Source organism: Pseudonocardia sp. ICBG1034 (assembly GCF_020131375.1).
Classification (GTDB): domain Bacteria; phylum Actinomycetota; class Actinomycetes; order Mycobacteriales; family Pseudonocardiaceae; genus Pseudonocardia; species Pseudonocardia alni.
Map to the genome: position 1 here is coordinate 1 of NZ_JAHLEK010000024.1, position 57401 is coordinate 57401.

The 57401-nt window shown below is 69.5% G+C and carries 52 protein-coding genes, 1 pseudogene and 1 CRISPR repeat array (1 of these 54 running past the window's edge); of the genes and pseudogenes, 29 read left to right on the forward strand and 24 right to left on the reverse strand.

The genetic code is table 11. The features are described from left to right. Nucleotide 1: 1 nt before the first annotated feature. A CRISPR array of direct repeats spans nt 2–581; the repeat unit is 22 nt; unit sequence GTCGTCCCCGCGCCCGCGGGGG. Nucleotides 582–798: 217 nt separating this feature from the next. The 4 genes and pseudogenes from KPF22_RS29675 to KPF22_RS29690 form a co-directional block, all read left to right on the forward strand. Then, nucleotides 799–1872 carry a hypothetical protein gene (locus KPF22_RS29675; RefSeq protein ID WP_224404003.1) on the forward strand — a complete coding sequence of 358 codons (1074 nt, stop codon included), beginning with the start codon at nt 799–801 and terminating at the stop codon, nt 1870–1872. A gap of 209 nt (nt 1873–2081) precedes the next feature. Then, nucleotides 2082–2399: a type II toxin-antitoxin system Phd/YefM family antitoxin gene (locus KPF22_RS33455; RefSeq protein WP_224404004.1), complete on the forward strand. Its 318-nt coding sequence runs from the start codon at nt 2082–2084 to the stop codon at nt 2397–2399. Beyond that, entirely contained in the window at nt 2396–3013 is a 618-nt protein-coding gene (locus KPF22_RS29685) for a Fic family protein (RefSeq protein WP_224404005.1), read from the forward strand. Before KPF22_RS33455 ends, KPF22_RS29685 begins: the two co-directional genes overlap by 4 nt. A gap of 460 nt (nt 3014–3473) precedes the next feature. After that, nucleotides 3474–3800 (forward strand): annotated as a pseudogene (locus KPF22_RS29690) (Lsr2 family protein); the annotation flags it as partial. 248 nt (nt 3801–4048) lie between these two features. Here the strand turns inward: KPF22_RS29690 and KPF22_RS29695 are convergent. Further along, nucleotides 4049–4309 carry a hypothetical protein gene (locus tag KPF22_RS29695; protein WP_224404006.1) on the reverse strand — a complete coding sequence of 87 codons (261 nt, stop codon included), beginning with the start codon at nt 4307–4309 and terminating at the stop codon, nt 4049–4051. 182 nt (nt 4310–4491) lie between these two features. Here KPF22_RS29695 and KPF22_RS29700 point away from each other — a divergent pair, with 182 nt between their 5' ends. The 3 genes from KPF22_RS29700 to KPF22_RS29710 are packed head-to-tail and all read left to right on the forward strand — an operon-like array spanning nt 4492 to nt 5879. Then, nucleotides 4492–5244 (forward strand): hypothetical protein, encoded by a 753-nt coding sequence (locus KPF22_RS29700; RefSeq protein ID WP_224404007.1) that lies wholly within the window; start codon nt 4492–4494, stop codon nt 5242–5244. A 9-nt stretch (nt 5245–5253) separates the two neighbouring features. Next, complete coding sequence (locus tag KPF22_RS29705) at nt 5254–5667, forward strand: DUF732 domain-containing protein (protein WP_224404008.1); 414 nt, start codon at nt 5254–5256, stop codon at nt 5665–5667. After that, on the forward strand, nt 5664–5879 hold the full coding sequence (locus KPF22_RS29710) for a hypothetical protein (RefSeq protein ID WP_224404009.1): 216 nt from the start codon (nt 5664–5666) through the stop codon (nt 5877–5879). Before KPF22_RS29705 ends, KPF22_RS29710 begins: the two co-directional genes overlap by 4 nt. Before the next feature lie 5 nt (nt 5880–5884). Here the strand turns inward: KPF22_RS29710 and KPF22_RS29715 are convergent, their stop codons facing one another. Continuing rightward, nucleotides 5885–6259, reverse strand: a complete 375-nt coding sequence (locus KPF22_RS29715) for an SdpI family protein (protein ID WP_224404010.1) — start codon at nt 6257–6259, stop codon at nt 5885–5887. Between the two features lie 99 nt (nt 6260–6358). On the opposite strand from KPF22_RS29715, the gene KPF22_RS29720 reads away from it, so the two are divergent. From KPF22_RS29720 to KPF22_RS29730, 3 genes are all read left to right on the forward strand, one after another. After that, nucleotides 6359–6544 carry a hypothetical protein gene (locus tag KPF22_RS29720; protein WP_224404011.1) on the forward strand — a complete coding sequence of 62 codons (186 nt, stop codon included), beginning with the start codon at nt 6359–6361 and terminating at the stop codon, nt 6542–6544. Next, the gene (locus KPF22_RS29725; RefSeq protein WP_224404012.1) at nt 6544–7884 is read left to right on the forward strand and encodes a hypothetical protein; all 1341 of its coding nucleotides are present in this window, start codon (nt 6544–6546) and stop codon (nt 7882–7884) included. Before KPF22_RS29720 ends, KPF22_RS29725 begins: the two co-directional genes overlap by 1 nt. Nucleotides 7885–8120: 236 nt before the next feature. Next, nucleotides 8121–8378: a hypothetical protein gene (locus KPF22_RS29730; protein ID WP_224404013.1), complete on the forward strand. Its 258-nt coding sequence runs from the start codon at nt 8121–8123 to the stop codon at nt 8376–8378. A gap of 39 nt (nt 8379–8417) precedes the next feature. Here the strand turns inward: KPF22_RS29730 and KPF22_RS29735 are convergent, their stop codons facing one another. After that, nucleotides 8418–9089 (reverse strand): class I SAM-dependent methyltransferase, encoded by a 672-nt coding sequence (locus KPF22_RS29735; RefSeq protein ID WP_224404014.1) that lies wholly within the window; start codon nt 9087–9089, stop codon nt 8418–8420. A gap of 256 nt (nt 9090–9345) precedes the next feature. On the opposite strand from KPF22_RS29735, the gene KPF22_RS29740 reads away from it, so the two are divergent. Continuing rightward, entirely contained in the window at nt 9346–9738 is a 393-nt protein-coding gene (locus KPF22_RS29740) for a VOC family protein (RefSeq protein ID WP_224404015.1), read from the forward strand. A gap of 369 nt (nt 9739–10107) precedes the next feature. Here the strand turns inward: KPF22_RS29740 and KPF22_RS29745 are convergent, their stop codons facing one another. The 3 genes from KPF22_RS29745 to KPF22_RS29755 form a co-directional block, all read right to left on the reverse strand. Further along, nucleotides 10108–10773, reverse strand: a complete 666-nt coding sequence (locus tag KPF22_RS29745) for a hypothetical protein (RefSeq protein WP_224404016.1) — start codon at nt 10771–10773, stop codon at nt 10108–10110. 705 nt (nt 10774–11478) lie between these two features. Beyond that, complete coding sequence (locus KPF22_RS29750) at nt 11479–12168, reverse strand: hypothetical protein (RefSeq protein WP_224404017.1); 690 nt, start codon at nt 12166–12168, stop codon at nt 11479–11481. 22 nt (nt 12169–12190) lie between these two features. Further along, nucleotides 12191–18295 carry a hypothetical protein gene (locus KPF22_RS29755; RefSeq protein ID WP_224404018.1) on the reverse strand — a complete coding sequence of 2035 codons (6105 nt, stop codon included), beginning with the start codon at nt 18293–18295 and terminating at the stop codon, nt 12191–12193. A gap of 406 nt (nt 18296–18701) precedes the next feature. Between KPF22_RS29755 and KPF22_RS29760 the strand changes: the two genes are divergently transcribed. After that, nucleotides 18702–19628, forward strand: coding sequence for a hypothetical protein (locus KPF22_RS29760; RefSeq protein ID WP_224404019.1), 927 nt, complete (start codon nt 18702–18704; stop codon nt 19626–19628). 64 nt (nt 19629–19692) lie between these two features. On the opposite strand, the gene KPF22_RS29765 is transcribed toward KPF22_RS29760, so the two are convergent. Beyond that, nucleotides 19693–20718, reverse strand: coding sequence for a site-specific integrase (locus KPF22_RS29765; protein ID WP_224404020.1), 1026 nt, complete (start codon nt 20716–20718; stop codon nt 19693–19695). 137 nt (nt 20719–20855) lie between these two features. Here KPF22_RS29765 and KPF22_RS29770 point away from each other — a divergent pair, with 137 nt between their 5' ends. Both KPF22_RS29770 and KPF22_RS29775 read left to right on the forward strand, forming a co-directional pair. After that, on the forward strand, nt 20856–22253 hold the full coding sequence (locus KPF22_RS29770; RefSeq protein ID WP_224404021.1) for a hypothetical protein: 1398 nt from the start codon (nt 20856–20858) through the stop codon (nt 22251–22253). A 105-nt stretch (nt 22254–22358) separates the two neighbouring features. After that, entirely contained in the window at nt 22359–22712 is a 354-nt protein-coding gene (locus KPF22_RS29775; protein ID WP_224404022.1) for a hypothetical protein, read from the forward strand. 1213 nt (nt 22713–23925) lie between these two features. Here KPF22_RS29775 and KPF22_RS29780 read toward each other — a convergent pair. From KPF22_RS29780 to KPF22_RS29845, 14 genes are all read right to left on the reverse strand, one after another. Then, nucleotides 23926–24243, reverse strand: coding sequence for a hypothetical protein (locus KPF22_RS29780; protein ID WP_224404023.1), 318 nt, complete (start codon nt 24241–24243; stop codon nt 23926–23928). Between the two features lie 240 nt (nt 24244–24483). Continuing rightward, a complete protein-coding gene (locus tag KPF22_RS29785; RefSeq protein ID WP_224404024.1) occupies nt 24484–25479 on the reverse strand; it encodes an ABC transporter substrate-binding protein in 996 nt (331 codons plus the stop codon). 3 nt (nt 25480–25482) lie between these two features. Beyond that, the gene (locus KPF22_RS29790) at nt 25483–26244 is read right to left on the reverse strand and encodes a class II aldolase/adducin family protein (RefSeq protein WP_224404025.1); all 762 of its coding nucleotides are present in this window, start codon (nt 26242–26244) and stop codon (nt 25483–25485) included. Beyond that, nucleotides 26241–27440 (reverse strand): NAD(P)/FAD-dependent oxidoreductase, encoded by a 1200-nt coding sequence (locus tag KPF22_RS29795; protein WP_224404026.1) that lies wholly within the window; start codon nt 27438–27440, stop codon nt 26241–26243. Before KPF22_RS29795 ends, KPF22_RS29790 begins: the two co-directional genes overlap by 4 nt. Then, nucleotides 27440–27637, reverse strand: a complete 198-nt coding sequence (locus KPF22_RS29800) for a ferredoxin (protein ID WP_224404027.1) — start codon at nt 27635–27637, stop codon at nt 27440–27442. Before KPF22_RS29800 ends, KPF22_RS29795 begins: the two co-directional genes overlap by 1 nt. A 22-nt stretch (nt 27638–27659) precedes the next feature. Then, nucleotides 27660–28445, reverse strand: coding sequence for a 3-(cis-5,6-dihydroxycyclohexa-1,3-dien-1-yl)propanoate dehydrogenase (hcaB, locus tag KPF22_RS29805; RefSeq protein ID WP_224404028.1), 786 nt, complete (start codon nt 28443–28445; stop codon nt 27660–27662). A 3-nt stretch (nt 28446–28448) separates the two neighbouring features. Then, nucleotides 28449–28766, reverse strand: a complete 318-nt coding sequence (locus KPF22_RS29810; protein WP_224404029.1) for a hypothetical protein — start codon at nt 28764–28766, stop codon at nt 28449–28451. Then, nucleotides 28763–29410 carry a 3-phenylpropionate/cinnamic acid dioxygenase subunit beta gene (locus KPF22_RS29815; RefSeq protein ID WP_224404030.1) on the reverse strand — a complete coding sequence of 216 codons (648 nt, stop codon included), beginning with the start codon at nt 29408–29410 and terminating at the stop codon, nt 28763–28765. The genes KPF22_RS29810 and KPF22_RS29815 overlap by 4 nt, the downstream gene beginning before the upstream one ends. Continuing rightward, entirely contained in the window at nt 29407–30786 is a 1380-nt protein-coding gene (locus KPF22_RS29820; protein WP_224404031.1) for a Rieske 2Fe-2S domain-containing protein, read from the reverse strand. The genes KPF22_RS29815 and KPF22_RS29820 overlap by 4 nt, the downstream gene beginning before the upstream one ends. A 156-nt stretch (nt 30787–30942) precedes the next feature. Further along, the gene (locus KPF22_RS29825) at nt 30943–32808 is read right to left on the reverse strand and encodes an LLM class flavin-dependent oxidoreductase (RefSeq protein ID WP_308010495.1); all 1866 of its coding nucleotides are present in this window, start codon (nt 32806–32808) and stop codon (nt 30943–30945) included. 331 nt (nt 32809–33139) lie between these two features. After that, nucleotides 33140–33826 (reverse strand): hypothetical protein, encoded by a 687-nt coding sequence (locus KPF22_RS29830; protein ID WP_255625379.1) that lies wholly within the window; start codon nt 33824–33826, stop codon nt 33140–33142. Next, nucleotides 33823–35340, reverse strand: coding sequence for a cation acetate symporter (locus KPF22_RS29835; RefSeq protein WP_224404033.1), 1518 nt, complete (start codon nt 35338–35340; stop codon nt 33823–33825). Before KPF22_RS29835 ends, KPF22_RS29830 begins: the two co-directional genes overlap by 4 nt. After that, nucleotides 35337–35975: an SDR family NAD(P)-dependent oxidoreductase gene (locus KPF22_RS33460; RefSeq protein ID WP_224404034.1), complete on the reverse strand. Its 639-nt coding sequence runs from the start codon at nt 35973–35975 to the stop codon at nt 35337–35339. Before KPF22_RS33460 ends, KPF22_RS29835 begins: the two co-directional genes overlap by 4 nt. Before the next feature lie 320 nt (nt 35976–36295). Continuing rightward, nucleotides 36296–36637 (reverse strand): DUF485 domain-containing protein, encoded by a 342-nt coding sequence (locus KPF22_RS29845; RefSeq protein WP_224404035.1) that lies wholly within the window; start codon nt 36635–36637, stop codon nt 36296–36298. Nucleotides 36638–36886: 249 nt separating this feature from the next. Between KPF22_RS29845 and KPF22_RS29850 the strand changes: the two genes are divergently transcribed. Continuing rightward, on the forward strand, nt 36887–38509 hold the full coding sequence (locus KPF22_RS29850) for an FAD-dependent oxidoreductase (protein ID WP_224404036.1): 1623 nt from the start codon (nt 36887–36889) through the stop codon (nt 38507–38509). A gap of 4 nt (nt 38510–38513) precedes the next feature. Then, nucleotides 38514–38996, forward strand: coding sequence for a MarR family winged helix-turn-helix transcriptional regulator (locus tag KPF22_RS29855; protein WP_224404037.1), 483 nt, complete (start codon nt 38514–38516; stop codon nt 38994–38996). 4 nt (nt 38997–39000) lie between these two features. On the opposite strand, the gene KPF22_RS29860 is transcribed toward KPF22_RS29855, so the two are convergent. Beyond that, nucleotides 39001–39651, reverse strand: a complete 651-nt coding sequence (locus KPF22_RS29860) for an isochorismatase family protein (protein ID WP_224404038.1) — start codon at nt 39649–39651, stop codon at nt 39001–39003. Nucleotides 39652–39678: 27 nt separating this feature from the next. Between KPF22_RS29860 and KPF22_RS29865 the strand changes: the two genes are divergently transcribed. Continuing rightward, nucleotides 39679–41040: an MFS transporter gene (locus KPF22_RS29865; protein ID WP_224404039.1), complete on the forward strand. Its 1362-nt coding sequence runs from the start codon at nt 39679–39681 to the stop codon at nt 41038–41040. On the opposite strand, the gene KPF22_RS29870 is transcribed toward KPF22_RS29865, so the two are convergent. Continuing rightward, on the reverse strand, nt 41018–42373 hold the full coding sequence (locus KPF22_RS29870; RefSeq protein WP_224404040.1) for an SLC13 family permease: 1356 nt from the start codon (nt 42371–42373) through the stop codon (nt 41018–41020). The two genes, KPF22_RS29865 and KPF22_RS29870, sit on opposite strands and share 23 nt — an antisense overlap. Nucleotides 42374–42571: 198 nt before the next feature. Between KPF22_RS29870 and KPF22_RS29875 the strand changes: the two genes are divergently transcribed. From KPF22_RS29875 to KPF22_RS29885, 3 genes are all read left to right on the forward strand, one after another. Beyond that, nucleotides 42572–44047 carry an aldehyde dehydrogenase family protein gene (locus KPF22_RS29875; protein ID WP_224404041.1) on the forward strand — a complete coding sequence of 492 codons (1476 nt, stop codon included), beginning with the start codon at nt 42572–42574 and terminating at the stop codon, nt 44045–44047. Next, entirely contained in the window at nt 44040–45704 is a 1665-nt protein-coding gene (locus KPF22_RS29880) for a thiamine pyrophosphate-binding protein (protein WP_224404042.1), read from the forward strand. The genes KPF22_RS29875 and KPF22_RS29880 overlap by 8 nt, the downstream gene beginning before the upstream one ends. A gap of 95 nt (nt 45705–45799) precedes the next feature. Beyond that, nucleotides 45800–46237, forward strand: coding sequence for a hypothetical protein (locus tag KPF22_RS29885; RefSeq protein ID WP_224404043.1), 438 nt, complete (start codon nt 45800–45802; stop codon nt 46235–46237). A 16-nt stretch (nt 46238–46253) separates the two neighbouring features. Here the strand turns inward: KPF22_RS29885 and KPF22_RS29890 are convergent, their stop codons facing one another. Continuing rightward, nucleotides 46254–47564 carry an MFS transporter gene (locus KPF22_RS29890; protein WP_224404044.1) on the reverse strand — a complete coding sequence of 437 codons (1311 nt, stop codon included), beginning with the start codon at nt 47562–47564 and terminating at the stop codon, nt 46254–46256. A gap of 229 nt (nt 47565–47793) precedes the next feature. Here KPF22_RS29890 and KPF22_RS29895 point away from each other — a divergent pair, with 229 nt between their 5' ends. From KPF22_RS29895 to KPF22_RS29935, 9 genes are all read left to right on the forward strand, one after another. Continuing rightward, a complete protein-coding gene (locus tag KPF22_RS29895) occupies nt 47794–48789 on the forward strand; it encodes an NAD-dependent epimerase/dehydratase family protein (RefSeq protein ID WP_224404045.1) in 996 nt (331 codons plus the stop codon). After that, a complete protein-coding gene (locus KPF22_RS29900; protein WP_224404046.1) occupies nt 48786–50888 on the forward strand; it encodes a hydantoinase/oxoprolinase family protein in 2103 nt (700 codons plus the stop codon). Before KPF22_RS29895 ends, KPF22_RS29900 begins: the two co-directional genes overlap by 4 nt. Before the next feature lie 3 nt (nt 50889–50891). Beyond that, nucleotides 50892–52874, forward strand: coding sequence for a hydantoinase B/oxoprolinase family protein (locus tag KPF22_RS29905; RefSeq protein ID WP_224404047.1), 1983 nt, complete (start codon nt 50892–50894; stop codon nt 52872–52874). Next, nucleotides 52871–53158, forward strand: a complete 288-nt coding sequence (locus tag KPF22_RS29910; RefSeq protein ID WP_224404048.1) for a hypothetical protein — start codon at nt 52871–52873, stop codon at nt 53156–53158. Before KPF22_RS29905 ends, KPF22_RS29910 begins: the two co-directional genes overlap by 4 nt. A gap of 121 nt (nt 53159–53279) precedes the next feature. Continuing rightward, entirely contained in the window at nt 53280–54506 is a 1227-nt protein-coding gene (ribB, locus tag KPF22_RS29915; RefSeq protein ID WP_224404049.1) for a 3,4-dihydroxy-2-butanone-4-phosphate synthase, read from the forward strand. After that, the gene (locus KPF22_RS29920; RefSeq protein WP_224404050.1) at nt 54500–55300 is read left to right on the forward strand and encodes an alpha/beta fold hydrolase; all 801 of its coding nucleotides are present in this window, start codon (nt 54500–54502) and stop codon (nt 55298–55300) included. The genes ribB and KPF22_RS29920 overlap by 7 nt, the downstream gene beginning before the upstream one ends. 13 nt (nt 55301–55313) lie before the next feature. Continuing rightward, nucleotides 55314–56468, forward strand: a complete 1155-nt coding sequence (locus tag KPF22_RS29925; protein ID WP_224404051.1) for an LLM class flavin-dependent oxidoreductase — start codon at nt 55314–55316, stop codon at nt 56466–56468. Nucleotides 56469–56497: 29 nt separating this feature from the next. Beyond that, complete coding sequence (locus KPF22_RS29930) at nt 56498–57313, forward strand: alpha/beta fold hydrolase (RefSeq protein WP_224404052.1); 816 nt, start codon at nt 56498–56500, stop codon at nt 57311–57313. Beyond that, nucleotides 57310–57401, forward strand: the beginning of a protein-coding gene (locus tag KPF22_RS29935) for a flavin reductase family protein (protein WP_224404053.1). Its footprint extends 394 nt past the window's final position; the window shows 92 of its 486 coding nt (coding positions 1–92); it begins with the start codon at nt 57310–57312; its stop codon lies beyond the right edge, outside the window. The genes KPF22_RS29930 and KPF22_RS29935 overlap by 4 nt, the downstream gene beginning before the upstream one ends.

Sequence of the window (57401 nt, forward strand, 5' to 3'; positions counted from 1 at the left end):
GGTCGTCCCCGCGCCCGCGGGGGTGGTCCCACGAACGTCTGCCGGGCCGGCGCCGCGGCGTTGTCGTCCCCGCGCCCGCGGGGGGTGGTCCCGGGGTCTACCAGGGCCACGTCGTGGTGGTGCCGTCGTCCCCGCGCCCGCGGGGGTGGTCCCGAGGTCCGTCCGCGCCTGGTCGAGGCCATCGCGTCATCCCCGCGCCCGCGGGGGTGGTCCCACGATCGACAGGATCGGTGGCCCCCACGCGGAGTCGTCCCCGCGCCCGCGGGGGTGGTCCCGTCATGCGCACCCCGCTCGGCTCGATCGTGGTGGTCGTCCCTGCGCCCGCGGGGGTGGCCCCCGCGCGACGTAGCGGGCGATGTGGTCGCCGCCGTCGTCCCCGCGCCCGCGGGGGTGGTCCCGTCACCCTGGACCTGTCGAACCCGACCGACCAGTCGTCCCCGCGCCCGCGGGGGTGGTCCCTCCAGGTCGAGCTCGGCGGTCGCCGGGTGAGGTCGTCCCCGCGCCCGCGGTGGTGGTCCCGCCCTGCAGGCGGCGCAGCAGGCGCAGACGGAGTCGTCCCCGCGCCCGCGGTGGTGGTCCCGTGCGCAGGAGTGTGCGCACAGCGCCGGCCTCGGTCGCGATCAGGCCGCCGGCCGCGACGTCCCATCGACGGCGTCGTCCAGGCTGGCGTGGAACGTAGGCATCGTGTGAGCCGGTTGCTGCCGAACCGGACACCGCGGTAGCTTCTGGAGACCGACCTACCTGATCCGCAGGGGAGTCAGCGCGCTATCGCGCGTCTCCAGCCAGGAGGTCGCACCCATGAACGCCGACCAGCCCGACCTGTGGCGCTCCCAGGGCAGCCCCACGCCGATTGTGCTGTGGGACATGCTTGACGGTCCGATGCCGCGAGGGCTTCTCGGTGTCGGTGACCCGAACGTCCACCTCGTCGAGGACCGGTGGACCCTGTTCGTCGGCGGCTTCACCACCACGTTCCGCAACCGCCTGTTCCGCGCGCACCTGGTCGACGAGGCGACCGGCCCCGGCGGTCCATGGCGGCTCGACCGCGACCCTCGGGGCCGGGCCCGACCGCTGGCCGCCGACCCGCCGAAGGGCAGTTGGGACGCTGCCGGCATGCACACCCCGAGCTACGTCCCGCCGGCTGCGGGCAACGGCGCTCGGATCTATTACTCGGGCCGGGCGAACGCCAAGCTCTACGGGCCCGGGAGCAGGTACGCGATCGGCGTGTTGGAGCACGTCGACGGCCAGTGGCAGCGGCGCGGAGCGCCGGTGCTGGAGGGCAGCGCCCCGAGGTGGAGCGTGCTCGAACCGCGCGTCGTTCATTCCGGGGGTCGCTACCGGATGTGGTACCAGGCCAACCCGCACGAGATCGGTCCCGGCGAGCACCCCGACTACGAGCTTCAATGCGTCGAGAGCGAGGACGGCCTGACCGGTTGGACACCGCCGCGTGTGTTCGCCGGGCCGGACGAGGGCTTCTTCGACATCGCGATCGCGCCGCGCGGCGACGGGTGGGTGATGCTGCTGGCACGAGGGTCCGACCTGCACGACACGGGCGGTTTCCCGCCGCAGGGCCTCTGGTGGAGCACGGCGGCGCGTCCCAGCGCCGAGCGCGCGGACTGGTCGCGACCGAGGCGGTTCCTCGACACCGACGCGCCGGGTACTCCCGTCTGGATGGCCCGCGGAACCTACGGACCGGGGCTCGCGTTCGATCCTGCCGCCCCCGATTGCGTCACGGTGCTGCTGACGGGCGTCCGGGACGCCCCGCGGTGGCCCCGCCTGATGCTCGGGCGGGTCGCCCGGCTGCGTCGCCCGCCGGTGCCCGCACCGTTCTACCTGTCGGTGGCTTCTCTGATGCTTGATCTGCCGACCTGCTGATCGATGCGCTTACACGGCCGGAGTCCAGATCGGCGTAGGGCACAGTGCGCGGGACCCCGACGGTGCGGCCGCGCCGGATCGCGTCCACCACGTCGTGACGCGGATGTTTCTGCGACCGCGACGAAGCAGGTGTGCCTTGCACTGGCCTCAACAAGTCCGCGTCGCGTACTCGAGTGTGTACGCGTCCGGGTACGCTGGGCGGTGTGTGGGTGCCCGAGGTGTTGTCATTTCGTGAGTTCCGTACGGCGTTGGCGGCGACGTTGAAGCGGGTGCAGGAGCCCGAGGCCGAGCCGGTGTTCGTCGGTGCTCATCGCAAGCCCGAGGCGGTGGTGATGTCGGTGGCGCGCTACGAACAGCTCATTGGGGCCGCGCAGCGCCGCGCCGATGTCGACGAGGCACTCGCCTCGGTCCGCGCCGAGGGCCTGGAGCCGAGCGCGGAGGGTCTGGCGTTGCTCGACGGTGTCGCTGCCGGCTCGTTGAGCACCGGCGAGGCTCGTGAGCGTGTCCTGGCCCGCTACCGCCGTTGACCGGCCCGGACCCCTACCTCGACCTCGCCACCGGCGTTCTGCGGAACCGGCTGGGGATCACCGATCCGGGAGAACTCGCCCAGGCCGAGGCCGAGCTCACCGCGCTACGCCTGATCGAGCTGCGCCAGGCGCCGCTGCCCGGACGTTACGACCTGGACCACCTGCAGGACTTCCACCACCACATCTTCAGCGACCTCTACGACTGGGCCGGTCAGCTGCGCACCGTGTCCATCGGCAAGGGACAGCTGTTCTGCCTCCCTCAGCACCTCGAGACCTTCGCCGCCGACATCTTTGACCGCCTCCACTCCGAGCAGGTGCTGCGCGGGCGTGACCTCGACGGCTTCGTCACCGGCCTGGCCGAGCTGCTGGGCGACATCAACGCCCTGCACCCGTTCCGGGAGGGCAACGGGCGCACCCAGCGGGCGTTCCTGGCCCAGCTCGCCCACGACGCCGGCTACGAGCTGCGCTGGACCGCGATGGACCCCGCCGAGAACAACCGCGCGTCTGCGCTCTCGCTGGCCGGTGACACCACCGCCCTGCACACCATGCTCGCCCGCCTCATCAGGCCACTCCGTCAGCCACCCCAGTCACGGCCGGCATCCACCGACAGCTGAGCAGCGCCTCCGCCTCGACCTCGGTCCGACTCTCGAGGGGCCGTGCCACTTATGCCGAGTTGACAACGCGTTCCTGTCAGTTTGTCCACCGCGCCTGACTTGGTGCGTACAGAATTGTCGGCCCCCTGCCGCACACTGAGCCTTATCCCCGGTGCTGTGCGAGAGGACCGTGATGTCAGACCCCGTCATCGTGGCAGGAACCGCCCTGTCCCGTGAGCTTCAATTAGCGTTCCGCAACGCATGCGGCGCCCGCCGGAGCGAGTGGGTCGAGCGGGAGAACGAGGCACTTACCGCCCTGCGGATCCTGGCCACCTACCTCGCCTATCATCCGGGAAGCGCCACCGCCCGGGCCATCACGACAACGCTGGCCCGCAGTATCGCTAATCCGGGGGAAGGCATGTCTCCCGTAGAGCATGCACTACCCTTGGCGGCAAGTATCAATACGGTAGAGGGTGACACAGTGGCGCGAGTTGAAACGGTACAGCTGATCGATGACCTCGACGGCGCGGCCGCTGATGAGACCATCGCTTTCGCCCTCGACGGGAAGCAGTTCGAGATCGACCTCAATATGGCCAACGCAGCGACGCTCCGGGACAAGCTCGCCCCGTTCGTTTCCGCCGCGCGAACCGCAGGAGGCAGCCGGCGCGTACGCCGTCGCGAGACTGCCGCGGGGGCGGGCTCGACCGAGGCTCGGCGCCACAACCAAGCGGTGCGTGTGTGGGCGCGAGAGAACGGATACGCCGTCTCCGAACGGGGTCGTATTCCTGCCGAGGTCGTCGAGGCCTACCGCGACCACGACTCGAGCAACTCACTGTCCGCGCCGGAGAAGGCCGCGCCGACGACGCGGCCACAGCCCGCCCAGTTCAGCGGATAGTCCCGCACAGGTCTACGTCGACGGCACTTGGCCGATGAGACGCAACACCGTGGAGCGGTCTGCTTCCGCGTGGCTCTCGCTCATCCAGCACGCTGCACCGCTACGGCTCCGCGGGCCCGTGCTCGCGAGCATCCCGGGCTTGTCCGAGGGCTCCCAGGGCGTCAGCTCCGCACACCTACGAACAGGCCGCGCCCGGTCGGCCCGCCCGGTACGTAGCGCACCGAGCATCCGGCGTCGGCCAACGCGTCGCGGTAGGCCTGCTCCGGCCACAGGCTGAGGATCTCGATCTCGGCGAAGTCGGAGATGCCGTTCTCGTCAGCGACGACGAACCGCAGCTCCATCCGGGTCTTCCCGTCGACCAGGGTGGAATGCGAGACCCGGGTGATGGTTCTGTCCGGGCCGCGGCTCAGATCACCGGCCACGTAACCGTCGATGAGTCGCTCGGAACCACCAGGGCTCGATCACGAGCACACGCCGGGCATCCCGGCCAACTAGACCCCGCCAACTACTCAGAACAGATGACTCCACTCAGTTGCCGTTAACGCGGCATCTGGCCTATCGACATGCTCGGCGACACCACCTCGTCAACTCGTCGGGAGGCGCCATGAACACCCTCACCCGCACCCTCGCCAGCCTTGTCGTCGGCGTCACCCTCGCCGCCGGAGCCGGCGTCGCCTGCTCCACCCCCCACACCACCGATGGCTACGTCGGCGAGATCCGCGACGCCATGAGCGAGCAGGAGAACTCCGGCGCCTCCGACCAGCAGATCATCGGCACCGGCCGCATGATGTGCTCCATCCCCGGGGCGCTGGACACCGTCAACACCGCGGAGTCCGACGCCACCCCCCAGTACGCCAGCTTTGTGGAAATCACCCGCGGCTACTGCGACGTCCTCGGCACCGACACCAGCAATGCCTTCGCGCCCCTGCCCGGCACCGGCACGGACCCGGCCGCCGAGACCGCGATCGCCCCGGTCGCGCCGTCCCCGATCGCGATCGGCGCGCCGAACGTCCTGAACTACGGCGGCCAGGACACCGCCACCTGGACCGTCAACGGCGTCGACTGGTGCGAGGGCTACCTGCGCATGGACATCACCCTGAAGACCTCGGACCTGTACGTGCCCGGCCAGGACCACATCTTCATGCGCACCCAGTGGACCGACACCGGCGGCATCACCCACGACAACGCCGGCATCATCGCCCCCTCCTGTGGCGAGGAACTGCCCGAGGGCTACAGCACCCAGCCCGGCAAGACCTACCGCGGCGTCCAGACCTTCAACATCCCCCAGGGCCAGTTCGCCAGCCTGGACATCTACGGCTCCGACGACCGCCAGCACGTCTACACCGAGCAGAGCTGAGCCCAGACGATGAACCCGCAGCCGCCCTACCCGCAGCACCAGTTCCAGCAGTGGGCGCCGCCCGCCCGTCGCGTCTGGCCGTGGGTCCTGCTCACCGCCGTGCTCGCCACGGTCGTCACCGCCACCATCACCGTCCTGACGATGCTGCTCGTCGCGCCGGCCGGCGCCGACAACCCCGACCCGCTGCAGGTGGCCGCCTTCACCCAGAACGCCGGCACCGACCTCTACGGGCGCGGGATCTGGACCGACGACGCCCTCCTGCAGATCGGCCTCGCCGTCTGCGACATGAACACCGACGGCCTGCACGAGGCCCAGCAGATCGACCAGCTCAAGTCCCGATGGGGCGGCCTCGACGACTTCGACACGATCACCCTGATGCACCACGCCAACGCACGGCTGTGCCCCGACACCGTGCCGTCATGAGCACCGCCCCGTGCCCGGTCGCCGTCGCGTGCTGGTCCTGCCGCGCCACCGACGGCCTCCGCGCCCTGGTCGCCGCTAGCCCCGCCGGGCCGCTCTGCTGGACCGCCTGCCCGCGGTGCGCCGGCGGCGGAGTCCGCCTGCGTATCACCGGCGACGCCGCGCTGCGCCTGGCCCGCGAGCACCGCGAGCACGCCGGACCAGACCGGGCGTAGCCGCCTCAGCCGACAGCGCGCGCCGCCCGGTTCGCCCGGACCATGCCGAGGACTCCGACGACGAGAACGACCAGGATCGAGCCGGCCCCCACAGCCGCCGTCACGATGCCGGTCGGCCACCCCGCCGACGGCGCCGCGATCGGATAGGCGATGCACACACCCACCAGCACGTAGCCGGCGCCGGCTGCCGCGAGCATCCACGGGGCAGCCGCCTGGTGACCGACCCGCCACGCCTCGTCCGACGCGACGGTGGCCTCAGTCTTGATCCCCGGGGTCCTGCCCATCTTCAGCGTGCCGGCACGCCCACGACGTCCGATGTAGTGCGAGAGAACCGACACCAGCAGCAGCCCCAGGACGTTGAACACGAAGCCGGTCGACACAGCGCCCCTCCCCAGGATCGTCGGCCCCACTCTGCCCGTACCCGGACCGGCCGGCGCGCCTCGGTGCCGCCGCCGGCGCAGGTCGCGACCCTGGACCGCATGACGACCGCGATCCCCGCCCGGCCCGAGACGACCGCCCCGACCGGCGCACTCACCGACCTCGACAGCAGCACCGGCGAGTTCACCGCGGTCGTGGCGGTCACGAACGTCGTCGATGACGTGTCAGACCTCATCGAGGTCGGCGCCTTCGGGGCGAGCCTCGCGCGCCGTACTCCGAAGGCGTAATGGCCCATGACTGGACCCGGCCGATAGCCCGCGCCCACGAGGTCGTCGAGCTGCGCCCCGGCGACCGCCGCCTCCCCACCCGCACCCCCGACGGGAAGCCATGGCCGCAGCAGGCCGGCGCGCTGCTGGTCCGCGGGAAGTTCCTGAACACCCGCGACTGCCGTGAGGCTGCCGCCGTCGCCCGCGGGTTCGGCGAGCAGCAGGCGTTCTCCATCGGCTACCGCGTCCCCGAGGGCGGGGCGCAGAACCGCGGCGGTGTCCGCCACATCAAGGCCGTCGACCTCTACGAGTTCTCCACCGTCCTGGTCGGGGCGAACAGCCTCGCCGGGCTGCAGTCGGTGAAGGAGTTCGTGCCCGACGGCGTCGAGATCAAGTCCGCGACCGCCGTCACCGGGGCCGCCCGCCCCCGCACCGTCGTCGACCCGGTCACCGTCGCCCAGTGCGCCTTCTGCCTCGCCCCCGCCGCTGGCTCCCTCGGCGCACGCCCGGGCGCCATGGTGGCGCTGACCTGCGACAACTGCACCGACAGGATCCACGAGCTGATCGGCGGTGGCGGTGACGACACCTTGCCGCTGTTCGACGAGCTGACCGACGACGGGCCGGCGCCGTTCGCCGCCGCCCTCACATGCTCGGTGTGCGGCGGCCAGGCCGGCGGACGCCTCCGTCGCGCCGCGCCGCCCGACGATCTGATCTGCCGAACCTGCGTCGCCGAGCTCCGCGTGATGGCCGACGACCGGGCTCACGCCGACGACCCGGACCAGCCGACGACACCCGCCGAGTACACCGCCGCCCTGGCCGACCAGACGCAGCTCATCATGACCGCCGATGCCCGCCTGGTGCCCGACACCACCGTGGACGGTGGCGGCGCTTGGTCGCCGGCGCTACTGACGGCCGGCCGCGCCGTTCGCCCGGATTGCGCCGTTCGGTCGCGAACCGGCCGGGCCGCCGCACGTCGTCAAAGTCATGCACCAGCTCCCCGCCCGCGCCCGCCGGGCCGCCGGCATCGCCGGCGTCCTCGCCGCCGTCGCGCTCCTCACCGCCTGCCAGGAAGCGCAGGCCAGTCAGCCGCCGCGACCCACGATCCCGCCCATGCCGACGATCGCCCTACCCGCCCCGCCGACCGTGCCCGGCACCCGGCCGAACACCGGCAGCATCGTGCTGACCTGCACGCAGCTCGGCAGCAGCAAGCAGTACCTGTGCACCCAGACAGGGACCGCGCCGGCACCGGTGACGCCCCCGCCGACCGTGCCGCCGAGCACGCCCCCGCCGCCCGTGACCCCGCCCGCCCCCTCGACCAGCCCGCCGCCCGTCGCGCCGACGGTTCCGCGGCCGATCGATGAGGGCAGCCCCGAGCCGACCATCCCGCCGCCGGCGACGACCGAGCCTCGCCCGACTACACCGCAGCCGACCACGCCCGTCCCAACGACGCCGAAGACGGGCAGCGTCGAGCCGACCACGACCAGCTCCGTCGGCTGATCGACCAGCTCAGGTCCAGGTGGGGCGGCCTCGACGACTTCGACACGATCACCCTGATGCACCACGCCAACGCACGGCTGTGCCCCGACACCGTGCCGTCATGAGCACCGCCCCGTGCCCGGTCGCCGTCGCGTGCTGGTCCTGCCGCGCCGCCGACGGGCTCCGCGCCCTGGTCGCCGCCAGCGGAGGCTTTGCTCGCCGCGCGCCCGCCGGATCGCCAGCTCGTCGCCGGGCATGCGCTGCGCGACCTGCGCACGGACGCGCAGCACGAGCGACAAACCACCCCGGCTACTTCCCGGTCGACGACGACCTGCTTGACGAACTCAACGCCGTACTGTTCGTCCGCGACGCCGACTGACCCGGCCCGACCTGACGGCTCAGAACGGGTCGATCCTGGTCACGTCGCTTCGGGCAGGTTGTCGTCGTGGCGTGCCAGGAGGTAGCCGGCTGGGGGCTTACCCGGGGCGGGGGCGGCGATGCGCATACGGGCGAGCTCGGTGAAGCCGTGTCCTCGCAGTCGTGCGGTGAGCGCGTCGAGGCTCCACAGGAACGCCGGGGAGGCCTTGTGGTCGTAGGGGATCCAGCCCTCAGCCCCGGGAGTGTCGGTGATCTGCACCCCGATGAGCAGGCAGCCACCCGGTGTGATCACCCGGGCGAACTCGGCCAGGACTTCGGAAAGGATCTCAGGCGGGGTGTGGATGAGCGAGAAGTGAGCCAGGATGCCGGGGACCGACTCATCCGGTGCCTCGAGTTGGAGGATGGAGCCGACTTCGAAGCGCAGGTCAGGGCGATACCGGCGGGCGATCGCAATCATGGCCGGTGAGAGATCGATGCCGTACGTCCGGATGCCGTTGCGGTCCAGGTGGTCGGTCCACTGTCCCGGGCCGCACCCCGCGTCGATCACGGCGCCGTCGGATCCACCGGAGCGAACAATACCAGCGAAGGTATTGATCATCGCTGCTGACAGGATGTCGGTGACTTCATCGCTCCGCCGCACCATGTCGTCGTACAGCTCGGCGACGTTGTCGTAGTCCCGGCGCGTCCGCTCCAACACCTCGCGTGCGTTCATGCGGCGCACGCTAGTCAACAGCTCCGACATCGAAGCGCTACCGAGCGGCAGCCATGGTGGTACTCCTACAGCATCCCTCTTGCGACAGAGCCGCGGCAACCCTGGAATAAGAAGCCGACCCGACCGCTGCGGTTTGCAACAACTCCTTGTTGTTGGGACGAGACTTATCTGCTACGTGCGTGCTCCGTTCTCGAGCTGCCAGTCTCTACAGGCATGGTCACCGCCGTATAGCCGAGCCGATCAAGGAGACGTCGTCATGATGGGCAGCCACCAGCTGAAGATCGGATTGCGGGTTAGCGATCTACAACGCTCCGCGAAGCTCTACCGCGCGGCCGGGTGTCGTGAGATCCCGAACCAGGACCAGCCCAACCTCCGATACCTCACCTTCGGCCACACCTGGCTGATACTGACCGATCTCCACGCCCACGGCTTCCACTCCGACAAACGCGCACAAGCAGCACGAGGCGGACCGCTCGGGTCAGGAGTCGTGCTTGCGATCCCGACCTCGGACCTGGAAGCGATGCACCGCCTCTGGCTCGCCGAGAGACTCCCGATCACGCTGGAGCCCGAGAACGTCGGCTGGGCTCGGATCTTCTACGGACTCGACCCCGATGGCTACGAGGTGATGTTCGAGCAGTTCACGCACTAGCGCCATCACCGTCAGCGGGGCACCGATGCTGATGCCCAACCCCCGCGTCGAGATGAGTCTGCGCGGCTCGCGAGGTCGTCGATCCAGCCTCGTCGGTCGGCCGGCAACACTAATTGGACGGCGATCTATGGCGAGAATGCACACGGACGAAGTGAACGTCGATCACCACCTCGTCCGGAAGCTAGTCGGGGCGCAGTTCCCGGAGTGGGGCCGACCTACCGGGCGCTGTCGCCACGGCCTCCTACTGTCATAATCTTCATTATCGGCTTAAGCTTACAGACTGGTATGAGCGCCAGACGACGCAAGAGTCGGCGTGCTGGCGAAGGGCACTGACCGAGGTGAGCACATCGTCGGGCAGTTGCGGCCCGGTCAGGGCCGGACGGCGAGCACCTCCGGGAACGGGGACCGGTCGGCGATGTGGCCGCGCAGCTTCGGCGACAGCATGTCGGCAACGGCGAGCAGGTCGGCGTGCCGGTCGGCCAGCTGTATGCGGAGGATCGACTCGTTGTGCGCCGCACGGTTCCGGAGTCTGCGAAGGCGATCGACCGGTTCGTGCACAGCGGCCCGGCTAGTGCCGCGGGGGAACGCACGGTGCAGGCGGCGTCTCCAGACGGGTCCTTCGTGGGCTGCCGTCGTCAGCCCGGACCAGAACCCGAAGTTCAGCTCGGCGACCACCTTGCCCGACGCCGGGCGGGCGCCGCCACCGCTCTTGCGAGCCTTGTCGATCGCGACCGCGATCTCGTTCCGCGGCCACCAGTTCGCGTCCTTGCCGCCCCGGATACGCGCTGGGAAGTACCGGGTCGGCTCGTACACCCAGTGCGAGTCCCCGGGCCGGTCACGGGCGGACAGCGCGTGGTCGTAGGCGTTCCGGAGCCCAACCTCGAGGTGTCCGATGTCGTGGAGAAACGCCGCAGCGGCGCGAGCGTTCCAGTCGTACAGCGCGAGGGCCCGGGCACGGTCACCGTCGGCCTCGACGAGGTAGACGGCGAATCGGGGCTGGGAAAGCCACTGCTCGATCCAGTCGCCGACATCCACCACTCGCAGCCTTCCGTGTCCCGGTGTATCATGGTTAGCGAATAGCCCCGGAAGCCTCTGACCCTCGTAGGTCACGCGACCGGGGCTTTGTACTGTGCGGCCCCGCACCGATCCCGGTGCGGGGCCGGGACTCGTCTCCAGGATGACCACCTTCCCACGAGTGCCCTACTACGGGGATGCGGTGGGTCCATCACCATCGGCCCAATGTCCACCGCCAGAACCGGGCGATCGCGTAACCACGCGGTCAGGGTCGCGGTCAGGCGACCAGGGAGCACGTCAATCCGGCGGCGCTTCCCGCAGCTACCCCGTCGCGGCAACACGCGGCCGCTGTTGGAACGCCCCGTGAGTGATCTCCACCTTCTCCGTAACCAGATCGCTCACCATGAGCCGCTGATCCGTGAACCGCTGCACAAGCGCTTGGCCAGTCTGGAGTACGTGCTGGACCAGATAGACCCACGGGTCCGGGTCTGGGCGCTCGACGACGGCGGGAGGTTGGCGGCTCTACTGGGCAGCAGGCCCTGAACCCGCCACTGCTTGTCGGCATCTGTGCCCTGATGTGCTCTGAATCGGATATGGAACAGGCAGCGACACAACGCGACTCCAGCGCGACCAGCGCCGGGCGGTCGCGGCGCCCCCGGACCGGGCTTTCCGCTGTCGTCCTCATTTATCGGCTCGCGAACGTTGGAGCTACCAGAGCCCGAAGCCTCATTCGTCGGTCATGGTGAAATCGAGGCCGTCAGCGATCGTGCCGAGCAGTCCGGCCATGTCGCGGAGAAGTTGCGCGTAGCTTCCATCGCTGAACAGGCCTTCCGACGGGGGGTCTTCTCCGTAGGCTGGCTGATCAGCGCGAGCTGGTGCTTGAGACTCGGCATCGTCATCCGCGTCGGCCGCGGACACGACGAGACGCCGACGCTCGACACTGCGGTGGAGCCGACGCAGTACGTCCGTTACCTCGACCTCCACATCGGATTGGATCCTCGCTGCAACGTCGAGCCACTCCTGGTGTGAACTGGTCGCTTCCTCCGCCGCACGCCATAGCAGGTGCAGGACGGTCTCGCGAGCGAGCTTTTCGAGAGCTGCCGCCGTGTCGAGAAGGCGAGGCCCGGACGCCGTCGGAGGCGGGGGTTCCGACCCCTCCGCGAACAAGCGGAGGAATCTCCAGGGCCTTTCATCCCCGAGCCGGTCGAGCGCAGCGAAGACGCGCGAGAAGTCCTCCAGGGGCCTCGGTCCCTCGAGAGTACGGCGGTGGGCCCAGATCTTCAGGATGGTGTCGACGATCTCCAACCGTTGCTCGACGGTCGTGGAATCGTCCTCGGCAGCGACGACGAGTTCCGCTAGATGGTGAGACATCCATTGCCCGACGGTGTCGTATTCCGCCGTCTGCGCAGCGAGCATCCGGCCCAGGTCGAGTACGGCCTCAGTACTCGGACCAGTGTCCTGCCGGATCGAGGAGATAGGTCTTGCCGGAAGATTCGAGTCGTCTGATGTCATCATCCTCTTCCCTTCCGGGACCGCGGTACGGACGTTGGCGGTCGCGACGCAGCTCAACCTGGAGGAACAGAGTCCGGTCCAGCTCGCGCAACACTGTCGTCACGAACTTGAGGCTGACCTCGAACCGGGCCCCCTCGACACCCGTCTCGCGGACGCCCCGATGCTCGGTCAGGTCGCGCCACACGGTGCTCCGACAGGCGGGAACGCCACGATGGAACCACGTCCGCTGGTCATCGTCGGCGGTCAGATCGAACCGGGCGATAAGTTCGTCACCCGGCCGGGTAGGCGGGAACCTGACACCCGTCCCGCGCTCGTCGCGCTCGTCGATGCCGTGACGGGCTGTCGCGCAGTTCAGCCAGGGCAGGAGATCGTAGGGATACCGGTCGGGCCGATCGAACTGATCGTCGGTCGTCGGGATCGGGAATCCTGCCGGGGTGAGCGGCGACGTCTGCGACGCGATCAGCAGCGACCGTGCCGTCGGGTGGGGGACTAGCGCGGTCCGGATGCGCAGGTCCTGCGACAGCTCGGCGTGGGCGACGGTTGTGTAGGCGTCCACACAGATCCACTCGCCGCCGACGCCGACGCCGACGGCAGCATCGAAGTCAGGCAGGCTCAGACTCCACGGCCAGTGTTCCTTCGGTTCGAAGTCGGCCAGCGTCCGCTCGGGCGCCGGCGACGGGGGCGGGTCGCGCCGGTCGGCGAGCCATCTGCCATCGGGTCGTGTCGGGAGGAACTTAGCGAGCCATGCGGAGTACGTATCCACCGCGTCCTCGGGTTCGTGGCAGGCGGGCACGTCGACAGCAAGCTCGGCTCCGACGGTCAGCAACGCATGAACTGCAAGGTAGAACGCATGATTGTCCTCGTCGGGCCAGTCACCGCGGTCAGGGTATGAGCCGCGGGGTGCGTACACGTCCGCCCGAGGATCCATCCCTCCGGCGAACGCCCCGGTCTCATCCAGCTCGTCGGCCACCTCGAGCGCACGACGGGCGACGTTGCTCTCGGTGCTCCCGAAGGCCTCGGCGACACCGTCGCACCAGTACTGCTCGAAGTCCAGGAAGAAGGGGTAGCGCTTCGCCTCCTCTTCGTCGACGTCGCGCGATAGCGGGTCGGGCCGGCTCCGCTGCTCAGCGCGGTCGAGCTCGACCGTCTCGGCGACGACGCGCCGGCTGAGTGCACCGTGCTCTGACTCCCCTAGCGATACGAGCCCTCGGTCGGCCAAGGTGAGCAGGGTGCGCTGCGCGAGGAACTGGTTGGCTGCGTGCCGGGGTCCCAGGACCACGGTCTTCAACCATGGCGCGAATGCGGCCACCGGGATGGCGTCTTGGTCGAGTGCGGCTCGCGACAGAGCGAGCAACAGCCACAGCCGAGCATGCAACAGGTAGAAGGGGAACCGGGCGTCGTGGAACGGCGCGACGGACGAGGTTCCGTCGGCGAACCGGACGAGCGCGTCAAGTTCGGCGATGCATCCCAGGCGGACCAGCAACAGGACGGCGTGCGCGGCGCGCCACCGCATAGCGATCGACATGTCGCCGAGGGCGCTCCACAGCACCCCTGCCAAGCCGGAGGCGTGGTCACCGGTCGGAACGGGCAGCGCATCTCCGGAACCATCCGAGGAGGTGGCAGACGGCGCGAGGTCCTCGAAGAGCTCGGCCAACGCATCGAACACGGCTCCGGCCTCATCCGGGGGCAGGGTTGTGGCCAGGTTGGCGGCGAGGAGGAAGTAGTCACGGTACGTCAGTCGGTGGGCGGTTCGTCCGAGCCAGCGCAGGGCCGCACTGCTCAACTGGGCGACCGTGGTGCCGGTTGCTTCGGCGAATGGCACGAGGCGATCGTCGTCGTACCGGGTCCCGATACTGCTCGCGAATCGCTGGGTCAGCTCGCTGGCCAGTCGGTCTCGGGCCTGTCGAAGTGCCGGAGTCTGCGTCTGCACGGTCGCGGCAGTCTGTGCTACTAGGGTGAAGTCGGACTCGGTCGCCCGTACAGCGCGGCTGAAGGCGTCGAGGACAAGCGATCGCCGCGTCGGATGCTTGCTGACTGCGAACCGGACCAGTGCACGCCTGTCCTCGTCGCGCCAGCCGATCACGGTCAGCGCTGCGTCCCACGCTTCACTCGTCGTGAAGTCGCTGGCCGCGAACCGTTCCTCGGGATCGATCTCTGTCTCGCTCGTGAACCGCCGAGGCAAGACAGGGCCTGTGTCGTACTCGCTCGGGACCTCACCGGGACCTCGCTCAAAACGTGTGAACTCGTCGAGGACCCGTGTAGCACGTGCTTCATCGACGGGGTTCAGTCCCGCAACCGCGGTCCGCCATGCCGTCATCGGCCGAAACGCCTCGAAGGCCAGGAGATCGACCTGCTGATCCCCCGAGGCGGCGGCGGGCGTCACCATGGCCGAGAAATCGAGAGTGCGCCGGTCACGGGCGCGCGACAACGCGGTAAAGTAGGTCGACTCATGCATGACGAGCAGGCGCTTGCCCAGCGCTCGGATATCAATTTCCCCGTTACGATCGAGCTCCTCGCCGATCTGGAAAAGGCGGTACGCCCGCGCGGACTCCTCGCCGGTCGCCAGCGCCTTCGCAATCTTGGTCAACGCGTACCAGCGGGAATAAAGATCGTCACCGACCCGATCCGCCTCGGCCAGGGCGAGATCGAAGATCGCTCTCGCTTCCGTTCCGTTGGCGGCGAGCAGGGCCCGCGCTAGACCGATGAGCGAGTCGATCCTGGTATCCGCGTCCGTACGATCCCGCTGCGCGGCGTCCACCGCCCGCGTGACCACGTCGAGGCAGAAATTCTCAAGTTGCGGGGACCGCGCGGCGACGCGAGCGATTGCGACAGCGGACCGGGACAACGCCGTGTTGTTGGCCTCGTGCCACGCAGCCACCCGGGCTGCCGGACCGACCAACGGGATGAGCGCAAGGATCCTGACCGCGATCTCGGCAGTCGCGTTGACCAGCACGAACGGCGTGTTGTAGCCGGAGACCGGCTTCAGATCCGTGTCGACGAGGGCAGTGAACTCGTCGATCACTTGCTGAGGTTCCTCGGCGAGGAGCGCGTCCACCCAGCAGTCGACCCACGGCAATAGCCCGGGAATGTTCGTCCTGAAGTCTCGAGCGTTGTGGTCGTTCGAGTACTCACGGCCCATGAGCTCCACCAGCGCGCCGGACGCTATCGCATCCACCGTCAGGGGAGTCCCTTTGAGCCGCGCCCGCAACGCGTGGGCCAGCAGGAGGTTGACGGGTGATAGTCCGTGTAGCCGACCGCCGGCACTGTCGGGCAGGTACTTGGGAAGGTGGATATTCAGGAGGCGCAGCGCGTCCGGTCCGCCCAGCTGACCGCAGCGCAACGCGTGTATTAGCGTCCACACGATCTCGCGCAGGTCAAGGTCATGATCGACTGGGGTCCGCTCCCATCGAAACGGTTCCGTCCGCGCTTTCACTGCTGCGACGAGCGCGGCGGTGGTGTCGGCGGACGGGACGACGTTGTGGTCGAACATCGTGGTGGCGACGGCCATCTGAACGGCCGGGCTCCCGTCTGCGGCAATGACTAGGCCGTTGATGTCCTCGTCACGCCTGGCATCGGCCAGTCGGGCGGCCAGCACCAGCGTCGCAGCGTGAACGAAGCCGTCCGGTTGCCAGCGGCAGAGCAGTTCGACGCCCGCTTCGGGTCCGTCGGTGTTGACCGCGGCCAACGCGAGGTCGGCGACCGCGTCAGGGGTTACGTGACGGCGTAGTGACCGGTCCTCGTCCTCCGGCATCGCCAGGATGGCGACGAAGTTGTCGAAGCTGGATCGCCGACGGTTGCGGGCCAAGTCCTTCAAGTGCTCGACGTGCGAGAGGAGGGCCGCTTCGACGTGGAGATTGGAACCCGGCCAGTCGGTCGCCATCTCCCGGCCAGAGCAGAGGCCATCGATGATCTCGGGGTCCAGGAAGCGACCGGCAAGGTCGGGATGGCTCCGGAAGGTCGCCATCCTGCGCGAGTGCCCGGAGGATAGTGCTCCGATCTTGATCGCCAGCAGCGCCGCTTCCGCGTTATGCCCCTGGTGCAGCGTTGCGCACAGCGCGAACCGCGCCCGGGCTCGGGCGATCTCTCGTGCCTGGTGCTCACCTGTGTCGCCCGGGAGCCCGGAGTCGGACAGTACGAGCTCGACGAGCTCGACGAGCATGCCCGCCTCGAATAAGAGCTGTGGCAGGTTGCTCGCCAGGTACGACGATCTCGCCGCCAGCGGCATGAGGTCGGCGACGAACTCGCGCAGCCGAGCCGGTGCTGGCGCATACGTCGTACGGAACCAGGTCTCGGTGGGCTCGTCCCGGAACTGCACGGTCGACTCGGTGGTGTGCAGGCCGCGGCCGAGGGCGACTGCGAAGCTGCGGATGGCGTCGACCGAAACCTCCGTTATGGCAGCGAGGTCCTCGAGCGGGATGACAGGGTGCAGTGTGGCGAGCGCCTCAGCCAGCCGTTCGAGTTCCCGCTTCAGCAGGTGGCCCTGGTCGGCGACACCACGTATTTGCTCGGAGAGCAGGCTGTCGAGCACCTCCCCGGGGCCGGTGTGAGCGATGCGGATGGAGCTCAGTGCCGCTGCGGCCGAATCTGCCTTGTCCAGGGCCATCGCCTGGACCCTGGGGTTGCCGCCGCTCAGAGCGTGCAGTTCGTCGCCGTCGCGCTCGGTCGCTTCGGGGAACCGCGTTCGGAGGTGAAGCAACGACTCCGGCCGACCGAAGCCGTCCAGCGCCATCCTCGTCACTCCCGTCGTTGGTACGTCGAGGAGGTCGAGGCGTTCGGGGCGACACAGTTGCACGAGTCGCGCGTTTACCGGCCAGTCCTCTCGGAGCAGGTCGGTGACCACGGTGCGTTGCTGGTGATCCGCAGCCGCGAGGGCGGCGTTGTCGGCCGCGTCGATGACGATCGTGAGTAGAGCGCCTGGCTGCTCGCGGGCGAGGGCTTCCGTCGCTCGGCCAATCCTGAGCTTGAAGGCCCGCATGTAGGACGTCTCCGAGGCGTCGGTGGGAACGAGCGGTAGGCACCGGCCCCGCGTCGCGAGCTCGTTGCAGATCTGAGTGAGTGCGGTGCGATGGTCGTGACGCTGAGAAGTGATCTTGCGGTAGTCCCCGCCTGCGAAGCAGTCGTAGACCACCAGTTCAGAACCTTCGGGCAGGGCCGGACCCAGCATTGTCGTCAAGACGGACTTCCCGACGCCACCGACAGCGGTCAGGATTAGCTTGTTGTCCCTGCCGTGGCGAAGCTGGTCGACCACGCGGTCGACATCGCCGGTGCGGATGGCGTGCGATGGCGGTTCGATCCTGCTGGGCGCTGGGAACAGCTCGTACTCGGTCGCGCGCAGAGCGAGCAGCACGTCGGCACGGCGAAGCGGCCGTGCGTCGAGGGTCGTCGCACGGCGAGCGACAGCGTCCACAAGTTGGGCCATTTCGGTGCCGGTGCCGCTGGGGAGGTGCTGGCGCAGCTCGACATCGAGCAAAGCCTCCGTTTGCACGATTCCGGGCCCGGCGTCATCCATGTGAAGCCGGCGGCAGAAGTCGATTTCGTGCTTCCGGTCTCCGCCGAACCTCATATAGCCCCGCAACAGCTTCGACTGGGTCGGGTGGGTGAAGGTGCTCGTGCCGGCGGCGAGCTCAGTGAGCGAACACCGAACCTTATCGTTGAGCGAGCGGTTCGTGACGAACGTGAACCGCAGCTTCCCGGCATGTCCGTCGCCCAGCGCGATGCGGTAGATCTCGGCGAACTTCGCGAGGGTTGTCCGAAGCTCTGAGGCGACGACGGGTTCGGCCGTCCGCATGGTGGAGTGCTTGAGCTGCGCGTAGCGGACCTCGGAGCAGGAGGCCATGGCACTGCCGCCCCAGTACTCGGCGACGTCGACGACTTCCTCGCCCTCGACGGTCTCGCCCTCGGCCGGGCCTTCGACGCTGATCGCCTCAAGCGAGCCGGTCAGGTCGAGCAGTCCCAACGCCCGTCGCGCGGCCCAGTAGTAGTGGAACCTGTCGCCGTCCCGGCTGGCGCGAACCTTCTCGCCGTCGGGCACAGCGTTAACGTTATCGCTAGAAGGACGGTGGCTCGGCGGCGGCCTGTACACCGTTGATGGAGGCCTCCAACCCCGAGCGCCCGCTGGCCGTGCTCGGATTCGTCGCACGATCTACTCGGCGGCCTTCGCGACTATCGTGGCGTTCAAGGAGGCCTCTCCCCCACCCGCGCCAGCGCCGGTACTCACGGAGCCGCCGAACGTACACGTTCACGTCGATGGGGACGGCACGGACGAGAACCCGCCGAGCCGCTAGGGCCTCAGCGGAACCGACCGCCTCCTAGCTAGGTAGCCGCGATCCCTCCAGCTCTGCTTACGTCAGGTACCTGTCGCAGCGGTGGTGCTTGTAGGCGTGCGACCGGGCGAAGAACGCACCGGCGCGTTCGGTGTCCGTAATAGGGTGTGGGATATGAACAGCCAGCTCCCGCGACGGAGCGACTACGAGCGCCCTCAGCCATTGTCGGCGCGCGAGGGTGGAAAATCCATCTCGCCACGCCACGAAGGACTTCCCACTCACCTTGCAGCACCGATACGGGAGTGGGCGCGGAACTACATCGAAAGTAGTACCGAGCTGCGGATTGCACTACTGCTTGAGGTGGCACTGAGCCCGAAGGGGAGAATCCGAAGCACGACTGCTCCGCCAAGTCGTCTGGTCGACCATCCCGACGTTGACCTGCTCGACGTGGTCGACCTTGCTTTGCAATTACAAGGCTCAGTCACCCACTGCCTCGTCAACCCAGAAACCGTCGTTCATGATAAAGGTCCACAAGCCCTGGAGGTCGAGTCAATAAGCACGAAGCCCTTGCGTCAGCTAGAGCGCCTTCTTGGCGACGGCGGCTCCGTGTATCGGGTCGACCTCGACGTATCCCCTCCTAGGCTAATGCGCCGAGTCGACCCTGTAACCCAGGCAGCCTTCGATCTAGCTGTTAGCGATACCGACGCCGGCCAGCTATTGCGGCGAGCCTGGCACCGTGTCTACTCACGGGAAATAAACCCCGACGGCGCCTACCTCGATGCCGTGCGTGCTGTCGAAACCCTTATTTGCCCACTCATACTCCCCAGAAATCCGAAAGCAACACTAAGTACAGCTATAAAACACTTGCGAGACGCACCTGCAAAATGGGAACTTACTCTTGCGGAAGCCGGAGATAGAAACGTGGAGCCGCTTGTCGCTATGCTCGACCGGCTCTGGCACGGCAACCTTGAATCTCGACACGGAAGCCTCAACTATCGAGAGGTCAACCTTCAGGAGGCGCGTGCTGCAGTCCAGCTCGCCGTAGTATTGGTGCAGTGGGTCTCCGACCGCGTCATTTACCCTACGCCCACGACGACCTAGCCCTTCTCTGCGCCATCTTCCCGTGAGTATATATCTGTCATATGCAGCTCGGCAGTTTGGCAACCTACCGACCGATTTGCAGGACGGCGTTGTCGGTGAAGACGTCGTCAACGCGGATGTAGGTGGTGATGGTGTCCATGGAGCGGTGCCGGGTCTGGTGGGCGATGGCGCGGTCGGTGGCGCCGCGCAGGTGGGCGTAGGTGACGAACCCTGCTCGGAGGCTGTGGGCGCTGTAGGGGCCGCCGGGCAAGTCGGCGCGCCGGGCGGCGGCTTGGACGAGGTTGTTGATCGACTCGGGGTGCAGGGGGTGGTCGAGGACGCGGTTGCCGGTGGAGACCTTGCGCAGGATGGGGCCTGTGGTGATTCCGGCGAGGTCGAGCCAGGTGTCGAGGGCGGTGAGTGGGCAGTGGTCGGGGTGTTCGGCGCGGGGTAGGCCGATGAGTTCGGCCTGGTCACCGGCCTGGTTGGTCTTGGAGCGGTGCAGGGTCAGGACGCGGCCGCGGCGCCCACTGCGCAGTTCCCTCTCGGGGCCGAGCTGCTCGACGGTGAGCGCGGCGAGCTCGGCGCGGCGCAGGGCGCCCCAGAACCCGACCAGCAGAAGGGCCCGGTCGCGAGCGCCGGCCAGCGACGGCTCTTCGGGCCGGTTCTTCCAGGTACGGGTCACCGAGCAGGCGGCCACTGCCTGGTCGAGCAGGGGCGGCATGAGTGGGGCGGCCTGGGCGGGTGGGGCGCCGTGGCTGCGGCGGATGCCGTCCCAGACGGCGGTGACCCGGGCGGTGACGGCGGGGTCGGGCAGGTCCGCGGCGCGGTGGGCGGCGCGGATCCCGGACAGGTGCTTGGCGATGGTGCGGACCTTCGCCCCGGCCTGAGCGAGCGCGACCAGGTAGGCCGACACCGTCGCCGGCGCAGCCGGTAGCGGCGTGAGGTCGTGGTCGGTGCAGAACGCGGTGAAGCTCGTCCAGACCGAGCGGTAGCCGCGGCGGGTGTTGTGCGCGCGGGCCGCGGCGACGTAGGCGGCCTCGTCCGGCGACAGCGGTGTGTCGACCTCACCCGAGGTGTCCGGGACGGTGTCGAGCTCGGTGTGCGGCACCGGCGGAGCCTATCCGCTGCTTGGCGGGATCTTATGGATGATCCCGCTAAGCGCTGCAGTGTTTCGTATCGTTGCGTTACAACAGTACGTATTGCAGAACAATTGACATAACGATACGTTTCACTTAGCTTGATGCCGTGAGCGAGCAGCCCTCTCCGGACATCCCGGCCGATGACGGCGCGGCGGCGGACGTCCGAGCCGACGCCGAGGCCCCGAACGCGGCCGGCGCTCCCGCGACCGAGGGGTCCTCGGGCGGGCCGGCGTGGCGGGCGCAGCTGCGCCGGCCCGATCTGGAGCCGTGCCAGTTCCCGGGCGGGTGCGCGAACACCATGGAGTACGCGGGGTCCGGGCGACGGCCGAAGTACTGCTATCAGGTCGTGGGCGGGGTCATGCACGACCGCGTCAACGCCAAGCGGATCCTCGACGGCGGCACGCCCGCCCGGCGCCGTGGTGAGGTCGACGACGCGCTGGCCCGCCCGATCGCCCGCGCCGGGCAGAGCGTGACCGACCAGGTCGCCGCGCTCATCGCGCGCCTGGACCACAGCAGCAGCGAGCTGCGCGACGCCCTGGACACGCTGGCCGATCCCGAGGCCGTCGCGGCGGAGATCGCCGCGGCCCAGCGGGCCGCGCGCGCCGAGGTCGACGCCGCGCAGGCCGTGGCCGATGAGGCCCGCGCCCAGGCCCGCGCCGCCCGCGCCGACGCCGAGGCCGCGCGACGCTCCGCGGCCGCGTCCGATGCCGAAGCCATCGAGGCCGCCGAGGCCCGCGCCGACGCCGAACTCGCCCGTGACACCGCGATCGCCGCACGCGACGTCCTCAGGGGCGAGATCGCGCAGGTCCGCGCCGAGCTCGAGCAGCGCGACACCGAGCTGGCCGCAGCCCTCGCCGAGCGGGACACGCTCACCGCCGCACGTGACTCCGCGATCGCCGCCCGCGACACCGCGACCGCGGAGTCCGCCCGGGTCACCACCGAGCTGCAGGCCCTGACCCGCGAGCACACCCGCGTCGAGACCGAGCTCGCCGACGCCCGCCGGCAGGTGGAGCTGCTGGGCGGCGAACGCGACACCGCGGCCGCAGATCTGGGTGCGGCCCGCCGTGACCTCGACCGGGCCGAGACCGACCGCGCCCGGTTGGCCGACGAGCTGCACGAGGTCCGCGAACAGGCCGTCGAGCACCGGGCCGCACGCGCCGCGGCGGAGAGCAGCCTGACCGCGCTTCGTGAGCAGCTCACCCACGACGTCGACCGCGAACGCGCCTACGGCGAACAGCGCCTCACCGACGCCGAGACCCGCCACAACGCCCAGCTCACCGAGCTGCGCACCGACCTCGCCAGGTTCCGGGGACGGGTCACCGGCCGGACATCGGAACCCGACACCAGCCCTGCGGCTGACACCGACGCCGGGTCCGGTCGGGCCGCGGGCGGGCGCCGGGCCCGGCCCCGCGCGGCGCAGCGCCGGCCAGGACCCACTGCCACCACGCCAGCCACCGCAACCGCCGGCGAGACCCGACCCGGCGACACCGATGCTCAGGAGTGAGGCCCCGTGAGTTCCACCTTCCCCACCGGACCCGCATCCCCCACCCCTGCTCGTCAGGCCGGTCCTCCCCCACACCTGGGGCCCACCGCCGCGCCGCGGCCGGTGATGGCAAGCACGACCGGGCCGTCCGCCCCGTGGGCCGGGCCGTCGCTGTGCTGTGACCGGTGCGGGCAGGCTCCGGCCGATCCGCTGCAGCAGATCTTGATGAGCGCGGTGTGGCTGATCCCGGGCCCCGACGGCCCGATCGCCGCCCGCTACTGCCGGGCCTGCCCGCCCGCCGGGCCGATCACTGACCTGACCTGTCTGCTCTGCGGTGACGGGCCCCTGCTGGTCGGGGACCTCGCCAGCGGCGCTAACGGACCTTTCGACGCACTGCCCGCGGCCGCGCAGCAGTGGCTCGCCGCGGCGGGCTGGCGCCTCGACGGACCGGTGTGCCCAGGGTGCCGTCCGCGACGCTGATGGCTCGTGTGCACCGGACGGAGGCCACGAGCACGCAGGCGCCACCGCACAGCTGGCTCCCCTGCCCGGTTGACAGCACAATCCCGCGCTCGACACGCGGTCACTTCATAAGCTGCATGGAGCAGCCCTCATGCTTTACGTCCTATGGTATCTCACCTCCTTATCTAGGAGTCCAACCTTTACTGAACATAACGTTTCTGCTGGCCTCGAGGCGGTCGAGGCCCATCGACTTGACCTCTCGCACTGAACAGCTGCGGGATACGGCGTCGATAGAATCGACGGACAATAAGGGAACGCTCGCATGCGATGAGAATCGAACCCATCGCCACGCCGGGATTTCGAAAGGGTCGAGGTCGAGACCGGCCATTAATGCGCCGAGCATGGAGTCGGCACCTGCGGGGTCGGATTGTCGTTGGCGGTGCACGCGCTGACGGCGGCACGTCCACCGCACTGCTGGATCGCGCATCGCTGTAGGTCGTACTCACGGAATTTGGTCCGACCACGAATCGGATCGATCTCCCGGACGGACGGATCGCCGCGTCCGGCCGGTGATCCAGGCCGGTTCGAGGACAGGTCCGTACTCATCTACCAGAAGTCGACCGCATCAGAACGGTCGAACCCGAGCCCACTCGAGCGGGCCGGGGCCAAGATCATCCGGGACGTGCTCGCTGCGTGCCGCAGAAACGAGAGCGCAGCCACCGAGCACCTCGACATGTCCCGCAGGACCCTCTGCTAACTACTTCGCCAGCACCAGCTCCGGTGATAACCTGCCAGTTGTTAACTAATATTCGAGCAAGGAGCCACCTCTTGATCGTCCATCTCTCGCTTCACGGCTGCTCCGTCAGTAATTCCGATGACTGCACAAGGCTGCACGTCGTGACAGTTCTCGACCGGCCCGCGACAGAAGCGGCGTTGAGACTGGCTGATCTTGGATCACTCGCCGACGATGGATCGAGTGCTCTTCTTAACCTATCTGAATTGCGGGCCCGAGCTCAGAGTGTCGCGCTGACCTCGGACTGGGACGCCCGGTGGAGGAAAATGGTGGACTACGCCACGGCCAAGGGGTGGGTCACCGACGACGGAACTCTTGTGCGAGCGCACATCGAGCAGTCTCCCGTAAACGACGTGTGAGTTCCTTGCCAGGGTGCATAGTCATCTTGAGTGCGAGTCAAACACGGCCGCACACTGTCGGCGGGCCTGCACGCCCTTAGGACTACTGCAACGGCAGTCGTGGCGTGTAGTGAGAGGCTGATCGGCGTCGGGCGGTGATAATCACCGTGTGGGGAGACCTCACGGTGACCCTGTTGCAAGATGGCGCGGACCTCGACAACCGTGTCCGGCTCGGCCCCCTCAGGGGTAAACCGGGCGAACTCGGCGAAGTGCAGCATTCGCAGCGGAACTCCGGATCGGCGGGGTGAGTGCGATCGGCGAAGGCGTACAAGCGCCAGGCCCCGTCCGCGCGGGCGACGTGACCGAGGTGCATCGGCCTGGCATCGGCGAGCCTCACGACCGGCGCCGGGTGGAAGCGCATCCCGCCGGGAACCCCTCAGCGAGCCCCTGGCGCGGGGAGCCGAAGGGGAGAGTGGACGACCCGCACCGGACGGCGCCGCCGGGGGAAATCGGCCCTGCTCGCGGAAGTAGTGCTGGAACTTATCTGGCTCCGCGTCGCGATCACTGAATAGCGCGGCGAACTCGCGGACGAACTCGATCAGCCTGCCCGCGGGCCGTACCAATGGGCCCCGGGGGGTGAACCCGTGGAGGTAGAACTGCATCAGACCACCGCCGCTTGAAGGGTCTCGGGGGCGAACAGCTCGTCGGGGACGAGCCGGCGCGGGGTGAGCCCCTGCTCGTGCGCGTAGCGCAGGAACTCCGTCAAAACTGGCCGGTTCGGCTCCAGCCCGTAGGGCCAGAAGTCCGGGCCCAGCAACGCCCGGATCCGGGCGATCTCGTCGGCCAGCCACGGGACCATGAACGGGAGCGCCGCCGCCTCCCCCATCCGGGCCTCGACCAGGGCTTTCGCCTCGGCGAACGCCTCGAGTAGAGACCGCGCGACCCACGGGTGCTTCGCGTGGACGTCCCGCCGCAGCACCACCGTGTGCATGATCGGGAAGACACCTGTGTCCGCCGCGTACTGCTCCTCCTCGGCGCGGGGATTGGCGAACAGGTGCCGCACTGTGCCCTCCCCGGCGAGCATCGGCGCGGGGGTGCGCGGGGCGTACAGCGCGTCGATCTCCCCCGCGACCAGCATCTCTACGAGCGTGCGGTCGACTGGGATCGGCGCCACCTCGATCCCCACGGGCAGATCGAGGGCCTGCTTCTCCACCCGCCCCGGGCTGTGCATGCCGCCGGTGCGGTAGCGCACGGCGTCGACCGGCAGGCCGTGTCGGTCGGCGAGGATGCCGCGGATCCAGACGTTCGCCGTGAGCTGGTACTCCGGCACCCCCACGATCCCGCCCACCAGCTCGGTCGGCGACCGGACCGGGCTGTCCGCGCGCACGTAGATCCCGTGGTGGCGGAAGGAGCGAGAGGGAAACACCGGGATCGCGACGAGGGAGGGGTCCCCGCGGCCCACGTGCGTCACGTACGAGGACAGCGACATCTCGGCCGCGTCGAACTCCCGGTGCCGAAGCATCCGGAAGAAGGTGTCCTCGATCGGTAGCTCCAGGTAGGTCAGGTCCACCCCCACCGGCCGCACCCGGCCGTCGGCCAGCGCCCGGGTCCGGTCGTAATCCCAGCAGGCCAGCGATAGGGGGATCCGCGTCGTCAACGGCTACTCCTCACGGACTCCGGGTCGGAACGGCTCATGGCCCACAACGCCGCGGAGCCGGGCCAGCTCGTGGCGCCAGGCCGTTTCAGTGTTGAAGGTGGCCCCGAGGTCGGGGAGCTCGGCCATGTCCGCCGTGGGAAGGTCGACAAGCTCGCCGCCCGCCCCGCGGACGGCCAGCGACAGCCGGGCCAGCCCGTCGACCGAGACCGCCTGCAGCACGGCTTGTTCGACGGTGGCGGCGGCGCTCGTCAAGCCATGTCCCCGCAGGATCACCACGGGTCGGTCGGCCATGGACTCGACCATCTCCTCGGCCAGCGCGCGTGAGCGCACCAGCACCCCTCTCGGGTGCACCGGCACTCCCCCGGCGGCCAGCCGGGTGCCGGGGATGTCGAACGCCCCGACGATCGGCCGGATCCGGATGCCGGCCAGGTCGGCCGCGACGACCTCGGGCGGGTGCGCATGCAGCACGGCCTCGACGTCGGGCCGCTGACGGAGGACCTCGGTGTGCAATGGGAGCTCGTTCGGCGGGGCCCAGCCGTCGAGCTCGCCCGGCGCCCCCTCACCGCCGTCGAGGTCCACGAGCCGGATGTCTTCGGGCACGGTGTAACCGAGCCCGCGCTCGCGCGGCCCCCGGCATCGGACGAGCAGCGTGCGCTCGTCCACCCGCAGGCTGACGTGCCCGAGGATGCCCTCTGCCAGACCACGCCCGGCGATCACTCGGCAGGCGTCGGCGATCAGTTCGCGCTGCTCCTCGAGACCCTTCACCGGGCCGCCACCGGACGCGCGCTCTCGACCTTTCCCTGCACCTCGACCAGGCTCGCCACACCGCCGGTGAGTGCCCGCCTGCAGGTGATTAGTGCCTTGGGCCAGTTGACCACCAGCGCGCCGACGAAGTCCTCGCCCTCGGCGTAGAGCACAGCGAACTTCTCTGGACCCGCACCCTCCACGCGAACGTGGGTGTCCCCGCCGGTCCGCCCGACCAGCTGGATCTTCCAGTCGTACTGGTCGCTCCACACGTACTCGACGGGCTGGTGGTCGCGGAGCTCGTCCGGGTGCGTAATGTTATGCGCCACCACTACCGCCTGTTCGACGGCGTTCGTCCAGTGCTCCACACGGACCGCCCGCTCGTAGCCGGGGTGCCACCAGCGAGCGACGTCGCCGACCGCCCACACGTGCGGGTCAGCGACTGAGCGACAGTGGCGGTCGCACAGCACACCGTCCTCAGTAGGGATCGTGCTGTCTGCCAGCCAGTCGTCGTTCGGGACGGCACCGATGCCGACGACGATCGTCGCCGCGGGGAGCATCGTCCCGTCGGCCAGCTCGACCTCGCCCTCGCGGACGTCGGCGACGCCGATCCCGAAGCGGGTCTTCACTCCGCGGCCCGCGTGGAGCTCGCCGAATATCGCCGCGACCTCCTGACTGAGCACGCGGGACAACGGCACCGGAACGGGGTCGACGACGGTGACGTCTGTCAGCCCCATCCCGAGCGCAGTCGCCGCGACCTCGGCGCCGATGAACCCGGCGCCAACGACGACCAGCGGCCCGCCCGCGCGCAGCGCGCAGCCCAGCCCCTCGGCGTCCTTCAGCGAGCGGACCACATGGACACCGGGCGGGGTCCCCCACGGGGAGGGCCGTGCCCGGGCACCCGTGGCGACGACGAGCTCGTCGTAGGGGAGCGTGGTGCCGTCGGCGAGCTGCACCGCGCCGTCGGCGACGCCGGTGGCGGCGTTGCCGAGCACCAGCTCGATGCCCGCCTCCGCGGCCGCCTCCGGGGACAGCAGTGACACGCTGTCGACGGTGGACTTGCCGGACAGCAGCCCCTTGGAAAGGGGCGGCTTGTCGTAGGGCGGCACGTCCTCATCCCCGGCCAGCACGATCCCCCCGCCGTAGCCGGCCGCCCGCAACGCCTGCGCGGTCCGCACCCCGCCGACGGACGCGCCGACGATCACGGTGCGCGCCATCACTCGTCCTCGATGGCCAGCGCGGACACCGGGCAGCTACGCGCGGCCTCCTCGACCCGGTTCCGGTCCGCGTCGGCGATGGTGGTCTTGAGCAGCACCACGATGCCGTTGTCGTCGATGTCGAAGACGTCTTCCGCGCCGACCACGCAGTTGGCGTACCCCTGGCACGCCTGGAGATCGGCCTTCACGACCGCCATGTCGTTGGTTCCCTTCCGATTATCAGGCTTTGGCGCCGATGCCGCCGTCGGGGTGCACGACCCCTCCGGTGATGCCGCGGGAGCGGTCCGACGCCAGGAAGACGTAGCTCCACGCGTGGTCCTCGCCGGAGAGCGCGACCTGCAGCGGGACTCGCGCGGCCAGTTCCTGCGCGCGGTTGGGGGCATCGTTGAGCCGACGCTCGTCCATGCCGAGGCTGCCAATGCCGCGCAGGTCCGTGTTCAACGTGCCGCCCGGCGCCACGCCGTTGACCCGGATCTCGGGCGCCAGCTCGTGAGCCATCGCGGTGACGAGCCCCCGCACCGCGAACTTGGTCGACACGTAGAGCACGCCGCCGCGGCCGGGGAAGTAGGCCGACGTGGACTCCGTGAGGATGATGTTCCCCCGGCTCTCTTGCAGGGCAGGCAAGGCCGCCTTCACCGAGTGCAGGTGGCTCTTGACGTTGACCCGGAAAATCTCGTCGAACGCGTCGTCGATCCGGTCGGCATCCAGTTCGCCCACACCACGGTAGAAGTCGAACACACCCACGCAGTTCACCAGGACGTCGAGCCCGCCGAACTCCACGACCGCCTTCGCGACGGCCTCCTCGTTGGCCTCCCGGGTGGCGGCATCGCCGACGATCACGGGCAGCCCCGGGATCTCGGCGGTCAGCTTCTCGCACTTGGCCTCGTCCCGTTCTAGGACGGCCACCCGGGCCCCCTCGGCGCGGAACGCGTCGACCACGGCCCGGCCGATGCCGGACCCGGCCCCGACGATGAGGGCGCGCTTACCCTCGAGCCAGTCGCTCACTGTCTACTCCTCCTCCGACGCGAACAGCGGCCCGAACGGGTTCCCGATCATGGCCGAGAACGTGTCCGCGTTCTGCCAGGTCAGCGCCTCGACCTCGAGGGGGCACAGGGCCACCCACTGGCCGGACTTCGGCGCCTCGATCAATACCCGGGCGCCGTTGCGGGTCTCCACCCGCGACACCCGGATTTCGGAGAACTCGTTGCCCACCGAGAGGGAGTCCCCGGTCTGGTGGGCCTTGAGCTCACGCAGCTCCGCGGCGGCCGCGACCGCGGCGGCCGCGTCCTCGGCCTCGCCCTCCCAAGCCAGCCCGGGGCCGGTCACAGAAAGACCGCTAGGTTCTGCGTGCGCAGCACCGAGTCGTCGACCAGGATGGTGCGGCGGGCGAGCTGCCAGCCGTCCCCGTTCCGGCGCAGCAGGTCCTCGCGACCCGCCGAGATCACCGAGGCCTCGCGCACGTCGCCGCGGCTGCGGTACAGCAGGATCGCGGTGTCCACGACCAGTTCGTCCGGGTTCGCCGTAGCGAAGGTCCGCACGTTGGTGACGTGGTGGCGCAGCCGCGAGGGCGGGTCCTCGGTCCAGGCGTGCTCGGTGAGGAACCGAGCCACGCGCCGGGACAGCGAGTACTTGTTCTCATCGAAGTGCGCCATGTGCGGCGCCGAGTCGTACCCGGCCGCGAGGGCCGTGGTGACCCGCACCGGCATGATGTAGTGGATGTCCTCGGCGAGCATGTCGAGCCAGTCCTCGTAGTTCTGCGCGTCGAGGACGTAGGCCTCCTCCACCATCCAGTGGTGGGCCTGCAGGTGCCGGGGGTCGTCAAAGAGCAGGCTCCGCCCGGTCCGCTGGGTGCGCGGGGCGTGGCCGCCGAGGCGGGACTGCCCGGAGTACGGGCCGCCGTTGCCGGTGGGCTTGGCGCCGACCTTCTCGTCTGTTGTCTTAGGGCCGGTGGTCGCGGTGTCGAGGCTCATGCCTGGTCCCCCGGAACACCCGAGACCTGGACCTGGTCGACCTTCTCGACGGGCCGCTCCAGGTGGTCCGCCCAGCGGTTCAACAGATGCCGCTGGTTGTACTCGCCGTAACCGACGTGCGCCTCACCCGGGCCCGCGTACTGCTCGCGAGTCAGCGGCTCGACGACCGGGCTGCCGTCCTCCAGCATCCCCATCCGACTGTTCAGCAGCAGCCGCCGCGCCATCGCGCCCGCGGCAGTGTTGGTCAGCGAGACCCAGTTCTCGACGTCGTCCTGCTCGAACATGCCGGTCGAGCCGAAGCACATCAGGTACGCCTTGTACGACAGCGCCTTGAACTCCTCCGGCGCCTCGGCATCGACCGCGAACCAGGACAGGACTTCGGTCTCGTCCGGGCCGACCGGCTGCCAGGTGCGGATCGAGATGAACGGCAGCACGTCGTCGGAGTCCTCGACGCGCGGCCAGTTATGCACGAAGCTCATGTTCGGAAAGATCGACGCCGCCGAGATCATGAAGCCGTCGCGGCCGATGACATCGAGCTGGTCCTGGGACCACTGTTCCTTCATCTTCTCGATCATCACGTCGGGATAGCCGACGTAGCGCAGCTTCTCCTCGAGTGTGCCTTCCGGCAGCTTGTAGGTGGTGCCGCCGCCGTTGCCCGCCCAATAGGTGTTGCCGTCCTTGCGCTTCTCCGCCTTGGGCTCGCGGAACAGCCCGATCTCGACGACGGATGTGTGAGTCTGCGGAGTGTGGTACATGTCGCCCGCAAAGTTCTCGGCGCCGATCTTCCAGTTCGCCTTGACCCGCCAGCGCTGCGGCCCGCGCAGCTCGATGCCGCTGCCGGACTGGCGCGTGTAGTAGTCCAGAAAGAACGTGAAGTCCCCCAGGTAGTCACGCAGCGCCGGGGCGTCCGGGTCCATGCTGATGAAGATCAGGCCGTTGTACGTGTCCAACGACGGCGCGGGGAGCAGGGTCTGTCCCTTGCGCTTGAAGCCAGCCTCGCCGCCGTAGGCGTCTTTATGGAAGGGCAGGCCCACGATTCGGCCGTCGTTGCGGTAGGACCAGCCGTGGTAGGGGCAGCGGAAGTGGCTGGCGTTGCCCATCTCCGCGCGACAGACCTGCATGCCGCGGTGCAGGCACATGTTAAACATGCCCCGGATCTGGCCGTCTTCACCGCGGGAAATAATGAACGAGTCCTCTAGGACCCGCCGAACAACGTAGTCGCCCGCCTGTGGGATCTCCGACTCGTGGCCAACGAACAACCACGCCCTGCTGAAGAGCCGCTCGCGCTCCAGGTTGAAGATCTCCTCGTCGTTGTAGATGTGCGCGGGGATCATGCCCCTGCGCACGTCTCCCAGCACGAGGTCGAGGTTGATCATCGACGACTCCTACTCGTTCTCTGTCTGCCAGAGCAGCTATCCGACTTACAGAATCGATGACGCGAGCCTGCCTGTCAAGCGGCGTCACGAGACAACACAAGGCCCCTGCCTGGAATGCCAGGCAGGGGCCTTGTTGGTGGGGGCGCGAGGCGGGCGTTAGCCGTGGAGCACTGCTCCCGCCGCCTGGACGGCGTCGATCAACGCGGCACCGATCCGGGCCTGGTCCTGTCTCGACATCCGGGACGTCGGCAGGGACACGTTGAACGCCAGCCGAGCCGGGGCACGGTTCGGCGCGAAGGCCACCGCGACCGAGGACACGCCCTGCTCGCTCTCCTCCGAGCTCACGGCGTAGCCGCGCTTACGAATCTGGACGAGCTGCCGGTCGAGCTCCGTGCGGCTCCGCAGGCTCCGTTCCGTGAGCCCGTCCAGACTCTCGTCGGTGAACAGTGCGTGCACTTCGGCCTGAGTCATCTGGGCGAGCATGGCTTTGCCGGTCGACGTCGATGGTGCCGGCATCGACATGCCCAGCCGGGATGCCACCCTCACCGCCTGCGGACTCTCGATAGCATCGATGAACCGAACCACGGTGCCGTCGAGCAGGCCGAGGTGGACGGTCTCACGCAGCTCGACGTTCAGCCGCTCCAGATAGGGGTGCAGCTCGGCGCGGAAGTCGAACCGCTGAAGGATCGAGTACGCCACACCGGTCAGCGCCGTCCCCGGTCGGTAGACCTTCGTACGGGCATCCTGCTGGACGAAGCCCCGGTATAGGAGCATTGCGAGCATCCGGTGTGCCGTCGACGACGCCACCCCTAGGTAGTCGCTGATATCGGTGAGTCGCACCTCGGACCGCTCGCCGAAGAGGAGTAGGATTTTTAGAGCGTTGTCCACCGACTCGATCGGGTACTGCGGCGGCTTCGGCCGGGTGCCCTCGGCCACCTCCGGCATGGTTCTCTCCACAGCAGAGACAGTAGTAGCGAGGGCGGCTGTCAGCCAGGTCAGCTTCCCAGGACACGAGCAAGTGACTCGTTGGGGGGACGCGCCGAATCGGGCCCGGTAGTGCGCCGAGAACCGCCCCAGGTGCGCGACCCCCATTGCACGGCCACTGCTCCGACGTTCAGGTTCGGATCTCCCGAGTTCAGCGCCGCGTGTACACGGTCCAGCCGAATCTCGGTTCGCCACGGTCCCCGCCTCCCGGCAGACGACCTCCGCTGCGGTGAGCGCCTGGCAGAGCACGTAATCGTCCAGCCGTCGCCGTGCCAGATCGGCGCCCACGAGCCCCCCGTTGAGCTCGTCCGCCAGAAACTGGATTGGCCTCTGTAGCCCTCGCCCCGCGGCCGCCTCCAGGTCGAGCGCGAACGGCAACCGCAGCGGCCCAGCCGGCGCGTGGCCGGTGAGCTCGGTGTCCCGCGCCACGACGAGACCGTAGGTCATCGCGGACACCTCCCGGTCGTCCTCGGTCCGGGCGAGCTCACGCAGCTTCTTCGTGTAGTCCGCCATGTCCTCGATGGTGGTCATGGCGGCGACGTTGAAGTCCACGTTGCGCGAGGAGAAGGTCATCCCTGCGGGCGAGTTGCCTGCGTTGGTTAGCACCGGGCGCGGCCCCTGGCTTGGCTTGGGGTACGACTCCACGTCGTGACAGTTGAGGAAGACGGACTCGTGGTCGAAGCGTTCTGGCGCGGACCACAGCCGCTCGACGAAGTCAACCCACTCCTGCCCGTAGGCGTAGCGCTCGTCGTGCTCTCGCTGGCTGAAATCGAACATCTCCGGACTGGCCCAGCCCATCACGATGTTGAGCCCGAGCCGCCCGCCGCCGATGTGGTCGATCGTGGTCGCCATCTTGGCCGCGATGATCGGATGCACGGTCGGAACGTCGGAGGCGGCGAAGATCGTGATGCGCTCGGTGGCCTGGGCCAGACCAGCCGCCCATGAATAGGTCTCGATCAGGTGCCGTTGTAGTTGGTGGTGCTGCCGAAACCGCGCCAGCGGGCGACCGGGGGACCATCGCCTCGAACCCGATGCGATCGGCCTCCTGCGCGATCTCGAGCGTGTGCGGCCAGGTCACCTCGTAACCGGTCTCGGCCTCGGACATGGTCAGGCCGTACGAGCAGTTCGTCCCAGACAGACCCAACTTGACGGGCTGTTCGGCGAACATCGCATTGGTCGGGCGACTCGGCCTGTGGATTGTTCTCGTGCGCGGCACGCGGAGTGGCGGGAACGAGTCCGAGCTCGGCGGCGATCGCCATCTCTTCCTCCAGCGGTGGCATCATCGGCCGCCAGCCGGCTCCGCCTGCTGGGGCAAGGGCTGAGCGGCCGTCCTCCCGTGAAACTCAGGACGGCCGTGATCCGTCGCTTATCAGTCGGACGGCGATCGCCGTCCGTCTCGCGCAGTCCGCAGCCGGACCGCGCGCAGCGTCGCCCCATGCGAGGTGACAACGGGGGCACCCAGCAGCGCGGACAGCTCGGCCACCGCCTCGTGAGCCCGCCAGTTCATGCAGCTCAGCAGCAGGGCGTCGCTTGCGGGATCCCAGTTCCGGTAGGCCAGCCGCACGATCTCAGCCGGGGAAATCCGGGAGATCGCGAAGCCGTCCGGGATGCCCTGACCCGCCGCGGCCAAGACGCTGAACCCGTTGTTCCGCAGGTAATCGTGCTCGATCTCGTCGAGCGCCGGGGGGTAGGGGGTGACCACGGTGAGCCTTCGGGCCCCGAGGGACCGCAGCTCGTCGACGATCGCAAGCATCGTCGATGTCATCGGGATCCCGGTCCGCGCGGTCGCCGCCGCGCAGGCCCGCTCGTCGGCCGCGCGGCCGAGGATTGCCCCGGAGGCCGTGCAACAGGACACGAGCAGGTCCACCCGCGCGGCGGCGAGGTCGTCGACTGCCCGCGGCACCTCGGCCTCCATCGCTCTCAGGTCCGCGATTCCGGTACCACGCAACGCCACCCGGCTCGCCAGAAAGTCGACACCGGGCTCGGTGCGGGCGAAGTGCGGCTCTGTCACGACCTGCACGCTGGGCAGCACCAGACCGACTCGGGGTTTGCTCATCCACGAGCCCCCGCCAGCCGGGCCGGGTCCCCGACGGCGGCGCGGACCTGCACCTCGTCGAAGGACATGCCCGGGTTGCGGTCCGGCGGCCCGAGCATCGTGCCGAGCCAGCAGGCGAGGAAGCCCGCAGGCACGCAGAACACAGCCGGGTTGGTCAGCGGCACCAGCGCGGCAGCCCCGAGCACGCTGGGGCTCAGCACGGTGAGTACGACGGCCGCGCCGAGGCCGACCACGATTCCGCTGATCGCGCCGGTCGAGGTGAACCGCCGCCAATACACCGTGCAGAGCAGCACCGGGAGGTTGGTGGCAGCGGCGACTGCGAGCCCGAGCGAGATCAGGAAGGCCAGATTGAGCCCGCGGGCGCCGAGCGCCAGCAGCATCGACACGACGCACACCATGAAGCTGGTCACCTGCGCGGCCCGCAGCTGGCTGCGTTCGCTTGCTCGGCCGCGGCGCAACAGGGTGGCGTAGAGATCGTGCGCCACCGCGCCGGAGGTGGCGATCACCAGCCCGGCGAGCACAGCGACGATGGTCGCGAAAGCCACGGCGGCGATGAAGCCGAGGAACACCTCGCCTCCCAGCACCTCCGCAAGCTGCGGCGCAGCCAGGTTGCCCGCCGAGTTCGCCTGGCGCAGCGCGGCGGTGCCCACGAGGGCGGCCGCGCCGTACCCGACGATCGGCAGCGCCAGTCCGAACAGACCGGTGAACACCCCAGAGGTGATGACGGACCGACGGGCCACGCCGGCGTCGGGCACGGTGAGGAAACGGATCAGCAAATGCGGCAGCCCGGCGATGCCCAGCCCCACGGACAGGTTGAGCGAGAACAGGTCCACAGCCGCCCACGCCCCGTGCGGCTCCGACGGGCGGAGCAGCCGGTCCTCCACGGCGGCGAACACGGCGTCGGGGCTGAACCCGAAGCGGGACACAGTGAGCACGACGAGCGCGAGCGTGCCGAGCAGCAGCAGGCTGGCCTTCAGGATCTGGATCCAAGTGGTGGCCAGCATCCCGCCGAGGGTGATGTAGATCGTCATCAGCACGCCGATGCCCAGCACCGCGAGCCGGTAGTCCATCCCGGTCAACAGGCTGACCAGCCCCCCGGCGCCCACGAACTGGGCGACCATGTAGACCAGGCTGATAAACAGCGTGTTCACCGCCGCGAGCCCGCGGACGGCGCCGCGCGAGGAACGGCCAGTCAGCACGTCCGCCAGGGTGTACCGGCCGAGGTTCCGCAGCGGCCCGGCCACCAGGAACAGCATCAGGCAGAAGCCGAGCGGCACGCCGAGCATCGTGTAGTAGCCGTCGAACCCGCCGAGTGCGATCGCCCCGGAAATGCCCAGGAATGCGGCCGCAGACACGAAGTCCCCGGTAATCGCGAGCCCGTTCTGCCAGCCGCCGAGCTTCCCGCCCGCGACGTAGTGGTCCGCCGCGGTCCGGTTCCGCCGGGACGCCCGCCAGGTGATGAGCAGGGTCGCCACCACCACGGCGGCGAAGATCGAGAGTGCCCCGGTGTTCATGTGAGCCTCCTAGCTCGACAGGCCGCCGTCGACGACGAGTCCTGGCCGGTGATGTACGACGACGCGGGCCCGGCCAGGAGCACAGCGGCGGCGGCGAGCTCGTCGGGCATGCCGAGCGGGACGTTCGCCCGCACGAGCGCGTCGCGCTCGTCTCCGCCGCCGAGCTCGGCGATGATCGGCCCGTTGAACGCGATGTCGGTCCAGCCGGGCGAGAGCGAGTTGACCCGGATCCCGCGCGGCGCCCGCTCTCGGGCAAGGCTCCGCGTCAGCGCGTGCACCGCGCCCTTCGACGCCGAATAGCCGTAGACCTTCGCCGTCCCGCGGAGCCCGGCGACCGACGCGACCAGCACGATCGCCGGTGCCGGCGCGACATCCAGCACCGCCGCGCCGTACTTGGCGAGCAGGAACCCCGAACGGACGTTGACCGCTATCTGCCGGTCCCAGTCCGTTACGGCCTCCTTCTCCACCGGCGCCGCGCGTTGGATCCCTGCCACGTGCACGATCGCGTCCAGGGCGCCCACGGTGTCAAGCACGCGGGCGACGGCGTCGGGGGCGGCGACGTCGCAGGTCACGTCCGCCCCGGCGAGGTCGACGCCGATGACCTCGCGCCCGCCGTGACGAACGCGCGCACGCACGCCGCACCGATGCCCGACGCCGCGCCCGTGACCAGCACCCGGTTCACGCCGCACCCCCGGTCGCCGATACCGAGGTCGCGACGGCCAGGTCCTGCTCGGGTAGCACCGGGGCCCGCCGGGTCGCCGCCGGATGTTGGGGTTGGGGTGCCAGTCCCGCTGGCCGGTCAGCTCTCGCTCCGGGTTGGCGCCCGTGTATTCGGCACGGCGCGTCCAGTCGCCCTGCTGCAGACAGATCACCCGATACCCCGCGCGAGTGACCTCCTTGGTCGCGACGGCGCCCGAGGGGCCCGCGCCGCCGACGAGGACGTCCCAACGCCCGGTCACCGCTGCTCCCCCGCCTCGCGGACCGCCTGCACCGCGAGTGCGTCGAGCGCGGCGGCGCGGCGGCCGTAGATCGCCGAGACCACCCAGCCGACCACGAAAAGAGCGAAGGCCCACAGGTACGCCCAGGTCACCGAGCCCCACGCGGAGCCGCTCAACAGTCGGGTCGTCCCTGTGAGGACGGGCAGCGCGAAGAAGAACAGCGCGAACGGCACCAGACAGGCCAGAGCCACCCGCCACCGGGCGCGCCGGTACCGGCGGAACGCCGGGGTGTTCGCGATCGCTGACCAATCGGGCTCGGCCGCCTCGGGGCGGCCCTCCACCACGGAACTCGGCTCCATCGCACGATCCCTCTCGCCGGTGAGAACAAATCATTCTTGTGTGCAGAGCATCACTCTTCCAGCTACTGATCGCGCGCAAGCAAGCACAAAGTGATTCTGATCACAGTCGAAGAACGCGTGAGAAAGTCGTCCTGATCCTCTGTTATTCCAGGTCAGAGCCACCACGACACTGTGCAAACCGGTCATGGTCTGCATCCAATGCTCTGTGACAGGTGCTAGACCTATGTCCGACGAGGCGAGGAGGCTGTCGTGACAGAGTGGGCGGACGAGTACGACGTGGTGGTCGTCGGATCGGGTATGGCGGGCTGCTGCGCCGCCCTGGCGGCGGACGCCGCCGGGCTGAGCGCGGTGGTCGTGGAGAAGGCGGATAAGGCGGGCGGCGGCACCACGTACTCCTACGGTGGGCTGTGGCTGGGGACCAACCACCTCCAGGAGGAGGCGGGGTTGGCGGACACCCGCGAGGACACCATGGCATACATGCGACATCTCGGTGGCGGCTACCAGGTGGACTCTCACCAGGAGGTCTACATCGATCAGTCGCCGCGCGCGCTGCGCTACTTCACCGAGCTCGGCGTGCCGTTCCAGCTGGTCCGCGGTCTGCCGGACCACTACCACGGGCACGCGCCCGGCTCCCGGGTCGAGGGCCGGATGGTGGAGACGGCGCTGATCTCCGGCGAGGAACTCGGGGACTGGCAGGATAAAGTCCTCGTCTCCCCCGAGCTGCCGATGGGAGCGACGTTCGAGGAGGCGATCGCCTGGGGCGGCATCGGGAACGCGCGTAACTTCGATCCCGAGCTGATGACCGAGCGGCACGCGAAGGACCTGCGCGGCTTCGGGTCCGGGCTCGCCGCCAACCTGATCAAGCTTCTGCTGGACCACTCGGTCCCGATCGAACTCTCGACGGGCGTCGCCGAGCTGGTCCGAGAGGAGGGCCGGGTGGTCGGTGTCGTCACCGCCGACGGGCGGCGGGTGCGCGGCCGCCGCGGGGTGGTCCTCGCGGGCGGCGGCTACGAGTCCAACCCAGAGCTGATCGACCGGTTCGAGGACATCACCGGCTGGATCAGCATGTTCCCGGACACGCTGACCGGCGACCCGCTCCTGATGGCCACCGGGCTGGGCGCGGGCCTGCACGTGATCCGCAGGCATATGGCGCTGTTCCTGGGCTTCCCGATGCCGGGCGACGGACCGGACGCGAAGCCCTTCCTGCGGCTGGCGGGCATCCAGGAGCTGTCCAAGCCGCACACCCTTGTGGTCAACCAGGACGGTGAGCGGTTCGCGGACGAGTCCTACTTCCAGAGCATGCTCGACGCGTTGCGAGATTTCGACGTCTGGGAGCACACCTACCGCAACCAGCCCTGCTACCTGGTCTTCGACAGCGGCTACACCGAGCACTACTCATTCGGCGGGTACGAGGTCGGCGTAGTGCCGGACTGGGTCGAGCGAGCGGACTCGCTCGAGGAGCTCGCGGGCAGGCTCGGTGTGGCCCCGGGCGGCCTCGTGGCCAGCGTGGACCGGCTGAACGCGTTTGCAGAGACGGGAGTCGACGAGGACTTCCACCGCGGCGAGGCACCGTGGGCGCAGTACTACACCGGCGACCTGACCCGGTCGAACCCGAACCTCGGCCCGGTCGGCAAGCCGCCGTTCTACGGCATCGAGCTGCGGCCGAGCGGGCTGTCGTCGGCGGGCCTGATGACCGACACGGACGCCCGGGTGCTCACCGCGCGTAAGGAGCCCATCGAGGGGCTGTACGCGTCGGGCAACTGCGCGGCGTTCGTGGACTACGGCGCCGGCTACCAGGCGGGCTACTCGCTCTGCCGGGCCATGACGTTCAGCCTGCTGGCGGTCGAGCACATGGTCCGTGAGGCATCCTGAGCGCGTGCAGACCGACGAGCTGGTCCGACAAGTCCCTCGGGTGCTGAACCCGTTCGCGCGCCTGATCCGGCGCGCGGTGCGGGCGGACCCGCCGCTTCCCCTCGTACCGTACGCGCAGGTCGAAGTGCTGCGGGTGCTCGAGGACAGCCCGGACCTGTCCGTGCGCGCGGTAGCGGACGTGCTCCAGCTCGCCCCGAACACGGTGTCCACCCTGGTCCGGGCGCTGGTCGAGGTCGGGTACGTGCGCCAGAGCCCAGGGCACGGCCGGTCGACCCGGCTGCGGCTGACCGCCACCGCCCGGGACGTGATCGACGTCTGGGACGAGCGCCGCGCCGCCCTCCTCCAGACCGTCCTCGGACGGCTCTCGGAGGCGGACCGCGCGGCGATCGGCGCGGCCGTCGAGCCGCTCCTGCGGCTGCAGGACGAGCTCGAGCGGGCCCAGCAGAGTGGTCCCGCCCGGTCCCGCCCGGTGGCGGCCGACGGCTGACAGGTCAGCCTCGCAGCGCCGCCACTGCCTCGTCGAGCCCGACGACGTCGGCGTACTTGGCGTCCATGTCGAACAGCGCGGCCGCGTGCGGCAGCTCCGCCCGGTCCCCCACCGCCTCCTCGACGACGATCGTGCGGAAGCCGTACGAGCAGGCGTCCACCACCGTGGCCCGCACGCAGCCGCTGGTGGTGGCGCCCGTGACGAGCAGAGTGTCCACCCCAGCGGACAGCAGGCGGGTGGCCAGGTCCGTGCCGAAGAAGCACGAGGGGAACTTCTTGACTAGCATGGACTCCTCAGGTCGCCGCCCGAGGAGGGGGTCGACGGCTGTTCCGGGGCTGCTCGCGAGCAGGGTCCGGTTCGCGGGGATCTTGCGGATCCACATGCCCGCGTCGGCGAGCCCGTCCTCGTAGCCGACTGTCGAGAAGATCACCGGCAGGTCCGTCGCCCGCGCGGGCTCGAGCAGCGCCGAGATAGCTGCCAGCTGCGGTCCGAGATTGCCGCCCAGCGGGGCGTCGGGATCGGTGAACGCGCAGGTCATGTCCACCACGAGCAGGGCGGGCCGGTTGCCGAAGCCCACCCGCCCGCCGAGCCCCTTGTCCCGAAACTCCGCCCTCAGCCGCGCGAACTCTGCTGCGGCCCCCACCGTCGTCGCCATCGACCCTCCTCCTATTGTGAATGGACCATGCCCGACCAGCCCCCGTCCGACTCGGTCGGTCGCAGGCTCGTCCTGGCGCTCTGCGTCGGAGCCACGGCCAATCCCGTCAACTCCACGATGATCGCCCCCGCCCTGACCTCGATCGGCCGGGACCTCGGCGTCGGCGCGGCGAGCACGCTCTGGCTCGTCGGCGCGATGTATCTGGCCAGTGCTCTGGGTCAGCCGGTCGCGGGCAGACTGTCCGACGTCCTGGGGCCTCGCCGGGTGTTCCTGGCGGGCACGGTACTCGTCGCTGTCTCCGGTGTGGTCGGCGCGCTCGGTTCCACGCTCGGCGTGCTCGTCGTCGCGCGGGTACTGGTGGGATTGGGCACCGCCGCGGCGTACCCCTCCGCCCTGACCATGATCCGGGACCGGGCGCACGCACTCGGCCTGCCCGAGCCCGCGGGCGCGCTGCGCACGCTGACCTCGACCAGCCTGCTCACCCTGACCCTGGGCCCGGCGGTCGGCGGGGTGCTCGTGGAATTCTGGGGCTGGCGGGCGACGTTCCTAGTCAACGTCCTGCTCGGGCTCGGGACGCTGGCGCTGTCCCTCGGCGCCCTGCCCCGGGACCACCCGTGGGGCCCGGTCGAGTGGGGCCGTCTGGATCTTCCCGGCACCGGGCTGTTCGGCGCCACGCTGGGGCTCCTCATGGTCTTCCTGATGGGATTACCCCGCCCAGACTGGCTCGTCCTGGTCGCCTCGATCGGCGCGGGAACCGCGCTCGTGGTCGTCGAATCCCGCACCCCGGCCGCCCTCCTCGACATCCGCATGATCGCCCGCAACCGGCCGCTTGCCGCGACTTACCTACGGTTCGTCCTCACCTTCACCGTGCTCTACGCCGTGTTGTTCGGCTATACGCAGTGGCTCGAGCAGGCGCGGGGCCTGTCCGCCGCGGCGAGCGGGACGGTGATGCTGGTGCTCTCCGGAGTCGGCGCGGTCCTGGCCTTCTTTGCCGGGACCCGGAGCGTCCGCACCCCGATGCTGCTTGGCACCGCCGGGATGCTCGCCGGCGGGCTCCTGCTCGTCGTCGTGGACTCCGCGGCGCCTCTCGCGATGCTGGTGCTGGTTCCCGTCGTGTTCGGGCTTCCGCAGGGCTTAGCCTCGGTCACCAACCAGCTCGCTGTCTACCGGCAGTCTCCCACCAAGGAACTCGGCACTGCCACCGGGCTTTCTCGCACCGCGCAGTACCTCGGCGCCATGCTGGCCACAGGGCTGCTCACCGTCGTGTTCGGCGAGCAGGCGACAGACATGGGGCTGGTCGGTCTGGGAGCGGTGAGCGCGGGGATCGCCGTGGTCCTCCTCGCGCTCACCGCCCTTGACCGTTCGCTCAGAGCGAGCTCGGCAGAATGAAGATCAGCCAGGTGGCGATGGGCGCAGTGGCGGCCATGCTGATACCCCAGGCCAACATCACCCGGAATAGGGTGCGCCGCTCAGCCTCCGGTGCGTTGGCCAGAGTGAGCGCCCCGACCGACGAGAACGGCGTCGAGTCGACGACGGTGGCCGAGACGGTCAGCGCGATGATCATCGCCGCCGTACCGATCTCGCCCTGGACGATGAACGGGACCGCCAACGGGATCAACACCCCCAGCAGGCCAGCGCTCGAGGCGAACGCCGAGGTGAACGCCGCGACCACGCACAGCAGAAACGCCGTGAGTAGCGGCGCCCCGAGGCCGGCGATGCCGGTCCCGATGACGTCCACCGTGCCATAGCGCTGCATCGCCCCGACGAACGTGACCACTCCGCAGATCAGGAGCACAACGCTCCACACGATCCGCTTGTCCGCCTCCTCGAAGCGAGCGGGGAACAGGGCGTGTAGCAAGCCCGCCGCGAGCAACGCCATGAAGCCAATCTCTAGGTTGAACACCAGCGCACCGACAGCGACGGCTAGGATCACCACGAGTGTGATCGTCTGGTCAAAACGAAGGGGAACGCGCGGGGCCTCCTCGACCTCGGCCGCCTTCTGGACCACCACGGTGCCCTCGGACGTGCTCACTCCCCCACCCGCAGGCCCACCGATGGACTCATTTGCCGGTCTCGGTCCGCTCACGGGCAGGCCGGTGGTCGATCGACGAGCCTCGCGGATCAGATGCATGCCACCGAACGCGAAATAGATGACGACGGCGAGCGCAACGTTGTAGGCCAGGTTGCCGAGGAAGAGTGCGCCGGACGAGACACTGAGGTCGTTGGCGACGAGCGCTTGCCGGACGATCACAGCAAGCCCGTTGAGCGGCGAAAAGTTTCCCGCGCACGAGCCGTGCATGACCATCAGCGCGGTCATTCGCCGATCGATACCATATCGCTCGCCCAGGCGCAGACACAGCGGAGCGAGCATTGCGACGCCCGCCGGTCCGAGGGCACCTGCGGTAGTCGGGATCGCGGAGAATACGAAGATCATCCACGGGACCACGACGGGCCGGTCCCCCAGCAGCCGGACAGCTCGATCGATCAGCCATTCGATTGTGCCGTTCACGGAGGCGAGCCCGAACAAGTAGGTCACCCCGACTAGCAGGACGAAGAGGTCCGGTGGGAAACCCACGAGGAGCTCCTTGACGCTCTCCCCGGCGACCAAAGTCCCGACCAGGAACGTTGCGATGAGCGCAAGCGCGCCGATGTTGACAGGTCGGAGCGTCCCGATCACGAAGATCAGGACGAGTGCAACTACTGCGATGACATGTATGGACACCGGTCTCCCTTGACTCGGCCCGCAAGATCCGCCCTCCTCGGCGGCGCGGTGCTCTGGTGGTCTGGTCCATGTTTCTGTATGGCGGAGAGACTTTCTGCCATCGCTCTACGGCTGTCAACCCTGACCTCCGTTGACCACGTCTCGCCTTCGAGTTAGTTTCTGTCCACCAGAGTAGCTTTCCTCGAAGTGGAGATGTGCATGTCGACGACGACTGGCCCGGCGAGCGCGACCGTCGCCGACCGGGAGTGGACGCTCCCGGTCGGCGGCCGGTTCCGCGCCGCGGAGGGCGGAGTGACCTACGTGGTCGAGAACCCGGCGACCGAGCGGACGCTGGCCGCGGCGCCAGACGCCGCCCCGTCCGACGTCGACGAGGCGGTGCGCAGCGCGGCCGACGCCGCCGCGAAGTGGCGACACGTGGACGTGCGGGAGCGGGGCCGCAGGCTGCGGACACTCGCCGAGGTGATTCGGGCGCACGCGGACGAGCTCGCGATGCTCGACGCGCTGGACTCCGGAAACCCGGTTACCGCCATGTACAACGACGTGGCCTGGGGCGCCGAGGTTCTCGACCTCTTCGCGGACTTCGCCTCCCACCTGGGGGGCGCCACGATTCCGGCCAGCGCCGAGAACCTGCACTACACCCGGCGCGCCCCGTTCGGGGTCGTCGCCCGGATCGTGCCGTTCAACCACCCGTTCTTCTTCGCCGCGTCCAAGGTGGCGGCCCCGCTGATGGCGGGAAACGCCGTCGTCCTCAAACCGTCGGACATCACCCCGTTGTCCGCGCTGAGGCTCGGTGAACTCGCCGCGGACATCCTGCCCGCCGGCCTGCTGCCCGTCGTAACGGGGAGCGGCCCTGCTGCTTCGAGCGCGCTGGTGAAGCACCCGTTGGTGCGCCGCATCGGCTTCATCGGCTCGGACCGCGTCGGCCGGATTATCCAACGGGACGCCGCGGAGGTGGGCGTCAAAGAGATCAGCCTGGAACTCGGCGGGAAAAACGCCCTCATCGTGTGCCCCGACGCCGACCTCGACGCCGCCGCCAATGGCATCGTCAACGGGATGAACTTTGCCTGGTCGCAGGGCCAGTCCTGCGGTTCCACCTCGCGCGTGCTGCTGCACAGCTCCGTCGCGGACCAGGTTCTGGACAGTGTGCTCGCACAGGTGAAGGAAATCTCAGTTGGTTCGCCTGTCGACCCAGCCACCCGAATGGGCCCGCTCGCGTCCCGGGCCCAGTACGACAAGGCCCGCTCCTACGTGGAGATCGCCACCGACGAGGGCGCCACCGTGGCATACGGCGGCAAGCGCCCCGACGGGCTCGAGGCAGGGTACTTCCTGGAGCCCACGATCCTCACGGATGTGCGGCAGGGGATGCGCATCGAGCAGGAGGAGGTGTTCGGTCCTGTGATGTCGGTTCTCACCTATGACGACCTCGACGACGCGGTCCGTATCGCCAACGGTGTCGAGTTCGGCCTCACTGGCAGCATCTGGACCCGGGACGTCTCCACCGCCGTCACACTCGCGGACCGCCTCGAGGCGGGCTACGTGTGGATCAACGGGTCGTCACGGCACTTCTGGGGCATGCCCTTCGGCGGCACCAAGTCCTCCGGCGTCGGGCGCGAGGAGAGCGTCGAGGAGCTGCTCTCCTACACCGAGCTCAAGGCGGTGAACGTCCTTGTCTGAGGGCAATAACGGCGCCGACCTGGTCGCGGACTGCCTCGCGGCGGAGGGCGCCACCCACGTCTTCGGGCTGCCCGGGACGACCGTGATGGACCTCATCGACAGCATCGCAGTCCATCCCGAGCTGCGTTACCTGTCCACCCGCCACGAGCAGGTGGCCGGGTTCATGGCGGACGGCTTCTCCCGCGCGGGCGGCGCTCCCGGGGTGTGCCTGGCCTCACGCGGGCCCGGCGCCGCCAACCTCTCCATCGCCGTGCAGAACGCGCACGACGAGTCGATCCCCATGGTCGCGCTGATCGGCCAAGTCCCCGGCACGATCACCGAGCGTCGCTCCTTCGAGGAGATGGACGTCGTCGCGGCGTTCAAGCCCTTCTGCAAGTGGGTCGTGGAGATCCACCACGTCGAGCGCATCCCGGAGCTGCTCCAGCGCGCGATCCGCACCGCGGTCTCCGGCAGGCCGGGCCCGGTCGTCGTGTCCCTGCCTCTCGACGTCTTGCAAGCGGCAACCGACGCCGCCCCCGGCCGGCGCACCCGGGTCCACCTCCCCGCACCCGCGCCCGACGGAATCGCCGAGGCCGCGCGGCTGCTGGCGAGCGCCGAGCGCCCGGCGATCATCGCGGGCGGCGGCGCGGGCGCCCCGGCCGCGCTCCTCGCGCTGGCCGAGGCGACCGGCGCCCCGCTCGTCACGACTTGGCTGCGCAAGGGATCGGTCCCTAACGACGACCCCGCCTTCCTCGGCGCCCTCGGCTATGGCGCCCACGAGGTGTCCGACCGGCTCGTCCACGAGGCGGACGTGCTGGTGGCGCTGGGCTGCCGGTTCTCCGAGTTCACCACCAAGCGTTGGACGCTGGTACCCGCGGAAGCCGCGCTCGTGCATGTGGACATCGATTCGGAGGAACTCGGCCGAGTCTACCCACCCGCCATCGGAATCGTGTCCGACGCTGGCGCGGCGGCCGCCGCGCTCACCGACGCCGTGGCGGCGCTGGGCGGCGACCCCGCCCTCGACACCCGCCGCCGGAAGCGCCGCACAGCCCTGCGCAAGGAGCTGGACGAGGCCTCGGTGCTGCCGGCCGCACCGGAGCCCGGTGCCACCGTGTCGTCGGTCGCCCTCACCCACGCCGTGCAGCGGCTCGCCGCGCGGGAGGGTGTGGTGCTGGTGCAGGACGTGCACACCTTCGGTCCCTGGGTGGCCCGCCACATCGACTTCGACCGACCCCGCAGCTACTACGGCTCCGCAGGCGGGGCCATGGCCTGGGGCTTCCCCGCCGCGATGGGCATGGCGCTGGCCAGGCCGGACGAGCGCGTGGTCGCGCTCAGCGGCGACGGCAGCTTCTGGATGGTGGCCCAGGACCTGGAGACCTGTGTCCGCGAGGCCATCCCGGTCATCAACGTGATCGTCAACAACTATGCCTACGGCAACACTCGGGACCGGCAGCGCACCGCGCACGGCGAGCGGTACCACGGCGTCTTTCTGGACAACCCGGACTTCGCCGAGTACGCCAAGCTCACCGGTGCTCTGGGGATCCGGGTGACCTCGGACGAAGAACTAGCCGACGCCTTCGAGCAGGCGCTCGTCCACCCCGGGCCGGTGCTGATCGATGTCGTCCAGGACCGGATGGAGGGCCTGCCGCCCGGCTTGGTCCCGCCGGCGGCGAAGTGAGCCGGCCGCTTCCGGTCAGCGTGCTGACGGCCCGGACCGCTCGCGGTCCGGGACTCGCCGCCTGGGCGAAGCGGCTGAGCCGGGAGGCAGAGGCCATGCCCGGACACCTCGCCACGTACGTGAGCGAGGAGCGAGCGGGCGAGGAGGTCACCGTGCGGATCGGGGTCACCTTTGCCTCCGCCGAGGACCTACTGCGCTGGGAGCGCTGCGCCGCCCGTCACGGCCTCCTCGCCGAGGTGGATGAGCTCACCGAGGATCGACCCCGCACGTTCTCGGTTGACGAGCTGGCGCGTTGGGCCCCGCGCGGCCCCTCCCGGCTGCGGATGACCCTGCTGATCTGGATTGCACTGTTCCCGATCGCACTGGTGATGAACCACCTCGTCATGCCCCTGCTCGATGAGTGGCCCGTCCTGCTGCGTACCTTGCTACTCACCGGTGTTCTCGTCCCCGCCGTGGTCTTGGTGACCCTTCCCCTCCTCAATCGCCTGCTCGCCGCATGGGCTTTGTGGCATCAGCCGAGGACTCCGGACTAACCCCGGTGCCAAGGCATCAGACCGGGTCAAGCTCCCCATCCGCCGTCTCCCGCAGCCCCCACAGAAACGCCATGCTCACAACCGCTGCGCTGATCAGGTACCAAGCCGGGGCGACCACGCTGCCGGTAGACTCAATCAGCAGGGTGCTCACCAGCGGGGTGGTGCCGCTGAAAATCGCGGTGCCCAACGCCACCGGAAGTCCGACCGCGGTGGAGCGACGCCGAGTGGGGAATAGCTCACAGTACGCGGCCGGGAAGACGCCGCAGAATACCGCGACCGGCAGCCAGATCAGCAGCTGGCCGAGCGTCGCGCCCCAGAATTCACCCGCCGACATCAGCAGGTAGCCCGGCAGCGCGAGCACGATCAGGCCGACCGCGCCGGCCAACAGCACCGGTCGCCGCCCGACGCGGTCGGAGAGCGCGCCGAAGAATGGAATCATCAGCGATCCGATCCCCGTGGCGACCAGAACCGAGGAATAGGCCAGCGAGGCTGGCTGCCGCTGCACCACGAGCAGAAAGGACAGCACAAAGGCCAGGACGGTATAGGAGCTAACTGCGAAGGCGATCATCATGCCAAACAGTCGGGTCATCGGGCGCCACTCGCTGCGCAGAGTGCTGCGCAGCGGTGACTCCTCCACCTCACTGGCGCGCTGCAGTGTGGCGAAGGCGGGGGTCTCTGTGGTGCGACGACGCAGATACATTCCGATCAGCAGCAGCGGGAAGCTCAACAGAAACGGGATCCGCCAACCCCACTCAAGTAAGGTCTCGGCACCGAGCACGCCGTTGAGCAGGTAGACCACCGCAAGCCCCAGGCCGAACCCTAGGCACGCGGTCAAGTACGCGACTGAGCCGTAGATCCCGCGGCGGCCGGTCGGTGCGATCTCTACAAGATAGGAGATCGACGTCGAGAATTCACCCCCCACCGAGATTCCTTGCGCGATTCGGGCCAGGCTTAGCAGAATCGGCGCCAACACCCCGATCGTCTCGTAAGTCGGCATTAGACCGACCAGGACAGTCGCCACGCCCATCAGAGTGATTACCAGGACCAGGGCAATCTTGCGGCCACGCTTGTCCGCCAGCCTGCCAAAAACGACCGCGCCCACCGGACGGGCGACATAGCCGACGGCGAACACGGAAAACGTGGCCAGGAGCGCAACCAGCGGGGACTCCGAGGAGAAGAACAACACCCCCAGGGTGCCTGCCAGCGACGCGTAGACCGCGAAGTCGTACCACTCCAGGAGGTTGCCAGCGCCGATGGCGAGTACGGCCCGGCGACGGAAACCGGGCAGTAGTTCGACTGCGGTGGGTTCGAGCGTCTTCTCGTCCATGCGGGACTCCTCTGCGTCGAGGTGGGATACCGGAGAAATGTGCGGAGCGCGCTCGAGTCCGTCAATGCACCCGGGTACTGAGCCGACGGCAGTCACCAGCTCGCGTGACCTTGGTTACACGGAAGTCCCGCAGGTGTGACCTGAGTCGCGCAGCCAATTGACTCTTCTGACGTGGCGTCGATCTCCTGTCACGAACGCGACACCGCGATCGTGACAAGGAGGTCAACCGGTGCGAGTACTTGTAACCGGCGGGTTGGGGGTGAACGGCTCCTGGGTCGTCCGCGGGCTCGTCGAGCAGGGACACGACGTCGTCGTCCTGGAGAACCGGGACGACCGGTCGCTGGTCCCGGACGTGGCGGACGACATCACCGTCGCCGTCGCCGACGTCTCCGACGCGGCCCAGGTGGAGGCGGTGTTCGCCGAGCACCGACCGGGCACGGCGGTGCACATGGCCGCCATCATCGGTGCGGACCGCGACCCGGTCGCAGCCGTCGAGGTCAACATCGGAGGCACCGCGGCAGTCCTCGAGGCGGCCACGCGGACCGGCGTCGGACGGGTGGTGTACACCAGCTCGCGCGCCGCCTACGGCGCGTTGACCGGGGTGCACGGGCATCCTGACTATGTCCCCGTGACCGAGGAGCACCCGCGTCGCCCGGTCGCCCTCTACGACGTCACCAAGCTGTCGTGCGAGGAGCTTGGCCGGTGGTACGCCCGCAACCGCGGCGTCGAGTTCGTCGCGCTGCGGTTCGCCACCATCTTCGGCCCCGGCAAGCTCCAGCGACACGGCGGCTTCTCCGCCTACAGCTCGATGATCGAGCTGCCCGCGGCGGGTGAGCCGGTGCACCTGGGGCGGGGTGGCGACCAGCGCGACGATGCCATCTACGTCGCTGACATCGCCGACGCCGTGATCGCCGCGGCGCTCGCCCCCGGACGGCTCCCCCACGACGCCTACAACGTCGGTACCGGCCACGCCGTGTCCCTGCACGACCTCGCGGAGGCCGTCCGGGACGCCATTCCCGGCGCCACCATCGAGATCGGACCCGGCCTCGACCCGATGGGCATGGGCGTCAGCTACTACGGCGCGCTCGACAGCAACCTCATCCACACCGATCTCGGCTGGAAGCCGCGGTTCGGGCTCGCCGAGGCGGTCCGGCACTACCTGACCACCCTCGACCGGCTCGACCTGCTCCCCCACCGGCCCAGGAACAGCCAGGAGGTCCGATGAGCTTCGTCATCGGCATCGACATCGGCGGCACCTTCACCGACGCCTTCGCCACGGACACCACCGGCCGCGTCTTCGCGGCCAAGTCCCCGTCCACCCCGCCGGACTTCGAGCAGGGCATGCTCAACGCGATCGACGAGCTGGCCGCCGCGGTCGGGCTCCCGACCGCGCAGCTGCTCGGTGAGACCGCCTACATCTGCCACGGCACTACGGCGACGCTGAACGCCCTGGTCACAGGTGACGTCGCGCAGGTCGGCTTCCTGACGACGGTCGGGCACTCCGACTCGATCATGATCATGAACCTGGAGGGCCGGTACGCGGGCCGTGGGTCGGACTACGTCAAGGCCATGTCCCGCACCAGCAAGCCCGCGCCCCTGGTCCCCCGCGGCCGGATCCGGGAGATCGTCGAGCGCGTCGACTACAAAGGCGAGGTCCTGGTCCCGCTCGACGAGGACAAGGCCCGGGAGGCCATCCGCGAGCTGCTCGAGCAGGGTGTGGAGGGCTTCGCCGTCTCACTGCTGTGGTCCTTCCGCAACCCCTCCCACGAGCGGCGGCTGCGCGAGCTGATCCAGGAGCAGGCCCCGGAGGCCTACATCGGGCTCTCCAGCGAGCTCAGCCCGCGGATCCGCGAGTACCCGCGCAACGTCACCACGATCATGAGCACCCAGGTCGGCCCGAAGCTGCGGGACTACCTCAAGCCGCTCTCCGCGGAACTGACCGGCCGTGGGTTCACCGGGTCGCTGCTGGTCATGCAGGGTTCCGGCGGCGCGATCAGTGCAGCCGACGCGCCGGACCGGGCGATCACCACGATCGGCTCGGTACTCACCGGCGGGCTCGTCGGGTGCCGCAACCTCGGCGCCCAGCTCGGGCACCGCAACATCATCTCCACCGACATCGGCGGCACAACCTTCCTGGTCGGCATGATCGTCGACGGCGAACCCGTCAAGTCCACGACGACCGTGCTGAACCAGTACACGATCTCCACGCCCATGGTGAAGGTCAACACGATCGGCGCGGGCGGCGGGGCGATAGCGTGGGTGGACTCCGGCGGCAACCTCAAGGTGGGGCCGCGCAGCGCGGGCGCTCGTCCGGGCCCGGCATGCTACGGCCAGGGCGGCACCGAACCCACCGTGACCGACGCGGACCTCGTCCTCGGCATCGTCAACCCGGACAACTTCCTGGGCGGGCGCAAGCAGCTCGACCGTGGGCTCGCCGAGGAGGCGATCCGGGTGAACATCGCCGAGCCGCTGGGACTGTCCGTCGAGGACGCGGCCGCGGCGGTCTACGCCATCCAGAACGCCCAGGCCGCCGACCTCGTCCGCACGGTCGTGGTCAACTCCGGCTACGACCCACGGGACTTCGTCGTGTACTCCTTCGGCGGCGCGGGCCCGGTGCACTGCGCCAACTACGCACGGGACCTCGGTGCCGAGGCGGTCGTCGTGCCGCTGGGGGCCACCGCGGCCACGTTCTCCGCCTACGGTCTCGCCACCAGCGACGTCGTACTCGCCGCGGAGGTGTCCGACCCGGCCAACCACCCGGTTCCCGCGGACGTCATGCAGCGCGCGTACGACTCGCTGGAGACCGAGCTGCGGGACCGCATGGACGCCCAGAACCTCCCGTTCAAGTCCGTCGAGATCAGCCGCGAGGTCGACATCCGCTACAGCATGCAGCTGTCCGAGGTGGCCACGCCGGTGCCCGGCGACACGCTCGACGACAAGGCCATCGAGGGCGTCGCGGAGACCTTCGACGCGCTCTACGCCAAGCTCTACGGTTCCGAAGCCGCCTTCCGGGCGGCCGGCCTGCAGCTGATCACCTACCGGGCGTTCGCCACCGGCTCGCTGCCGTTCTCGTCCGAGCTGCCCGACCACGAGACCGGCGCCGGCTCACCCACGCCGTCGGGCCACCGGCGGGCCTTCCTGTCCCACGAGGCCGGCTGGCAGAACGCCGCCGTGTACCAGAACGCCGACCTGAAGGCCGGGCACCGGTTCGCCGGGCCCGCCATCGTCGAGGCGGACACCACCACGCTCGCTGTCCCCGCCGGGATGGCCGCCGAGGTGGACCGCCTCGGCAACGTCGTGCTCACCGACGCGAAGGGGGCCTGAACCGTGCCCGTCAATCCCGTACCCGGCTCTGAGAAGTTCTCCTACCGACCGCGCCCCGCGGCGGAGGTCCGCGAGCTCGCCACCCCGCACGTCCGATTGCACGACGTGTCCGCCGACGCCGTCGCGGCGCTGGACCCGCTGACCTACGAGGTCGTCCGGCACAGGCTGGAGTCGATCACCGACGAGATGGGTGAGGCCATCGTCCGAATGTCGGGGTCGATCATCGTCACCGACTGCAACGACTTCAACTTCGCCATTCTCGACGAGGTCGGCGAGGAGGTGCAGATCGGGCTCTACAACACCGAGCTCGCCGCCTGCTCGGACATGGCCGTCAAGTGGACTCTGGAGCACCGCGCCGCCAACCCGGGCATCCGGCCGGGCGACATGTTCCTGTGCAACGACCCGTGGGTCGGCGGCGGCCTGCACCAGAACGACGTCTCGCTGTTCGCCCCGATCTTCGTCGGCGACGAGATCTTCGCCTGGACGGCCGCGATCGCGCACCAGGTCGATGTCGGCGGTGTCTCCCCCGGAAGCTGGTCGGTCAACTCGCAGGACGTGTTCTGGGAGTCCCTACCCACTCCCCCGCTCAAGATCGTCGAGGAGGGGAGGCTCCGCGCCGACCTCGAGGACGCCTGGCTGCGCCGCTGCCGCATCCCCGCCCTCGTCGCGTTGGACCTGCGGGCGAAGATCGGCGCCAACCACATGGCACAGGAGCGGATCACCGAGCTCGTCGAGAAGTACGGCGCGGACACCGTCAAGGCGGTGATGCGCCGGATGCTCGACGACGCCGAGCGCAGGCTGCGCGCCAAGCTCGCCGAGATCCCGGACGGTGAGTGGTCGGCGGTCGCCTACCAGGACTCCGCCCGGCAGGGCGATGACGGCCTCTACACGATCCGGCTCGCCTTGAGGAAGCAGGGCGACCGGATGACGTTCGACTTCGCCGGCACGTCCCCGCAGGCCGACGGCCTGATCAACTGCACGTTCGCGGGCGCCCGCGGCGGGATCATGCCGGTGCTGCTGACCACCCTGTGCGGGGACCTGCCCTGGTCCCCAGGCGGCATCTACCGGTGCTTCGAGATCGTCAGCGAGCCGGGCACGGTCAACGACTGCACCTACCCGGCCGGGGTCAGCAAGGGCTCCGTGGCGTCGGCCTGGGCGACCACGAACGCCGTCACCGAGTGTGTCTCGGGCATGCTCGACGCCCACACCGACTACACGCGGGACGCCATGAGCGTGTGCGTCGGCTCCTGGGACCTCGCGCTGCTCGCGGGGCTCGACCAGCGCGGCGGCCCGTTCGTCAACCTGGTCGGGGACCCCATGGCGGGCGGGCTCGGCGCCCGGCCGGACGCCGACGGCGTCGACACCGGCGGGCTGGCGATGATCCCAATGGGCCGGGTACCGGACGTCGAGATGAGCGAGTTCAGCTACCCGATGCTCTACCTCTGGCGACGCGAGGAGCCAGACTCCGGCGGGCCCGGGCGCTACCGCGGCGGGCTCGGCGGCTCGTCCGCCTTCATGATCCACGACAGCCCGGCACCGGCCGTCGCGATGGTGGTGTCCGGCGGCGGCAAGGCGATGCCGCAGTCCTCGGGGCTGTCGGGCGGCTACCCGGCCAACACCCAGTACGACGTCGCGATCCGCGGCTCGGACATCCGGGCGCTGCTCGAGCGCGGTGAGATCGTGACCGACCTGGAGCAGGTCAGCGGCGAGCGCGAGCCCATGCCGCCGCATCTGGAGACCTTCCTCGGCCCCGACGACGTCTACTTCCTGGCCTGGCAGGGCGGCGGCGGGTACGGCGACCCGCTGCACCGCGACCCGGCGGCCGTCGCCGCCGACCTCGTCGCGGGCAAGATCACCCGGGTCGCCGCCGAGGACATCTACGGCGTCGTTGTGCGGGCCGGCACCGCCGATCCCACCGCCACCGCGGAGCGCAGGCGGACCCTACGTCTCGAGCGCGCCGCCGAGGCCGAGGAGGCCACCGCATGAGCGCGCGTGTCAACGACAACCTGACCCGCACCGACGGCCGGGTCCGGTGCGTCCATTGCGACTTCGTGGTCGCCGAGCCCGGCGAGCCGATCCTGCACCGGGCGCTGACCCGTCGCGGGGACATCACGAAGGCCGGCCCGGGAGTCCGAGCCGGGGTACCGGCGTTCATCGCGGCGCCGGTCGAATTCCGGCAGCGGCTGTGCCCGGGCTGCCACACGGCCCTGCTCACCGAGGTAGCGGCCGTCGGGGACACCGCCACCCGGGCCACCAGCCTGGCCGACTGAGCCCGACCCGAGCGGGCGAGCCCCGCGTGCCTCAGGTCACGCGGGGCCCGCATCCAGGTACCGGACAAGAGCCGGTCCGCCGACCACCATTGACCACAGCGATCACCGAGGAGGCGCGAAGATGGAGAGCAGTGCAGCTCCCGGGACCGGTGTCCGGGCGGCGCTCGTGGCCCTGCGGGCAGGCCGCCCGGTCCTGGTGCTCGACGACGCGGACCGCGAGAACGAGGGCGACCTCGTCGTGGCGGCACAGCTCGCCGATGCGGGCACCGTCAACCTGATGATCACCGAGGGCCGTGGGCTGGTGTGCGTCGCCGCCGCCCCGGAGATCGTCGACCGGCTCGACCTGCCGCCCATGGTCGAGCGCAACATGGACGAGCATGGCACCGCGTTCACCGTGTCCGTCGACGCGGTGGGCACCGGGACCGGCATCTCCGCCGCGGACCGGGCCGCCACGATCCGGGCCCTCGCGGACCCGCGGACCCGACCCGAGGACCTCCGCAGGCCGGGACATGTGTTCCCGCTGCGGGCGGTGGAGGGCGGCCCGCTGCAGCGGCGCGGGCACACGGAGGCCTCCGTGGCCCTGGTCGAGATGGCCGGACTCGCCCCGGTCGCCGCGATCTGCGAGGTACTCGACGAGCACGGCGCCGCGGCGGGCCGCGTCGACCTCACCGCACTCGCCGAGCGGTACGGGATCCCGATGCTGCACGTCAAGGACGTCGTGCGGGCGCTGGCCCCCGCGACCGCGCCGATCCCCACCCGGCACGGCACTTGGAAGGCGGTCGCCCAGGTCGGGCCGGACGGTGTCGAGCACCTCGCGCTGGTCCTCGGCGACCCGACTGTCCTGCCCGCGCCGCTCGTCCGGCTCCACTCGGAGTGCCTGACCGGGGACGTCCTTGGGTCGCGGCGCTGCGACTGCGGCGAACAGCTCGACGCGGCCATGTCCGCGATCGCGGCCGCGGGCGCGGGCGCGGTGCTCTACTTGCGCGGCCATGAAGGCCGCGGGATCGGGCTCGTCGACAAGATCCGCGCCTACGCCCTGCAGGAGACGGGCTGCGACACCGTAGAGGCCAACACCCGGCTCGGCCTGCCTGTCGACGCGCGAGACTACGCCCCCGCCGTTGCCCTGCTGCGCACCCTCGGCCTCGCTGAGGTCACCCTGCTCACGAACAACCCGGACAAGGTCGAGTCGCTGCGGAACAGCGGGATCGCCGTCGCCGATGTCCGGCCGCTGCAGATCGCGGCCCGGCCGGAGAACCGCCGCTACCTCGACACCAAGCGGCGCAGGCTCGGCCACCGCCTCACCCACGAGCTCACTACCCGTCACCCGGAAGGAACCCGCGCATGCTGACCCTCGTCGACTCCGCGAGCGGAACGGTCGTCGGACGGGCCGAGGGCGAGGACGTCGTACTCGACGTCCGGACCACCGGCAGCGGCCCCACCCTGCTGCTGCTGCACGGAGTGGAGGGACGGGAGGCCGACGCGGCCCTCGTCGACGCCCTCGCCGAGCACTACACCGTCATCGCCCCCAGCCACCCAGGCTTCGGACTCTCGCCGCGGCCCGACTGGTGCGACACCGTCGAGGACCTCGCGTACCTCTACCTGGAGTGGCTTGAGCGGCAGGACCTCCGGGACGTCACCCTCGTCGGGCTGCAGTTCGGCGGCTGGCTCGCCGCCGAGATGGCAGTGCGGGACTGCTCGCGCCTCGGTGCCCTCGCCCTTGTCGACCCGGTCGGTATCAAGGTCGGCGGTCGCGAGGACCGGGACATCGCCGACGTCTTCGCCATCGCACGCGAGGAGCTCGACGAGCGGACTTTCGCCGACGCCGACGCCGGCCCGGGCGACCTATCGCAGGCCCCCGTCGAAGACGTCCTGCACATCGCGCGCAACGAGGAGGCCTTGGCGCTGTACGGCTGGGAGCCCTACCTGCACAACCCCCGGCTGCGCCGCTGGCTGCCCCGCATCCACGTGCCCACGCTCGTGGCGTGGGGAGCGCAGGACGGGATCGTTTCGCCCGAGTACGGCCGCGCGTACGCCGCGTCCATCCCCGGCGCCCGGTTCGAGCTCGTCGACGGCGCGGGTCACCGCGCGCAGGTCGAGCAGCCGGACACCCTCGCGAAGCTCGTCGCCGACCACACGGCCTGACAGGAGACTCCCGATGCAGTACTGGCACTTCAGCGAGACCGCCTACCCGTACCTCCCGCCGGAGGACACGGTCCGCTCGATCCGGGTCACGCTGCCCAACGGCGTGATCGACCCGCAGCAGGCGATGGACCTGTGGGACCGCTACCTCGTCGAGTGGCAGGTCGCCGACGAGTGCGGGCTCAACGTGATGATGAACGAGCACCACGCCACCGCGACCTGCATGGACCCGGCGGCCCCGGTGGTGGCGGGCATCCTCGGCCGGATCACCAAGAACGCGCGCATCCTCATCCTGGGCAACCCCGTCGCGAACCGGAAGGACCCCGTGCGGGTGGCCGAGGAGACCGCGCTGGTCGACCTGCTCAGCCACGGCAGGCTCGACGTCGGGTTCGTGCGAGGGGTGCCCTACGAGGTCTCCGCGGTGAACAGCAAGCCGGTGCAGATGAGCGAGCGGATGTGGGAGTCCATCGACCTCATTAAGAAGGCCTGGACCACCCACGACGGCCCGTTCAATTGGGAGGGTCGGTTCTTCCAGCAGCGGCAGGTCAACATCTGGCCGCGCCCGGTGCAGCAGCCGCACCCGCCGGTGTGGGTCACCGCGATGACCCCCGGCAGCGCGGGCCGCATCGCCGACAACGGCGACATCGTCGCCTCCTTCCTCACCGGCTACGAGGGCACCCGCAAGGTGTTCCAGGCCTACCGGGACCGGCTGGAGCAGGCCCGCAGGCCCGCCCCCGCCGACGACCGCTTCGCCTATGCCGCGCTGACCTACACCGGCGAGACGGACGAGGAGGGGCTGGAGGGCGCTCGCAAGCTGATGTGGTACGTCAAGGCCAATAAGGTGCCGTTCGAGTTCGTGCAGCCGCCGGGCTACACCCCCTACTTCGCGCGGGCCGCGGGGCTGCGCGGCGAGCGCTCGGCGTACGACTTCAAGTCGCTGTCGCTCGAAGATCTCATCGACGAGGGCATCGTGTTCGCGGGCAGCCCCGCGACCGTGCGCGGCCAGATCGAGAAGTTCTACGAGAGGGTCGGCGGCTTCGGGCACCTGCTCCTGATGGGCCAGGCGGGGTTCCTCGACCACGGCGAGACGGTCAAGGGCATCCGGAACTTCGCCGAGCATGTCAAGCCGGCGCTGGACGCGCAGTTCAGCCCGCAGCCGGTCACGGTCTGAGGTCAGCCGTGTTCCTTACCGTCGGCGGGATGCGCACCCATGTGCTGGAGGAGGGGTCGGGGCCCCCGGTCGTCCTGCTGCACTCCGGCGAGTACGGGGCCTGTGCGGAGAGCTCCTGGTCCGGTCTGATCCCCGAGCTCGCGGCGGCCGGGTACCACGTCGTCGCGCCCGACTGGCTGGGGTTCGGCCGTACGGACAAGGTCGTGGACTTCGCCGACCCCACGGGGCGGCGCGTGCGGCACATGGCGGCCACGATCGCGGCGCTGGACCTGGGGCCCGCCGCGGTCGTCGGCAACTCGATGGGCGGGACCTACCTCGCCAAGGACATCGCGGCGGCGGCGCCGGCCTTCGGCGCCGTCGCGGCGGTGCTCGTCAGCGGGGGCGGCTTCGTCCCGGACAACGACGCCCGCCAGGCCATCCTCGACTACGACCTCACCGAGGCCGGGATGGCCCGCATCCTGCGCACGCTCCTGTACTCACCGCGGCTCGCGGACGATCCCGAGTACGTCGCGTGGCGGCACCGGCTCAGCCTGGAGCCGGGGGCGTGGGCCTGCGCGGCTTCCGCCCGGCTGCGCACACCGGGACCCGCAGCGGGCGGCGAGTTCGGCAAGGCGGACGCGACGGCGTACGAGAACGTCCGGGTGCCCACCCTGGTCGTCGCGGGCGCCGACGACCCGTTGCGGCTGCCGGGCTACGCCGACGAGGTCGCCGCCCGCATCCCGGACGCCGAGCTGCTGACCTACCCCGAGTGCGGGCATATGCCGAACGTCGAGCACCCCGAGCGATTCCGGGACGACCTGCTCTCCTTCCTGGAGCGCCGCTACCGCAAGGAGGTGGGCCGGTGACCACGGTCGAGCCGGACGTGCTCCGGCGGGTCTGCGGACACTGGGCCACGGGTGTTGCGGTGGTCACGGGGCGGGCCGCCGACGGCGC

Bases quoted from the DNA above. Each gene is read 5' to 3' on its own strand.
- KPF22_RS29675 (WP_224404003.1), top strand. From the start codon at position 799: ATGAACGCCGACCAGCCCGACCTGTGGCGCTCCCAGGGCAGCCCCACG.
- KPF22_RS29700 (WP_224404007.1), top strand. From the start codon at position 4,492: ATGAACACCCTCACCCGCACCCTCGCCAGCCTTGTCGTCGGCGTCACC.
- KPF22_RS29705 (WP_224404008.1), top strand. From the start codon at position 5,254: ATGAACCCGCAGCCGCCCTACCCGCAGCACCAGTTCCAGCAGTGGGCG.
- KPF22_RS29710 (WP_224404009.1), top strand. From the start codon at position 5,664: ATGAGCACCGCCCCGTGCCCGGTCGCCGTCGCGTGCTGGTCCTGCCGC.
- KPF22_RS29720 (WP_224404011.1), top strand. From the start codon at position 6,359: ATGACGACCGCGATCCCCGCCCGGCCCGAGACGACCGCCCCGACCGGC.
- KPF22_RS29725 (WP_224404012.1), top strand. From the start codon at position 6,544: ATGGCCCATGACTGGACCCGGCCGATAGCCCGCGCCCACGAGGTCGTC.
- KPF22_RS29730 (WP_224404013.1), top strand. From the start codon at position 8,121: ATGAGCACCGCCCCGTGCCCGGTCGCCGTCGCGTGCTGGTCCTGCCGC.
- KPF22_RS29735 (WP_224404014.1), bottom strand. From the start codon at position 9,089: ATGAACGCACGCGAGGTGTTGGAGCGGACGCGCCGGGACTACGACAAC.
- KPF22_RS29740 (WP_224404015.1), top strand. From the start codon at position 9,346: ATGATGGGCAGCCACCAGCTGAAGATCGGATTGCGGGTTAGCGATCTA.
- KPF22_RS29750 (WP_224404017.1), bottom strand. From the start codon at position 12,168: ATGCTCGCTGCGCAGACGGCGGAATACGACACCGTCGGGCAATGGATG.
- KPF22_RS29760 (WP_224404019.1), top strand. From the start codon at position 18,702: ATGAACAGCCAGCTCCCGCGACGGAGCGACTACGAGCGCCCTCAGCCA.
- KPF22_RS29775 (WP_224404022.1), top strand. From the start codon at position 22,359: ATGGCAAGCACGACCGGGCCGTCCGCCCCGTGGGCCGGGCCGTCGCTG.
- KPF22_RS29780 (WP_224404023.1), bottom strand. From the start codon at position 24,243: ATGCGCTTCCACCCGGCGCCGGTCGTGAGGCTCGCCGATGCCAGGCCG.
- KPF22_RS29795 (WP_224404026.1), bottom strand. From the start codon at position 27,440: ATGGCGCGCACCGTGATCGTCGGCGCGTCCGTCGGCGGGGTGCGGACC.
- KPF22_RS29800 (WP_224404027.1), bottom strand. From the start codon at position 27,637: ATGGCGGTCGTGAAGGCCGATCTCCAGGCGTGCCAGGGGTACGCCAAC.
- KPF22_RS29815 (WP_224404030.1), bottom strand. From the start codon at position 29,410: ATGAGCCTCGACACCGCGACCACCGGCCCTAAGACAACAGACGAGAAG.
- KPF22_RS29820 (WP_224404031.1), bottom strand. From the start codon at position 30,786: ATGATCAACCTCGACCTCGTGCTGGGAGACGTGCGCAGGGGCATGATC.
- KPF22_RS29830 (WP_255625379.1), bottom strand. From the start codon at position 33,826: ATGAGCAAACCCCGAGTCGGTCTGGTGCTGCCCAGCGTGCAGGTCGTG.
- KPF22_RS29835 (WP_224404033.1), bottom strand. From the start codon at position 35,340: ATGAACACCGGGGCACTCTCGATCTTCGCCGCCGTGGTGGTGGCGACC.
- KPF22_RS29845 (WP_224404035.1), bottom strand. From the start codon at position 36,637: ATGGAGCCGAGTTCCGTGGTGGAGGGCCGCCCCGAGGCGGCCGAGCCC.
- KPF22_RS29860 (WP_224404038.1), bottom strand. From the start codon at position 39,651: ATGGCGACGACGGTGGGGGCCGCAGCAGAGTTCGCGCGGCTGAGGGCG.
- KPF22_RS29865 (WP_224404039.1), top strand. From the start codon at position 39,679: ATGCCCGACCAGCCCCCGTCCGACTCGGTCGGTCGCAGGCTCGTCCTG.
- KPF22_RS29875 (WP_224404041.1), top strand. From the start codon at position 42,572: ATGTCGACGACGACTGGCCCGGCGAGCGCGACCGTCGCCGACCGGGAG.
- KPF22_RS29885 (WP_224404043.1), top strand. From the start codon at position 45,800: ATGCCCGGACACCTCGCCACGTACGTGAGCGAGGAGCGAGCGGGCGAG.
- KPF22_RS29890 (WP_224404044.1), bottom strand. From the start codon at position 47,564: ATGGACGAGAAGACGCTCGAACCCACCGCAGTCGAACTACTGCCCGGT.
- KPF22_RS29900 (WP_224404046.1), top strand. From the start codon at position 48,786: ATGAGCTTCGTCATCGGCATCGACATCGGCGGCACCTTCACCGACGCC.
- KPF22_RS29910 (WP_224404048.1), top strand. From the start codon at position 52,871: ATGAGCGCGCGTGTCAACGACAACCTGACCCGCACCGACGGCCGGGTC.
- ribB (WP_224404049.1), top strand. From the start codon at position 53,280: ATGGAGAGCAGTGCAGCTCCCGGGACCGGTGTCCGGGCGGCGCTCGTG.
- KPF22_RS29920 (WP_224404050.1), top strand. From the start codon at position 54,500: ATGCTGACCCTCGTCGACTCCGCGAGCGGAACGGTCGTCGGACGGGCC.
- KPF22_RS29925 (WP_224404051.1), top strand. From the start codon at position 55,314: ATGCAGTACTGGCACTTCAGCGAGACCGCCTACCCGTACCTCCCGCCG.
- KPF22_RS29930 (WP_224404052.1), top strand. From the start codon at position 56,498: ATGCGCACCCATGTGCTGGAGGAGGGGTCGGGGCCCCCGGTCGTCCTG.